We start from the raw sequence: 57,671 nt of genomic DNA, 5'->3' as shown, positions 1-57,671 counted from the left end.
GAAGTTGGCGTTTGTGTTTTCGGGTCAGGGTTCGCAGTGGGCTGGGATGGGTTCTGGGTTGTATGGGGCTTTTCCGGTGTTTGCGGCGGCGTTTGACGAGGTGTGTGCGTTGTTGCCGGATGTGGGGGATGTGTCGCGGACGGAGTGTGCGCAGCCGGCGATTTTTGCTTTTGAGGTGGCGTTGTTTCGGTTGGTGGAGTCGTGGGGTGTGGTGCCGGATGTGGTGGTGGGGCATTCGGTGGGGGAGATTGCGGCTGCGCATGTGGCTGGGGTGTTGTCGTTGGGGGATGCGGCGCGGTTGGTGGTTGCGCGGGGTCGGTTGATGCAGGCGTTGCCGGCTGGTGGGGTGATGGTTGCGGTGCAGGCGTCGGAGGGTGAGGTTGCTGAGTATTTGACGGAGGGGGTGTCGTTGGCGGCGGTGAATGGTCCGTCGTCGGTGGTGTTGTCGGGTGTGGAGGGGCCGACGTGGGGTGTGGTGGAGAGGTTTGCGGGTCGTCGGGTGAAGCGGTTGGAGGTGTCGCATGCGTTTCATTCGGTGTTGATGGAGCCGATGTTGGATGAGTTTCGTGGGGTTGTTCGGGGTTTGTCGTTTGGTGTGCCGCGGATTCCGGTGGAGTCGACGGTGCGTGCGGGTGGGGATTGGTCGGATCCTGAGTATTGGGTTGAGCATGTGCGTGCGACGGTGCGGTTTGCTGATGCGGTGGGTCGTCTTGATGGGGTGACGGCGTGTGTGGAGGTGGGTCCGGATGCGGTGTTGAGTGGGTTGGTGGAGAACGGGATACCCCTTCAGCGACGCGACCACGACGAAGTCACCACGGTGATGCAAGCGTTGGCTGCCCTGTACGTTCAGGGCGTCCGGATCGACTGGTCCGCGGTGCTGCCCGGCGCGCGGGCGGTTCCGCTGCCGACCTATCCCTTCCAGCGCAAGCACTTCTGGCTCGCCCCGGCCGGCGCCGCCGACGTCGGCCAGGCCGGGCTCGAAACGCCCGGTCATCCGCTGCTCGCCGCCGGACTGCAGCTGGCCGAAGGGGACGGCACCGTCCTCACCGGACGCCTCTCGCTCGCCACCCACCCGTGGCTGGCCGGGCACACCGTGCACGACACCGTCCTGCTGCCCGGCGCCGCGCTCGCGGAACTGGCCGTGCGGGCCGGCGACGAAGCCGGCCGGCCGCGGCTGGCCGAGCTGACCCTGCACGGTCCGCTGGTCGTCCCGCGCTCCGGCGCGGTCGAGCTGCAGGTCGCGGTCAGCGCGTCCGCCGCGGTCACGATCCACTCCCGTGTCCCGGGCGAGGCCTGGGAGCTCAACGCATCCGGCGTACTGGCCGAAGCGGCGCCACCCGCGGCCGGGTTCGCCCTGCCGGCCGGCCTCGAGCCGGTGGACCTGGGCACCTTCTACGAGGACCTGGCCGACCGCGGCTTCGCCTACGGCCCGCTGTTCCAGGGACTGCAGGCGGCCTGGCGCGACGGCGACGACCTCTACGCGGAGCTGTCGCTGCCGGAGGAGGCCCACGACGACGCCGCCCGCTTCGGCCTGCACCCGGCGCTGTTCGACGCGGCCCTGCACGGCATGTTCCTCGGCGCCGGCGAGGAAGCCGGGGCCCTGCCGTTCAGCTGGACCGACGTGAGCCTGCACGCCAGGGGCGCCACCGCGGTCCGCGCACGGCTGCGGTTCACCGGCCCCGGCGAGATCGCCCTCGAGGTGACCGACCTCGCCGGCACCCCGGTCCTGAGCGTCGGCTCGCTGGTCGTCCGCGCGGTCACCGGCGACCAGCTGCGTGGTGGCGAAGACCGCTCCCTGTTCCGCGTCGAGCACGTCGCGGTCGACGTTCCCGCCGCGCCCCCGGTGGTGTGGCAGCGCTGGGCGGAGGTCGCCGAACCGGCGCCGCCCGTGGTGGTCCTGCCGCGGCCCGAGGGGGACGTGCACGAGGTCACCCACGCCGTGCTCGACGTGCTGCAGCGGTTCCTGGCCGAAGCCCGGTTCTCCGGCTCCCGCCTGGTCGTGCTGACCGGCGACGGACTCGCCGACGCCGCCGCGGCCGGTCTGGTCCGCTCGGCCCAGGCCGAAAACCCCGGCCGTTTCGTCGTCCTCGACGGCGACGTGTCCGATGTGGACACCGCGCTGGCGTTGAACGAGCCGCGCGTGCGCGTCCGCGCCGGGCGGGCGGAGGTGCCGCGGCTGGTCCGCGCCGAGCCCGGTCGCAAGCCGGACTGGGACCCGGCGGGCACGGTCCTGGTGACCGGCGGCACCGGCGGGGTCGGGGCGCAGCTGGCCGAGCGGCTGATCACCACCCACGGGGTGGAACGGCTCGTGCTCACCGGCCGCCGCGGGCCTGCCGCGCCGGGCGCGGCAGAACTCGCGCAGCGGCTGGGCGAACTGGGCGCCGAGGTACGGATCGAGGCGTGCGATGTCGCCGACCGCGCCGCTGTCGCCGCACTGCTGGCCGGGATTCCCGACCTGAAGGGGATCGTGCACGCGGCGGGCGTTCTGGACGACGGCGTCGTCACGGCACTCACCCCGCAGCGGGTGGACCGGGTCCTCGGCCCCAAGGCCGACGGCGCGCGGCATCTCGACGAGTTGACCCGCGACCGGGAGCTGACCGAGTTCGTGCTCGTCTCGTCGGTCTCCGGCGTGCTCGGCGGACCCGGGCAGGGCAACTACGCCGCCGCCAACGCTTGTCTCGACGCGCTCGCCGAGCAGCGGCATGCGGCAGGCCTGCCCGCGCGGTCACTGGCGTACGGGTTGTGGGCAGCCGACGGTATGGGCGGGGTGCTCGACCCGGCGCTCGTCGACCGGATGCACCGCGACGGATTCGGCGCGCTGACCCCGGAGGAGGGGACGGCGCTGTTCGACCTCGCGGGCGGCCCGGTGGCGGTGCCGGTCAAGCTCGACCTCGCCGGTCTGCGCGAACAAGCGCGGGCCGGCACGCTGCCCGCGCTGCTCACCGGCCTGGTCCGGCTGCCGGTGCGGCGTGCGGCAAGCACCGCGGCCGCGGCCGCGCCGGACCTGGCGTCACTCGCGCCGGCCGCACGGTCCGACGCACTCGCGGATCTGGTCCGCACGCACACCGCGCAGGTACTCGGGTTCGGCTCGGCCGACGAAGTAGCCCCCGAGCACGCGTTCACCGACCTCGGGTTCGACTCGCTCACGTCGGTGGAACTGCGCAACCGGCTCGCGGCGGCGGCCGGGAGGGCATTGGGTGCGACGGTGGTGTTCGATCACCCCACCCCGGCCGCCCTCGCGGCCCACCTGGGGGACCTGCTGTTCCCGGAGGTCCCGCTGCCGGACGAGGGACGTCTCCGCCGTGCGCTGGCGGGTGCCTCGATCGAGCGCTTCCGCGAACTGGGGGTCCTGGAAGCCCTCGTCCGCCTGGCCGAGGAATCCCCCGACGAGGACTCCTCCGCACCCGAGGCGGCGCCGGAGGCGTCGATCGACGAACTGGAGGTCGGCGACCTGATCAGCCGCGCGATGTCCACCGCCCGCGAATAACGCGCCCGCCACCACGGGACACGCCGGACGCCCGGCCGGACTCTCCGGCCGGGCGTCCGGCGTGTCCGATGGGGGACCGGTTACCGCCAGGTGGGGCCGCGATGGTGAAGAGCCCGCCGGGAAGCGGGGCCGCGGCCCCAGGATCGGGACATGCCCGAGCTTCGCCCGTCGAACCCGGTCCGGAGAATCTGATGGCGACACCCGAGGAACTGGTTGCCGCGCTGCGGGAATCGGTAAAGGAGAACAGCAGGCTGACCGCGCGGAACCGGGAACTCGCCGAGGCCGCGCGGGAACCCGTGGCGATCATCGGGATGGGCTGCCGCTACCCCGGTGGCGTGGACTCGCCGGAGGCCCTGTGGGACCTGGTCGCGGCCGGCGAGGACGCGATCTCGGCGTTCCCCGCCGACCGCGGCTGGAACCTCGCCGAGCTGTTCCACCCCGATCCCGACCACCCCGGCACGTCCTACGCGCGTGAAGGCGGCTTCCTGCTCGACGCCGCCGAGTTCGACGCCGAGTTCTTCGGTGTCTCGCCGCGCGAGGCACTGGCGATGGATCCGCAGCAGCGGCTGCTCCTGCAGGTCAGCTGGGAGGCGGTGGAACGCGCCGGGCTCGACGCGGCCGCGCTCAAGGGCAGCCCGACCGGCGTGTTCGCCGGGATCATGTACCACGACTACGCCACCGGCGTCGGCGAGCTGCCCGAAGGGGTCGAAGGCTTCCTCGGCACCGGCACCGCCGGCAGCGTGCTCTCCGGACGCGTCGCCTACAGCTTCGGGTTCGAAGGGCCGGCCGTCTCCGTCGACACGGCGTGCTCGTCGTCGCTGGTGTCCGTTCACCTCGCCGCACAGGCGCTGCGGGCGGGGGAGTGCACGCTCGCACTGGCAGGCGGCGCGACCGTGATGGCCGTCCCGGACACGTTCGTCGAGTTCTCCCGCCAGCGCGGCCTCGCCCCGGACGGGCGTTGCAAGTCGTTCGGCGCGGGTGCCGACGGAACCGGCTGGGCCGAGGGTGCCGGCGTACTGCTGCTGGAGAAGCTGTCCGACGCGGTCCGCAACGGCCATCCCGTGCTCGCCGTCGTCGCGGGGTCCGCGGTCAACTCCGACGGCGCTTCCAACGGCCTCACCGCCCCCAACGGCCCGGCACAGCAACGTGTCATCCGCGCCGCGCTGGCGAACGCCGGACTGTCCACAACGGACGTCGACGTCGTGGAGGCGCACGGCACCGGCACGAAGCTGGGTGACCCGATCGAGGCCGACACGCTGCTGGCCACCTACGGCCAGGGCCGCGAGGTGCCGCTGTACCTCGGGTCGGTCAAGTCGAACCTCGGACACACCCAGGCCGCCGCCGGCGTCGCCGGGATCATCAAAATGGTCGAGGCGCTGCGTCGCGGCGAGCTCCCCCGCACGCTGCACGCCGACGAGCCGTCACCGCACGTGGCCTGGGACTCCGGTGCGGTCGAACTGCTCACCGGGCACCGCGCCTGGCCCTCGGTGGACCGCCCGCGGGCGGCCGCCGTGTCCTCGTTCGGCATCAGCGGCACCAACTCCCACGTCGTCCTGCGGCAAGCCCCCGAGCCGGCGCCCACCGACGGGGAACGCCGCCGGCCCGCCCGTATCCCGTGGATCCTGTCCGCGCGCACCGAGGACGCCTTGCCCCGGCTGGCGGAACGGCTGCGGACCGTCGGCGGCGACCCGCTCGACATCGCGTACTCCCTCGCCACCGGCCGGGCGGGGTTGCCGTTCCGCGCCGCCGTCACCGGTGCCGACGAAGCCGAGCTCCGCGCCGGGCTCGACGCGCTCGCCGAAGGCCGCGGGACCGTCGAACGCGCGGGCAGCGGCAAGCTGGCTCTTCTCTGCACCGGCCAGGGTGCGCAGCGCGTCGGCATGGGTGCCGGGCTGGCCGCGGTGTTCCCCGCGTTCGCCACCGCGTACGAGGAAGTCTGCGCACTGCTGCCCGGGGTCCGTGACATCACCGACGCCGACGTGCTGGCCCGCACGGAGAACGCGCAGCCCGCGCTGTTCGCGTTCGAAGTCGCGATGGCCGCGCTGCTGCGGTCCTGGGGCGTCACGCCCGACTTCCTGCTCGGCCACTCGATCGGCGAGTTCGCCGCCGCATACATCGCGGGTGTGTGGTCGTTGGAGGACGCCGCGAAGCTGGTCACCGCCCGCGGGCGGCTGATGGGTGCGCTGCCCGCGGGTGGCGCGATGGTCGCCTTGCAGGCCACCGAAGACGAACTCGACCTGCCCGACGGGGTCGGTATCGCCGCGGTCAACGGGCCGTCGTCGGTCGTGCTGTCCGGTGAGGAGGCCGCGGTGCTGGCCGTCGCCGCGCGTTTTCCGCAGCGGCGGGCCAAGCGGCTGCCCGTGAGCCACGCCTTCCACTCCGCGCTGATGGACGGCATGCTCGCCGACTTCCGCGCGGCCGCACGGAGCGTCACTTACGCCGAGCCGCGGATCCCCGTGGTCTCCGGCCTCACCGGTGACGTCGCCGACCTCCGGGACCCGGAGTACTGGGTGCGGCAGGTGCGGGAAGCCGTCCGGTTCGCCGACGGCGTCCGCACCCTGCACAGCCGAGGTGTCCGCCGGTTCGTCGAGATCGGGCCGGACGCCTCCCTGACCGCGCTCGCCGCCGACTGCGTGGCCGACGGCGTCTTCGTGCCCATGCAACGCAAGGACTCCGGCGAAGCGGCCGCCGCAGACCTCGGCCGGGCGCGGCTGTTCACCGCGGGCGTGGGCATCGACTGGGCCGGGATCTTCGACGGCACCGGCGCGCGCCGCGTCGAGCTGCCGACCTACCCGTTCCGGCGGGATCGCTTCTGGCTCGCGGCCACCGACCGGAACGCTCCGCCCGCCCGGCGTTACGAAGTCACCTGGCGCCCGATCGAACCGGCACCGGCGGCGGAGGCGCACTGGACCGTGTATGCGCCCGAAGCTCACGCCTGGGCGGAAGCCGCGGCGAAGGCCCTCGGCGCCCTCCACGTCACCGAGCTTCCGCAGGACGGTCCTGTGCTGGCGTTCCCGGACAGTGCTGCCGGGCTCGCGGCGCTCCTGCGCGACACACCGGCGAAGATCTGGTGCGCCACCACCGATCCCGGTGTTTTCGCGGTCGGCCGTGTCGCGGCGATCGAGCAGCCGCGTCGCTGGGGCGGCTGCGTCGAGCTGCCCGGTCAGCCGGACGAGGTCGCCGTCGCGCGCCTGTGTGCCGTCCTCGGCGGCCCGGAAGACGAGGTCGCGATCCGCGAAGACGGCGTGTACGCACGCCGGTTTGTCCCGGCCGCGCCCGCACCGGCGGGGTGGACGACTTCGGGCACCGCACTGGTCACCGGTGGCACGGGCGCGCTCGGCGCGGTCGTGGCCGAACGGCTGGCCAGCGCCGGATCGGAGCACCTGGTGCTGCTGTCGCGCCGTGGCGAGGACGCGCCGGGCGCAGCCGAGCTGCGCGAACGGCTCACCGCGCTCGGGGCCCAGGTCACCATCCACGCCTGCGACGCCGCCGACCACGCCGCACTGTCCACAGTGGTCACGAGCCTGGACGAGCTGCGGGTCGTGGTGCACACCGCGGGCGTCCTCGACGACGCGCTCCTCGACGAGGCCACCCCCGACCGGTTCGAGGCGGTCGCCCGGCCGAAGGTGACCGGCGCCCGCAACCTGCGGGAGCTGACGCACGACCTCGACGCTCTGGTGCTCTTCTCGTCCGTGGCCGGGGTGCTCGGCAACGGCGGCCAGGCCGCCTACGCGGCCGCGAACGCCGAACTCGACGCGCTTGCCCGGCAGTGGCGCGCCGAGGGGGTTCCGGCTGTGTCGATCGCCTGGGGTCCGTGGGCCGAAGGCGGCATGGCCGAAGCCGTCGACGACGACGTGCGGCGCAAGGGCCTGCGTCCGATGCCTCCCGAAGCGGCGGCCGAGGAGTTCGTCCGCGCGATCGTGGCGGGCGAGCCGGAGGTGACCGTCGCCGACTTCGACTGGCCGTCGTTCTTCGAAAGCTTCCGGAACGCCCCGGCGCTGGCCGAGATTCCCCGGCCCGGGGCCGAGGCCGCGGCGGAGTCGTCCACAGTGGACCTGCGGGCGCAGCTGGCCGGGCTGATCGAACCGCAGCAGCGGCGGCTGCTCGTCCAGCTCGTGCGGGACACAGTCGCGCGCGTGCTCGGTCACCCGGACAGCGCGAAGATCGGGCCGGACCGCGCGTTCACCGAACTGGGTTTCGACTCCCTGACCGCGGTCGAGCTGCGTAACCGGCTCGACGCCGCCACCGGGCTGGCCGTACCGGCCACGCTCGTGTTCGACCATCCGACCCCGGCGGCCCTCGCCGGGTACCTCTGGCAGGAACTGGCGGAGACCGGCCCGGCCCCGGCCGACCTCGATGGGCTGCTCGAGCGCCTCGAAGCGGCACTGGACCGGCTCGAACCCGACGGTGCGGAGCACGCCCGCGCGAGCGAACGCCTGCGGGCCCTCGCCGGCAGGCTGAGCGGCCCGGACTTCGTGCCCTCGTCCGACGAGGACCTCTTCGCCTTCATTGACCAGCAACTCGACGCCTGAACGGGGCGCAGCGACCGATGAGTGGGGACACCGTGGGTGAGAACGACAAGCTTCGCGACTACCTGACGCGAGTCACCGGCGAGCTGCAGCGCACGCGCGGCCGGCTCAGCGCCATCGAGGAGCGCGCGGCCGAGCCGATCGCGATCGTCGGGATGGGCTGCCGCTTCCCGGGCGGCGTGCGCTCCCCGGAAGCGTTCTGGGCACTGCTGACCGCCGGGGAGCACGGCATCACCGGGTTCCCCGAAGGCCGCGGCTGGGACGTCGGCGACCTCGTCGATCCCGATCCGGACCACCTCGGCACCAGTTACGTCGACCGCGGTGGTTTCCTCGACGGCGCCGACGAGTTCGACCCGGAGTTCTTCGGTATCTCGCCGCGCGAGGCGGTCTCGATGGACCCGCAGCAGCGCCTGCTGCTGGAGACGACGTGGGAAGCGCTCGAACGCGGCGGCATCGACCCCACCTCGTTGACCGGCCGCCGCGCCGGCGTGTTCGTCGGCACCAACGGCCAGGACTACGGCCGGGACCTGGTCAAGGGCGTCGAAGGCGTCGAGGGCTACCTCGGCACCGGTATCTCCGGCAGCGTCCTGTCCGGCCGGATCTCCTACGTGCTCGGGCTGGAAGGCCCTTCGGTCACGGTCGACACCGCGTGCTCGGCGTCGCTGGTCACCCTGCACCTCGCGGTCCGTGCGCTGCGGGCGGGCGAGTGCGACCTGGCCCTCTCCGGCGGCGCCACCGTGATGGCGAGCCCGGACGCGTTCATCGAGTTCTCCCGCCAGCGGGGCCTCGCCCGCGACGGCCTCGTCAAAGCCTTCGCGGCCGGTGCCGACGGCACGGCCTGGGGCGAGGGCGCGGGCATGATCGTGCTGGAACGGGTGTCCGACGCGCAGCGGAACGGGCACCGCGTGCTCGCCGTCGTCCGCGGCACCGCGGTCAACTCCGACGGCGCGTCCAACGGCCTCACCGCGCCCAACGGTCCGTCCCAGCAGCGGGTCATCCGCCAGGCGCTCGCCGACGCGCGGCTGTCGGCCAAGGACGTCGACGTCGTCGAGGCACACGGCACCGGTACCACGCTCGGCGACCCGATCGAGGTCCAGGCCCTGCAAGCCACCTACGGCCGCGAGCGCGGCGGGCGCGGCCCGTTGCTGCTCGGCTCGGTGAAGTCGAACATCGGGCACACCCAGGCCGCCGCAGGGGTCGCTGGTGTGATCAAGATGGTGCTCGCGCTGCAGCACGGCCACCTGCCGGCGACGCTGCACGTCGACGCCCCCAGCACCCAGGTCGACTGGTCGCCCGGCACCATCGAACTGCTGACGTCGGCGCGCGGCTGGTCGACGGCGGAGACCCGGCGGGCGGGGGTGTCGTCGTTCGGCATCAGCGGCACCAACTCCCACATCCTGCTGGAGCAGGCTCCCGCCGCCGAAGAGTCCACTGTGGACGAGCCGGTCGTGCCGGTCGTGCCATGGGTGCTGTCCGGACGCACTGAAGCCGCACTGCGTGCCCAGGCCCGCGCGCTGCTGGACGTCGACGGCGACCCGGCCGGCATCGGCTGGTCGCTGGACGCCACCCGCGCCACCTTCGAACACCGCGCGGTCGTCACCGGCACCGGTCTCGACGAGTTGCGGGCCGGGTTGTCCGCGGTCGCCGAAGGCGCTCCGGACGCCACGACCGGCGAAGCGACCGGCGGGCAGCTCGCCGTCTCCTTCACCGGGCAGGGCGCGCAGCGGCTCGGCATGGGCCGCGAGCTGTACGCGGCATACCCGGCGTTCGCCGCGGCCTTCGACGAGGTCTGCGCACTGCTGCCGGGCGTGCGCGAGATCGTCTTCGGCGACGACGCGAAAGCCTTGGAGGACACCGGAAATGCGCAGCCCGCGCTGTTCGCGCTCGAGGTCGCGCTCTACCGGCTCGTCGAGTCCTGGGGCGTGGTACCCGAGTTCCTGATCGGCCACTCGATCGGCGAGCTGGCGGCGGCCCACGTCGCCGGCGTCTGGTCCCTCGAGGACGCGGCCGAGCTGGTCGCCGCTCGCGGCCGGCTGATGAGCGCGCTGCCGCGCGGCGGCGCGATGTGCGCGATCGAAGCCGATGAGGACGAGGTCCGCGCCGCGCTGGTCCCGGGAGCCGACGTCGCCGCGATCAACGGCCCGCGGGCCGTCGTCGTGTCGGGTGACGAGGACGCCGTGCGGCAGGTGCAGTCGGTGTTCTCCGGCCGCCGCACCAAACGGCTCGCGGTCTCGCACGCGTTCCACTCCGCGCGGATGGAGGGCATGCTGGCCGAATTCGGCGAGGTCGCCCGCCGTGTCACGTACCGGACACCCGAGATCGCCCTCGTCTCGAACGTGACCGGCCGGATCGCCGCCACCGCCGAGATCACCGACCCGCAGTACTGGGTGCGGCACGTCCGCGAAGCCGTCCGGTTCGCCGACGGCGTCCGCGCGCTGGCCGACGCGGGCGTCACCCGCTTCCTCGAACTCGGCCCCGACGGTGTGCTGTCGGCGGCCGGCCAGGACAGTGTGGACGGGCTGGCCGACGGACTGTTCGTGCCCGCCTTGCGCCGTGACCGCCCCGAGGTCGAGACGCTGATCGCCGCGCTGGCGGCGGTGCACGTCCACGGCGGCACGGTCGGCTGGGCGGCGATGCTCGCCGGTGCGCGGCCGGTGGACCTGCCCACCTACCCGTTCCAGCGCGAAAGCTACTGGCTGCCGGCGAGCACGGCCACCGGGGACGCCGCCGGGCTCGGCCTCGGCTCGATCGAGCATCCGCTGCTCGGCGCGGCTGTGTCCGTCGCCGATGCCGACGGGTTCCTGTTCACCGGCAGCCTGTCGCTGCGCACGCACCCGTGGCTGGCCGGGCACACCGTGCACGGCCAGGTCGTCGTGCCCGGAACCGCGCTGGTCGAGCTGGCCGTGCGGGCCGCGGACGAGACGGGTCTGAGCGCGCTCGAAGAACTCACCCTGCAGACGCCACTGGTGCTCCCGGAGACCGGCGCCGTGCAGGTGCAGCTGTGGGCCGGTGCGCCGGAAGAGTCCGGCCGCCGCCCGCTGACCGTCCACTCGCGCCCGCACGGTGCGGGTGACTGGACCCTGCACGCCACCGGTTCGCTGTCCGCGGCCGCAGCCACCCCGGACTGGGACCTGGCCGAGTGGCCGCCGCCGGGGGCGGAGGCCGTATCACTGGACGGCCGCTACGACGAGCTGGCGGCGGCGGGCCTCGGGTACGGCGAGACGTTCCGGGGCCTGCGCGCGGTGTGGCAGGACGGCGACGCCACCTACGCCGAGGTGGCGCTGCCGGAAAGCGCCCGCGACCAGGCGGGCCGGTTCGGGCTGCACCCGGCCCTGCTCGACGCGGCCCTGCACGCCCTCGCGTCCGGGACCGGTCCGGCGCGGCTGCCGTTCGCGTGGAGTGACGTCGTCCTGCACGCCTCCGGCGCCGCCGAGCTTCGCGTCGAGCTGACCGCGTCGGGCACCGACGCCGTGGCGTTGCGGGTCGCCGACGGCACCGGTGCGCCGGTCGCCACGGTCGGATCCCTGGTCGTACGCCCGGTCTCGGCCGCCCAGCTGCGCCCCTCGGCCGGCCGCGACGGGCTGTACGAGGTGGCTTGGCAGCCGGTCACGGTGACCGGGGACGCCCCGCGTTGGGCGCACTGGCCCGACGTCGCCGAGGTCGTCGTCCACCGGGCCACCGGCGACGACGTGCACGCCCTCACCGGCGAGGTCCTCGACGTGCTCAAGACGTTCCTGGCCGAGGAACGCTATGCGGACGCGAAACTGCTCGTGTGGACCGGACCGTCCGATGTGGACCCGGTCGCCGCCGCGGTGTGGGGCCTGGTGCGCAGTGCGCAGTCCGAGCACCCCGGCCGGTTCCTGCTGGCCGGCACCGATGAGCTGACCGGCGAGCCCGCCGGCGAGCTCGTCGGCAGGGTGCTGGCCGCGGGCGAACCGCAGATCGCCGTCCGCGACGGGGAACTGCGCGTCCCGCGGCTGGTCACCCCCGAATCGGCCGGCCGGCTGCTGCCGCCCAGCGGGAACTGGCGCCTCGGCCTCGCGGGCAAGGGCACCTTCGACCAGCTGACCCTGGAACCGGTGTCGGAGGAGCCGCTCGGTCCGCTCGGGGTGCGGGTCGCCGTGCGCGCGGCCGGGCTGAACTTCCGGGACGTGCTCAACGCACTCGGCATGTACCCGGGCGAGGCGGGCCTGCTCGGCAGCGAGTTCGCCGGCACCGTGCTCGAGGTGGGCGCGGACGTCGGCGACCTGCGGCCGGGGGACGAGGTGATGGGCCTGGTCTCCGGGGGCGCCGGTCCGGTCGCGGTGGCCGAGCGGCCGATGATCACCCGCAAACCCGCGGCCTGGACCCACGAGCAGGCGGCCAGCACGCCGCTGGTCTTCCTCACCGCGTACTACGCGCTCGTCGACCTCGCCGGCCTGCGGGCCGGGGAGTCCATCCTGATCCACGCCGCCGCCGGCGGCGTCGGCATGGCGGCGACCCAGCTCGCCCGGCACCTCGGCGCCGAGGTCTACGGCACGGCCAGCGAAGGCAAGCAGCACGTCCTTCGCGCGGCCGGTCTCGACGACACCCACATCGCCTCCAGCCGCACCCTCGAGTTCGCGGAGCGGTTCAGCGGCATCGACGTCGTCCTCAACGCGCTGGCCGGGGACTTCGTCGACGCGTCGTTGCGCACGATGGCGCCGGGTGGCCGGTTCCTGGAGATGGGCAAGACCGACATCCGGGAGGGCGAGGGTTATCAGGCGTTCGATCTGATCGACGCCGGTCCCGAGCGCACCGCGCAGATGTGGGACGCCCTGATCGAGTTGTTCGAGTCCGGGGCGCTGACGCCGCTGCCCGTGCGCTCGTGGGACGTGCGCGAAGCGCGGGAAGCCTTCCGGTTCCTCAGCCAGGCACGGCACATCGGCAAGATCGCCCTCACCGTCCCGCGTTCGCTCGACCCCGCGCGGACGGTCCTGGTCACCGGCGGCACCGGGGGACTGGGCGCGCTGGTGGCCCGGCACCTGGTGCGCGACCACGGCGTCCGGAAGCTCCTGCTGACCAGCCGTCGCGGCCCGGACGCCCCCGGCGCCGCGGAACTGCGCGCCGAACTCACCGGGCTCGGCGCCCACGTCGACGTCGCCGCCTGCGACGTGGCCGACCGCGGCGCCGTGGCCGCCCTCCTCGACGACGTCGAGCTGACCGGCGTCGTCCACGCCGCCGGTGTCCTCGACGACGGCACTGTCGACGCGCTCACCCAGGAACGCCTCGACCACGTCCTCGGGCCGAAGGCCGACGCGGCGCGCCACCTCCACGAGCTGGCCGGTGACGTCGACCTGTTCGTCACGTTCTCCTCTGCCGCCGGCGTCCTCGGCGCGCCAGGGCAGGGAAACTACGCCGCTGCCAACGCCTACCTCGACGCTCTCGCGGCGCAGCGCCGCGCACAGGGGCTCGCGGGGCAGTCGCTGGCCTGGGGCCCGTGGGCCGCGGGCATGGGCGAGGCGATGGGGGAGGCGCATCTGGCGCGCCTGCGCTCCGGCGGCACGCCCGCGCTCCCGGTCGACGAAGGGCTCGCGTTGTTCGACGCGGCACTGGCCGCGGGTTCGCCGCTGGCCGTGCCGGTGAAGCTGGACTTGCCGGTGCTGGCCGCGGCGGCCGTGTCCGAGCCGCTGCCGCCGTTGCTGGGCGCACTGGTGAAGCCGGGCCGCCGGGCCGCGAAGTCCGGTGGCGGCCAGGACTCGTCGCTGGCGCGGCGGCTGGCCGGGCGCACCGAGGCCGAGCAGGACCGCGAACTGCTCGACCTGGTGCGTACGCAGATCGCGCTGGTGCTCGGCCACGTCACCGCCGCCACCGTCGAACCCGGCCGCGGTTTCCTGGACCTCGGCTTCGACTCGCTCACCGCTGTCGAGCTGCGCAACCGCCTCGGAGCCGTGACCGGCCTGCGGCTGCCCGCGACGGTGATCTTCGACCATCCGACGCCGGTTGCCCTTGCCGGATACGTCCGCGCGGAACTGCTCGGCGACCTCGCCGCCGGATCCCGTGTCCGCGCCCGCGTCGTCGACGGCGACGAGCCGATCGCCATCGTCGCGACCAGCTGCCGCTTCCCCGGCGCGAGCACGCCGGAGGAGCTCTGGCGGCTGGTCGCCGAGGGACGCGAGGGACTCAGCCCGTTCCCCACCGACCGCGGCTGGGATCTGGCCGCACTGTTCGACCCGACTCCGGGCAAACAAGGCGTCTCCCACACGCGCACCGGCGGTTTCCTGCCCGCCGCGGGCGAATTCGACCCGGAGTTCTTCGGGATCGCCCCGCGCGAGGCGCTGGCCATGGATCCGCAGCAGCGACTGCTGCTGGAGATCGCGTGGGAGGCGTTCGAGCGGGCCGGCATCCCGCCGGGCACCCTGCGCGGCAGCGACACCGGTGTGTTCACCGGCGCCATCTACCACGAATACGCCTCCCGGCTGACGAAGATTCCCGAAGAGGTCGAAGGGTTCCTCGGCACCGGCACGTCCGGTGCGATGATGTCCGGCCGCGTCTCCTACACCTTCGGGTTCGAGGGCCCGGCCGTCTCGGTCGACACCGCGTGCTCCTCGTCGCTGGTCGCGATGCACCTGGCGAGCCAGGCCCTGCGCTCCGGCGAGTGCTCGCTGGCGCTGGCCGGCGGCGTCACGATCATGGCCAACCCGGATCCGTTCGTCGACTTCAGCAAGCAGAGCGCGATGGCGCTCGACGGCCGCTGCAAGGCGTTCGCCGACGGCGCTGACGGCGTCAGCTGGGGCGAGGGCGCCGGCTTCGTGCTGCTGGAGAAGCTGTCCGACGCCCGCCGCAACGGCCACCCGGTCCTCGCGCTGCTCAAGGGCTCCGCGGTCAACCAGGACGGCGCCTCGAGCGGGCTCACCGCGCCCAACGGGCCCGCGCAGCAACGCGTGATCCGCCAGGCGCTGGCCAACGCCGGACTGTCCACAGCGGACGTCGACGCCGTCGAGGCACACGGCACCGGTACCCGCCTCGGCGACCCCATCGAGGCACAGGCCCTGCTGGCCACCTATGGCCAGGACCGCACCGAGCCGCTGCTGCTCGGCTCGGTGAAGTCCAACTTCGGACACACCCAGGCCGCGGCCGGTGTCGCCGGAGTGATCAAGATGGTCGAGGCGATGCACCACGGCGTCGTCCCGGCGACACTGCACGTCGACGAGCCCTCGGCCCAGGTCGACTGGGAGACCGGCGCGATCCGCGTGGCCACCGGTGCCCAGCCGTGGCCGGAGACCGGACGACCGCGCCGGGCCGGTGTCTCGTCGTTCGGCTTCAGCGGCACCAACGCCCACGTCGTGCTCGAACACGTGCCCGCCGAAGAGTCCGCGAGCGAACCCGCGCCGCCCGCGGTACTGCCCTGGGTGTTGTCGGGCCGCTCCGAGGAGGCACTGCGGGCGCAGGCCGCGCGGCTGGCGGAGGTCACCGCCGAACCACTCGACGTCGCCTGGTCGCTGGCCACCGCCCGCACCGCGCACGAGCGGCGCGCGGTCGTGGTCGGCACCGACCCCGCGGTGCTGCGGGCCGGGCTCGCCGCGTTCGCCGACACCGGCCGGGCGGCCAATGTCGTGAGCGGACGCGCGGTCACCGGCCGCCTCGCCGCACTGTTCACCGGGCAGGGCTCGCAGCGGCTCGGCATGGGCCGCGGCCTCGCCGGGGCCTTCCCGGCCTTCGCGGCCGCCCACGACGAAATCCGAGCCCTGCTGCCGGGGATCGCCGACGTCACCGACGCCGACGTCCTCAACCGCACCGGTACCGCCCAGCCCGCGATCTTCGCCCTGGAAGTGGCGTTGTACCGGCTGTACGAATCCTGGGGCGTCACCCCGGACTTCCTCGCCGGGCACTCCGTGGGCGAGATCGCGGCCGCGCACGTCGCCGGAGTGTTCTCCCTCGAGGACGCGGCGAAGCTCGTCGAGGCCCGCGGGCGCCTGATGGAGGCGTTGCCCGGGGGCGGCGCGATGGTCGCGGTCCAGGCGACCGAGTCCGAGGTGGCCGGGTACCTGTCCGACGAGGTTTCGCTCGCCGCGGTCAACGGGCCGTCCGCCGTCGTGCTGTCCGGTGTGGACAGTGCGGTGCGGGCGGTCGCGGCGCGGTTTGCCCGGGACGGCCGCCGCACCAAGCACCTCGTGGTCTCGCACGCGTTCCACTCGGCACTGATGGAGCCGATGCTGGCGGAGTTCGAGACGGTCGCCCGCTCGCTGTCCTACGCCGAGCCGCGCATCCCGATCGCCTCGACGGTCACCGCCGGTGCGGATTTCACCGACCCGGCCTACTGGGTGACCCACGTCCGCGAGCCCGTGCGGTTCGCCGACGCGGTGGCGCACCTGGCTGCCGACGGCGTCACGACGTTCCTCGAACTGGGCCCGGACGCCGTCCTCGCCGCGATGGGCCCAGATGCGGTGGGTACAGCTGCGGTGGGCCCGGAGGCGGTGTTCGTCCCGGCGCTGCGGAAGGACCAGGACGAAGCCCGCGCAGCCGTGTCGGCGCTGGGTGCGATCCATGCCGCCGGTGCACCGGTCGACTGGACCCGCTTCTTCGACGGCACCGGCGCACGCCCGGCGGCACTCCCGACCTATCCCTTCCAGCGCCGCCGGTTCTGGCTGCTGCCCACCCCGGGCGGCGGGGACGCCACCGCGCTCGGCCTCGGCGCCCTCGACCACCCGCTGCTCGGCGCGGCCGTCGCGCTGCCCGAGCGCGGCGGACTGGTGCTCACCGGGCGGCTGTCGCTCGACGAGCAGCCGTGGCTGGCCGGGCACCGGGTGCGCGGCGCGGTTCTGCTGCCGGGGACGGCGTTCGCCGAGCTGGCCGTGCGGGCCGGCGACGAAGCCGGGTGCGGGGAAGTCGAGGAGCTCACCCTGCAGTCCCCGCTGGTCCTGACCACGACGCCGGTGCAGCTGCGGGTGTCCCTTTCCGACGCGGATCCCCGCGGCCGCCGCACTCTCGCCGTGCATTCCCGTCCCCAGGACGCGGATGCCGGCTGGGACCTGCATGCGACCGGTTCGCTCATCCCGGCCGGCGGCGAGCCCGCGGCCGAGACCGAGTGGCCGCCCGCCGGGGCCGAAGCCGCCGACCTGGACGGCTTCTACGCCACGCTCGCCGACGCCGGACTCGGTTACGGCGAGCCGTTCCGCGGTCTGCGAGCCGCCTGGCGGCGCGGTGAAGACGTCTTCGCCGAGGTCGCGTTGCCCGAAGGCACCGACGTCACCGGCTTCGGCCTGCATCCGGCGCTGCTGGACGCGGTCCTGCACGCGGTCGGTCTGACCGGTGGCCCCGCTCGGCTGCCGTTCTCGTGGACCGGCCTGCGCCTGCACGCCACCGGCGCGAGCACGCTGCGGGCCAAGCTCACCCCCGCCGGCCAGGACGCCGTCGCGCTGACCGTCACCGACGGCACCGGTGCACCGGTGCTGACCGCGGCCTCGCTGAGCCTGCGCCCGGTCGGCGACGCCCCGCTGCCCAGCGCGGCCGGGGACGGGGTGTTCACTGTGGACTGGATCCCGGTCGCGTTGCCCGCGGAGGCCCCGGAGATCGACGTCTGGCGGGCCACGTCGGCCGAGGCCACGCTCGCCGAACTGCAGGACCGGCTCGCCGGGGACGGCCGGGTCGTCGTGCACGTGCCCGGCGGCACTGCGGAGCACGCCGCCGTCGCGGGCCTGGTTCGCAGCGTGCAGGCCGAGTACCCGGACCGCGTGATCCTCGTGCACGGCACCGGCGACCCCGGCGACCCCGGCGATATTGCCGCCGCGGCCGCGACCGGCGAGCCCGAGATCGCGTTCACCGGTGACGGCCCGCGCGTCCCGCGGCTGGCCCGCGCCCGCGCCACCGCCGACCCGGACTGGACGCTCGACGGCACCGTCCTGGTCACCGGCGGAACCGGCGGGCTCGGTGCCCAGGTCGCCGGGCGGCTGGCCGAGCGCCACGGTGTCCGGCACCTGCTGCTCGTGGGCCGGCGCGGCGCGGACGCCCCCGGCGCGGAGGAGCTGCGCCGCGAGCTGACCGGGCTGGGCGCCGAGGTGACGTTCGCCGCCTGCGACGTCGCCGACCGCGCGCAGCTGGAGTCGGTGCTCGCGCTCGTCCCGGCCGAGCAGCCGCTGACCGGTGTAGTGCACGCGGCCGGTCTGCTCGACGACGGCGTCTTCGCCGCGATGACCCCCGAGCGGCTTGCCGCGGTCGCGGCCCCCAAGGCGGTCGCGGCGCAGCACCTGCACGAGCTGACCGGCGACCTGAAGCTGTTCGTCACGTTCTCCTCGATCGCCGGTGCGCTCGGCGCCCCCGGGCAGGCCAACTACGCCGCCGCCAACGGGTTCCTCGACGGCCTGGCCGTGCAGCGCCGCGCCGAGGGGCGTCCGGGCACGTCGATCGCCTACGGCCTCTGGGAAACCGGCATGGGCGACGGCCGGGCGGGCGCGGCAGGCTTCACGCCGCTGACCGTCGAGGCCGGGCTCGAGCTGTTCGACCTCCTCGCGCTCGGCGACGACCCGTGCCCGGTCGCGACCCGGCTGGACCTGCCGGCGCTGCGGGCCGCGGGCGAGGTCCCGCACGTCCTGCGCGGGCTGGTCCGCGTACCGCGCCGCCGCACCGCGGGTGACGCCGAAGCAGCCGGTCTGCGCCGGCGCCTGACCGGACTGCCCGCGGCCGAGCAGGCGCGGCTGGTGACCGAACTGGTCCGCACCGAGGCCTCGATGGTGCTCAGTCACACCAGCCCGGACGCCGTCGAGGCCGACCGCGCGTTCGGCGATCTCGGGTTCGACTCGCTGACCGCCGTCGAGTTCCGCAACCGCCTCGGCGCGGCCACCGGACTGCGGCTGCCCGCGACGCTGACCTTCGACCACCCGAACCCGCGGTCGCTCGCCGCGTTCCTGCTCGCCGAGCTGCTCGGCACGGACGAAGAGCCGGCCACGCCGGTGAACGCCCCGGCGCACTCGGGCGAGGACCCGATCGTCATCGTCGGCATGGCCTGCCGCTACCCGGGCGGGGTGACCACGCCCGAGCAGCTGTGGGACCTGGTTTCCGGTGGCCGCGACGGCGTCACCCGGTTCCCCACCGACCGCGGCTGGGACGTCGAGGGAATCTACGACCCCGATCCCGACCAGCCCGGCAAGACCTACACGCGGGAAGGCGGTTTCCTGCACGACGCCGGGGACTTCGACCCGGAGTTCTTCGGCATCTCGCCGCGCGAGGCACTGGCGATGGACCCGCAGCAGCGCCTGCTGCTGGAAGTGTGCTGGGAGGCGATCGAGCGGTCCGGCACCGACCCCGCCACGCTCAAGGGCAGCCCCACGGGCGTGTTCGCCGGCGTGATGTACCACGACTACGGCACCCGGCTCGGCGACGTGCCCGATGACGTCGAAGGCTTCCTCGGCACGGGGACCTCCGGCAGCGTCCTGTCCGGCCGAGTCGCCTACACCCTGGGTCTGGAAGGGCCTGCGGTGTCGGTGGACACGGCGTGCTCGTCCTCGCTGGTCGCCCTGCACTGGGCCATGCAGGCCCTGCGCTCGGGGGAGTGCTCGCTGGCATTGGCCGGCGGAGTCACCGTGATGGCCACGCCGGAGACGTTCATCGGGTTCTCGCGTCAGCGCGGTCTGGCCACCGACGGTCGCTGCAAGTCGTTCTCCGCCGACGCCGACGGCACCGGCTGGGCCGAAGGCGCCGGGATGCTCGTGCTGGAGCGGCTGTCGGACGCCCGCCGCCACGGGCACCGCGTGCTGGCCATGGTCAACGGCACCGCGGTCAACTCCGACGGCGCGTCCAACGGCCTCACCGCGCCCAACGGCCCGTCGCAGCAACGGGTGATCCGGCAGGCACTGGCGGCCGCGGGCGTCGAATCGTCCACTGTGGACGCTGTCGAGGCGCACGGCACCGGCACGACCCTCGGCGACCCGATCGAGGCGCAGGCGCTGCTGGCCACCTACGGCCGCGAGCGTGACGCCGAGCCGCTGTACCTCGGCTCGGTGAAGTCGAACTTCGGGCACACCCAGGCCGCCGCGGGGGTGGCCGGCATCATCAAGATGGTCCAGGCCATGCACCACGGCGTGCTCCCGCCGACGCTGCACGTGGGCACGCCGAGCCCGCACGTCGACTGGGAAACCGGCGACGTCGAGCTCCTCACCGAGGGTCGCCCCTGGCCGGAGACCGGGCGGTCGCGCCGCTCCGCGGTGTCCTCGTTCGGGATCAGCGGCACCAACGCGCACGTCATCCTCGAACAGGCCCCGGCGGAGGCCGCGGCGCCGCGCGAGGTGACCGCGCCCGCGCTCGTTCCGTGGGCGCTGTCGGGTCGCAGCGACGAATCCCTGCGTGAGCAGGCCGTGCGCCTGCTGTCCGTGGACGGCGAGCCGGTCGACGTCGGCCTGTCGCTCGCCACGGCCCGCACCGCGCACGAACGCCGGGCCGTGGTGCTCGGCGCGTCGGAGGCGCAGCTGCGCGCCGGGCTGGATGCGGTGGCGTCCGGAGTGGACAGTGACTCGGTCGTCACCGGGCGCGTGCTGCCCGGCCGCACCGCGATGCTGTTCACCGGGCAGGGCTCGCAGCGCGACGACATGGGATCGGGTCTCTACGCGGCCTTCCCGGCTTTCGCCGCCGCCTACGACGAAGTGTGCGCGCACCTGCCCGGGATCGGCGACGGCGCGGACCTCACCCGGACCGGCCACGCGCAGCCGGCCCTCTTCGCGCTCGAAGTCGCGTTGTACCGGCTCGCCGAGTCGTGGGGTGTCGTGCCCGACTTCGTCGCCGGGCACTCCATCGGCGAGATCGCCGCGGCACACGTCGCCGGCGTGCTTTCGCTGGCCGACGCGGCCCGGCTCGTCGAGGCACGGGGACGCCTGATGGAGGCGCTGCCCGAGGGTGGCGCGATGGTGGCCGTGCAGGCTTCGGAGGACGAGGTCCGGGAGCACCTGACCCCGAAGGTGTCGCTGGCCGCGGTCAACGGGCCTGGTTCGGTCGTGCTGTCCGGGGCAGCCTCGCCGACGCTCAAGCTGGCCAAGAAGTTCGAGAAGCTGGGCCGGCGCACCAAGCGTCTCGAGGTTTCGCACGCGTTCCACTCGGCACTGATGGAGCCGATGCTGGCGGAGTTCGCCGACGTCGTGCGCGAACTGGCGTTCGACGCGCCGCGGATCCCCTTCGTGTCCACTGTGGACGGCGAACGCACCGATCGGGTCGCGGACCCGGAGTACTGGATCGAGCACGTGCGGGCGACCGTGCGGTTCACCGACGGGCTGTCCTGGCTGCGTGAAGCCGGGGTCTCGAAGTTCCTGGAGGTCGGACCGTCCGCGGTGCTGACCGCGCTCGCTGCCGACGACGCGTTCGCGGTGCCGTTCCTTCGCGCCGACCGCGACGAGGTCACCACCGCGCTCACCGCGCTGGCCGCTGCGCACACCCGCGGCGTTCCGGTCGACTGGGCGGCGTTCTTCGGCCCCACCGGCGCTCGGGTGGTCGGCCTGCCGACCTCGGTGTTCGAGCGCCGCCACTTCTGGCTGGCCGCCGGCACCGGTGCGGGCGACGTCCGCGCCGCCGGGCTGCGGACGGCCGGGCACCCACTACTCGGCGCCGCGGTCCCGTTCGCCGACGGTGACGGATTCCTGTTCACCGGCCGGCTTTCGGTGGCCACGCACCCGTGGCTGGCCGGGCACTCGGCGTTCGGCGAGGTCCTCGTGCCGGGCACCGGCCTGCTGGAGCTGGCGATCCGCGCCGCCGACGAGGCGGGGTGCGCGGGCATCGAGGAGCTGACCCTGGCGGCACCGCTGGTACTGCAGGGGCCGGTGGACGTCCAGGTGCTCGTCGGTGCGGCCGACGCGGCGGGACGGCGTCCGGTCTCGATCCACTCGCGCGCCGCGGAGGGAGAGTGGACCGAGCACGCGACCGGCACGCTCACGCCGGAAGCGGACACAGCGCCGGCCGGGCTCGCCGAGTGGCCACCGGCCGCCGAGCCGGTGGCCTTGGACGGGTTCTACTCCGACCTGGCCACGGCCGGCCTCGACTACGGCCCGCCGTTCCGCGGCCTCACCACCGCGTGGCGGACCGGCGACACGGTGTTCGCCGAGGTGGCACTGCCGGAGGACACCGACGTCGCCGGGTTCGGCCTGCACCCGGCTCTGCTCGACGCGGCCCTGCACACGCTCGGCCTGCTGCCGGGCGAGGGCACGCGGTTGCCGTTCCTGTTCGGCGCGGTGACCCTGCACGCCACCGGCGCGACGGCACTGCGGGTGCGGGTGACCGCGTCCGGCCCGGACACGGTCTCGGTGCTGGCGACGGACGCGACCGGTGCGCCGGTCGCCACGCTGGGCACGGTGACGGTCCGCGCGGCCGAGGCACCGCGGACCCGGCCGACCGATTCGCTGTACCAACTGACGTGGGCCGAGGTCCCGGCCCACCAGGACGTGGTGGCGTTCGCCCCGCTCGCGTCGCCGGGCGAGGAGATCCCGCCGGCCCTGGTGTTCACCGCCCCGGACGGTTCCCCGCACGACGCGCTGGCGGCGAGCCTGCGGGCGGTCCGGGCATTCCTGGCCGACGACCGGTTCGCCGGCGCGCGGCTGGTGATCCGCACCGACGCCACCCCGGCCGGCGCGGCGGTCCGCGGACTGGCTCGGAGCGCGGCTTCCGAGCACCCGGACCGATTCCTGGTCCTGGAAGGCGAAACCGCGAGCACCGGCGAGGCTGATGTCCGGGAAGCCGGGGTCCGCGAAGAAAGGGTCCGCGAGGAGCCCGCCGCCGGTGGCGAACTGCCTGCGCGCATCCGCGAGGAGGTCGCACTCGCCCTGGCCACCGGGGAGCCGGAAGTCCGCGTCCGCGGCCACGTCACCGAAGCGCCCCGGCTCGCCAGGGCGACCGCCGGCGACCCCGTCACCTGGGGTGCGGGCACCGTCCTCATCACCGGTGGCACGGGCGGCATCGGCGCCGCCGTCGCGCGGCACCTCGCCGCTTCACAGGGCGTCAACCTGGTCCTCACCAGCCGCCGGGGCCTCGACGCGCCGGGCGCCGCGGGTCTGGCCGAAGAACTCGGCGCGGAGGTCGTCGCCTGTGACGTCACCGACCGGGCCGAGCTGGAAGCCCTCGTCGGCCGCATCGGCGATCTCACCGGTGTCGTGCACGCCGCCGGCGTGCTCGACGACGGCGTCCTCACCGAGCTGACCCCGGAACGCTTCGGGACGGTCCTGCGGCCCAAGGCCGGCGCCGCCGAAGTCCTCCACGAACTGACCCGGGACCGGCCGCTGACCCGGTTCGTCCTGCTGTCCTCGGTCTCCGGCATCCTCGGCGGCCCCGGCCAGGCCAACTACGCGGCGGCCAACGCACTGCTCGACGACCTCGCCCGCCGCCGGCACGCCGAGGGCCTGCCCGCGACCTCGCTCGCCTACGGCCTGTGGGCCGGCGGGATGGGTGGTCGGTCCGATGTGGACCGTCTCGCCCGTGCCGGGTTCGGCGCGTTCACCGACGCCGAGGGCCTGGCCCTCTTCGACGCCGCGCTGGCGGCCGGGACCCCGGTCCCGGTGCCGGTCAAGCTCGACCTGCCCACGCTGCGCACTCTGGCCCGGACCACCGAGCCACCGCCGGTGCTGCGCGGGCTCGTCCGCGTGCCGAAACGCCGGGGCGCCGCCAACGCCGCGGCCGCCGCCGGCCTGGCCGCCACCCTCGCGGGGCTGTCCCCGGCCGACCGGGAGACCCATCTGCTCGACCTGGTCCGCAGGCACGTCGCCGGCGTCCTGGGCCACGGCGCCGCCTCGATCGAGTCCGGGCGTGCCTTCACCGAACTGGGCTTCGACTCGCTCACCGCCGTCGAACTGCGCAACCGCCTCGGCGAGGCGACCGGGCTCCGGCTGCCGGCCACCCTGGTCTTCGACCATCCGACGCCGGCCGCGCTGGCCGCCTTCATCGGGACGGAACTGGGCGGGGAAGCAGCCACTGCGGACGAAACGCCGGTCGTCGCGGCCCAGCCGGACGAGCCGATCGCGATCGTCGCGATGAGCTGCCGGTTCCCCGGTGGCGTCAGCTCGCCCGAGGACCTGTGGCAGCTGGTCGCCGACGGCACCGACGCGATCACGCCGCTGCCCGCCGACCGCGGCTGGGACCTCGACCGGCTCTACGATCCCGATCCGGACCACCCGGGCACGTCGTACGCCCGCGAAGGCGGCTTCCTGCACGACGCCGCCGAGTTCGACGCGGAGTTCTTCGGCATCTCACCGCGCGAAGCGCTCACCGTCGACCCGCAGCAGCGGCTGTTGCTGGAGACCGCGCACGAGGCGTTCGAGCGCGCCGGCATCGATCCGGTCACGCTCAAGGGCAGCGCCACCGGTGTGTTCGCCGGCGTGATGTACGACGATTACGCCTCGCGGCTGGCCGCCACCCCGGACGGGATGGAAGGCCTGCTCGGCACCGGCAGCGCGAGCAGTGTGCTGTCCGGCCGCGTCGCCTACACCTTCGGGCTGGAAGGCCCGGCGGTGTCGGTGGACACGGCGTGCTCCTCGTCGCTGGTCGCACTGCACTGGGCCGCTCAGGCCCTGCGGTCGGGGGAATGCTCGCTCGCGCTCGTCGGCGGCGCGACCGTGATGTCCAGCCCGAATCCGTTCATCGAGTTCTCCCGCCAGCGCGGTCTGGCCGCCGACGGCCGCTGCAAGCCCTTCGCGGCCGCCGCCGACGGCACCGCCTGGGCCGAAGGTGCCGGGTTCCTGTTGCTCGAACGGCTTTCGGAGGCGCGCCGCCACGGCCGCCGGATCCTCGCCGTCGTCAAGGGTTCCGCGGTGAACTCCGACGGCGCGTCCAACGGTCTCACCGCCCCGAACGGCCCCTCGCAGCAGCGGGTCATCCGCCGGGCGCTGGCCGCCGCGGGCGTCGAACCGTCCGGAGTGGACGTCGTGGAAGCGCACGGCACCGGTACCGCGCTCGGCGACCCGATCGAGGCACAGGCGGTGCTGGCCACCTACGGCCAGGACCGCGACGAGCCGCTGTGGCTCGGCTCGGTCAAGTCCAACATCGGCCATACCCAGGCCGCCGCCGGGCTCGCCGGGATCATCAAGGTGGTCGAGGCCATGCACCACGGTGTGCTGCCGAAGACCCTGCACGTCGACGAGCCGTCGCCGCACGTCGACTGGAGCGAAGGCGCGGTCCGGCTGCTCACCGAGGCCCGGCCGTGGCCGTCGGCCGGGCGCCCGCGCCGCGCGGCGGTGTCGTCGTTCGGCATCAGCGGCACCAACGCCCACGTCGTCCTCGAACAGGCCCCGGACCAGCCGGCGCCCGCGCGGACCCCGGTGCGGCCCGCGCTGATGCCGTGGGTGCTGACCGCCCGCACCGACGAAGCGCTGCGCGCCCAGGCCGGACGGTTGCTCGGCACCGTGGGCTTCGCCGACCCCGTGGACATCGCCTACTCACTGGCCACCACGCGCACGGCGTTCGAGCGTCGGGCCGTGCTCACCGGCAACGTCCGGGCCGGGCTGGCCGCGCTGGCCGGGGGCCGCACCGAGCCCGGCGTCGTCACCGGGCGCGCGTCCGGCGGGAAGCTCGCCTTCCTCTTCACCGGGCAGGGTGCCCAGCGCCTCGGCATGGGATCCGGTCTGTACCAGGCGTTCCCGGCGTTCGCGGCCGCTTACGACGAGGTGTGCGCCCTGCTTCCGAGCGTGCGTGAGGTCACCGACGCCGACGTGCTCAACCGCACCGGCACCGCCCAGCCCGCCCTCTTCGCGCTGGAAGTCGCGCTGTTCCGGTTGCTGGAGTCGTGGGGCATCCGCCCGGACCTCCTGGCCGGGCACTCCGTCGGCGAGCTCGCCGCGGCCCACGTGTCCGGGGTGCTGTCGCTGGCGGACGCGGCGAAACTCGTCGAAGCACGCGGCCGTCTCATGCAGGCGCTGCCCGAGGGCGGCGCGATGGTCGCGGTCGCCGCGAGCGAGACCGAGGTCGCCGAGTTCCTGTCCGGCGAGGTGGGCCTGGCCGCTGTCAACGGGCCGGAGGCCGTCGTGCTGTCCGGGGTGGCCGGTCCGGTGCACGCGGCCGCCGCGGCGCTCGCCGAACGCGGCCGCCGCACCAAGCCCCTGGTCGTCTCGCACGCGTTCCACTCGGTCCTGATGGAGCCGATGCTGGCCGACTTCGAGGCGGTCGCCCGGTCGCTGGACTATGCCGAGCCACGGATCCCGATCATCTCCACGGTCACCGGTCAGCCCGCCGGCGAGCTGACCGATCCCGCCTACTGGGTGCGGCACGTGCGGGAGCCGGTGCGGTTCGCCGACGGCGTCCGCGCACTCACCGAGGCCGGGGCGACCCGGTTCGCCGAGCTGGGACCGGACGGCGTGTTGTCCGCGATGGGGCTCGACAGCGCCCCGGACGCGGCGTTCGTCCCGGTGCTGCGCAAGGACCGCGACGAGCGGGCCACGGCCGAGACCGCCTTTGCGCGGCTCGTCAGCTCGGGGGTGGCCGTCGACTGGACGGCGTTCTTCGCGGGCACCGACGCCCACGCGGTCCCGCTGCCCACCTATGCCTTCCAACGCGAACGCTTCTGGCTCGACGCGCCGACGCCGGCCGGTGACGCGGCCGGGCTCGGCCTGGCCGCGGCGGAGCACCCGCTGCTCGGCGCCACCGTGGCGACCGCGGGCGAGGACGGCCTGGTCGCCTACGGCAGGCTGTCCCGCGCGGCCCAGCCGTGGCTGGCCGACCACGCGGTGCTCGGCACCGTGCTGGTCCCGGGCGCGGCACTGGTCGAGCTGGCCGTGCGGGCCGGGGCCGAACTGGGCTGTGGCCGGCTGGCCGAGCTGACCCTCGCCACTCCCGTGGTGCTTCCCGGCACCGGTGGGCTGGCCGTGCAGGTCGTGCTGGGCGCCCCGGACGGCGACGGCCGCCGCCCGGTGTCGATCCACAGCCGCCGCCCGGACGCGCCGGCCGGTGAGCCGTGGACCGCGCACGCGACCGGGGTGCTCGCCACCGGCGAAGGCCACCCGGCCGCCGACCCCGCGCCGTGGCCTCCCGCCGGGGCGGAAGCCCTCGACGTCACCGAGCTGTACCCGGGCCTCGCCGAAGCCGGATTGCAGTACGGGCCGGTGTTCCGGGGCCTGACCGCCGCGTGGCGGGTGGGCGGGGACGTCTGCGCCGAGCTGGAACTGCCCGAGGTCGCGCACGGCGACGCCGCCGCGTTCGGCCTGCACCCGGCGCTGCTCGACGCCGCCCTGCACGCGATCGGCCTGCTGCCCACCGGGGACGCCCCGGCCACGCGGCTGCCCTTCCTCTGGCGGGACGTCGTCCTGCACGCGGCCGGGGCCACCGCGGCCCGCGTCCGGGTCGCCAGGGCCGGCGACGACGCCGTCCGCCTGGAGCTGACCGACGGCGCCGGTGCTCCGGTGCTCACCGTCGGCGCGCTGCTGCTGCGGGAGGTCACCGAACTCGGCCCGGCGAAGTCCGACGCGCTGTTCCGGCTCGGGTGGACTCGCGTCGCCGCCGAGTCCGGACCGGCGCCGGCGACCGAGGTGCTGCCCGCGGTGCCGCCGGCCCCCGGCACTCCGGCCGCCGACACCCCGGTGGCCACGCACGCTGTGCTGACGAAGACGCTGGCGAAGCTGCAGGAGTGGCTGGCCGGCGACGAAGACGCGATTCTGGTGGTGCGCACCGAGAACGCGGTGGCAGTGTCCACTTCGGACACCGTCGACCCGGCCGCCGCGGCGGTCTGGGGCCTGGTCCGCAGTGCCCAGTCGGAACACCCCGGCCGCCTCGTGCTGCTCGACGCCGCCGAGCCCGACGTCGAGACCGCGCTCGCGGTACTGGGCGACGAGACGCAGCTCGCGGTGCGCGACGGGGTCGTGCACGCGGCCCGGCTGCTCACCGCGGCGTCCTCGACGGACCTCGTGCCGCCGTGGCACGAGCCGGCCTGGCGGCTGGACAGTGTCGAGCGGGGCACCCTGGACCGGTTCTCGTTCGAGCCCTACCCGGAGGCGGTCGCCGAGCTGCAGCCGCGCGAGGTCCGGATCGCCACCCGCGCGGCCGGCACCAACTTCCGCGACGTGCTCAACGTGCTCGGCATGTACCCCGGTGACGCCGGGCGGATCGGGTACGAGGCCTCGGGCGTGGTCGTCGAGGTCGGCTCCGAGGTGACCGACCTGGAGCCGGGCGACCGCGTGATGGGGCTGGTGCAGGGCGCGTTCGGCCCGCTCACCTTCACCGACCGCGACCTGCTCGCGCGGGTGCCGCAGGGATGGACGCACGAGCAGGCCGCGTCGGTGCCGCTGGTGTTCCTCACCGCCTACTACGCGCTGACCGACCTCGCCGCGCTGCGGGCCGGGGAGTCGGTGCTGATCCACGCCGCCGCGGGCGGGGTGGGAATGGCCGCCACCCAGCTGGCGAAGCATCTCGGCGCCGAGGTGTTCGGCACGGCGAGCGAGGGCAAGTGGGACGTCCTGCGGGCGGCCGGCATCGACGACGCACGCCTCGCGTCGTCGCGGACCCTGGACTTCGAGGAGAAGTTCCTGGCCGCCACCGGGGGCCGCGGCGTCGACGTCGTGCTCAACGCGCTCACGGGCGAGTTCATCGACGCCTCGATGCGCCTGTTACCGCGCGGTGGGCGGTTCGTGGAAATGGGGAAGACCGACGTCCGTCCGGACGGGGGTGCCGGCGGGCACCATCCCGATGTGACCTACCGGGCCTTCGACGTGATCGACGCGGGTCACCGCCGGATCGCGCAGATGTGGGAGGAGCTGATCGCCTTGTTCGACGCCGGCGCCCTCACCCCGCTGCCGGTCCGTGCCTGGGACCTGCGCCGTGGCCCGGAGGCCCTGCGCTACCTCAGCCAGGCCAGGCACGTCGGCAAGGTCGTCCTGACCATCCCGCGCCGTCCCGAAGGCACCGTGCTGGTCACCGGCGGCACCGGCGGGCTGGGCGCGGTACTGGCCCGGCATCTGGTCACCCGCCACGGGGTCACCGACCTGGTGCTGACCAGCCGCCGCGGGCCGGACGCCCCGGGGGCGGCCGAGCTGACGGCGGACCTCACCGGACTCGGCGCCACGGTGCGGATCGAAGCCTGCGACGCCGCCGACCGCGACGCGCTGGCCGCCGTGCTGGAGCGGACGCCGGACCTGACCGGCGTGGTCCACGCGGCGGGCGTGCTCGACGACGGCCTGCTCACCGCTCTCACCCCCGAGCGTCTCGAGAAGGTGCTGCGGCCCAAGGTGAACGCGGCCTGGCACCTGCACGAGCTCACCCGTGACCGCGACCTGGCGATGTTCGTGCTGTTCTCCTCGGCCGCCGGGGTCCTCGGTGCGCCGGGGCAGGCGAACTACGCCGCGGCCAACACATTCCTCGACGGGCTGGCCCAGCACCGCCGGTCGCTCGGCCTGCCGGCCACGTCACTCGCCTTCGGCCTCTGGGCCGACGGCATGGGCGACACCGCCGACGCCGACCGGATGGGGCGCGACGGGATCGGCAGTTTCGCCCCCGCCGAGGGCCTGGAGCTGTTCGACCAGGCCACCGGCCTGGCCGAACCGGTGTCCGTGCCGGTGAAGCTGGACCTGGCCGGTCTGCGGGCCGAGCCGGGACCGGTGCCCCCGCTGCTGCGCGGGCTGGTGCGCGGCTCCGTCCGCCGCGCCACCCCGGTGGCCTCGGCCGCCGAGGCCGACGGGCTCAAACAGCGGCTGGCCGGGCTGTCCCAGCCGGACGCCGAACAGGTGCTGCTCGGCGTGGTCCGCGGCCGCGCCGCCGCCGCACTCGGGCACGCCGGCTCGGAGGCGATCGAACCGGGCAGGGCCTTCACCGAACTCGGCTTCGACTCGCTGACCGCGGTCGAGCTGCGCAACGGGCTCGACGCGGTGACCGGACTGCGGCTGCCCGCGACGCTGATCTTCGACTACCCGACCCCGGACGCACTGGCCAAGTTCCTGCAGTCCGAGGTGGTTCCCGCGACGTCCGTGCCGGACTCCGCCCTCGCCGAGGGCATCGACCGGCTGGCCGCCGAGCTGTCCGCAGCGGACGTCTCGACGGCGGACGGTGCCGCGGTCGAGACGAAGCTGCGGCAGCTGGTCGCGCTCTGGCAGAAGCGGACCAAGCCCGGCGACGACGCCGACACCGACCTCGACGTGGAGACCATCGACGACATGTTCGCCCTGCTGGACAACGAACTGTGACCCGGCCCCGGCGCCACGACCTTCGCCGCCGCTAGGAGGACCACCGGCATGACCACCGACGACCGGACACTCGAGTACTTCAAGCGGCTGACCGCCGAACTGCGCGAGACGCGACGCCGTCTGCAGGAAGCCGAGGAGAGCGGCTCCGAACCGCTGGCCGTGATCGGCATGGCGTGCCGGTACCCGGGCGGGATCGCGTCCCCGGAGCAGCTGTGGGACCTGGTGGCCGAGGGCGGTGACGGTATTTCGGGCTTCCCGGCCGACCGCGGCTGGGACGCCGCGGCGCTGTACCACCCGGACCCGGAGCACCGCGGTACCACCTACTGCGACCAGGGCGGTTTCCTGCACGACGCCGGCGACTTCGACGCGGGCTTCTTCGGCATCTCGCCGCGGGAGGCCCTGGCGATGGACCCGCAGCAGCGGCTGCTGCTGGAGGTCACGTGGGAGACGCTGGAGCGGGCGGGCCTCGACGTCACGTCGCTGAAAGGCAGCAGCACCGGCGTGTTCGCCGGCGCCATGCGGACCGAGTACGTGTCCGGGTTCGACGGGGTGGCCGAGGAGATCGAGGGTTTCCTCGGCACCGGCAGCGCGAGCAGCGTGCTGTCCGGGCGGCTCTCCTACACCCTCGGGCTGGAAGGCCCGGCCGTCACGATCGACACGGCGTGCTCGTCGTCGCTGGTCGCGGTGCACCTGGCCGCGCACGCGCTGCGGTCGGGGGAGTGCTCGCTGGCACTGGCCGGCGGGGTCACCGTGATGGCCACGCCGGAGACGTTCGTGGAGTTCTCCCGCCAGCGCGGAATGGCCCCGGACGGCCGGTGCAAGGCGTTCGCCCAGGCCGCGGACGGCACCGGCTGGTCCGAGGGCGCGGGCATGCTGCTGCTGGAACGGCTGTCCGACGCCCAGCGCAACGGGCACCGGGTGCTCGCGGTGATCCGCGGGTCGGCGGTGAACCAAGACGGCGCTTCCAACGGCCTCACCGCTCCGAACGGTCCGGCGCAGCAGCGGGTCATCCGCGCCGCGCTGGCCAACGCGAAGCTGAGCGGCACCGACGTCGACGCGGTCGAGGCGCATGGCACCGGGACCACGCTCGGTGACCCGATCGAAGCGCAGGCGCTGCTGGCCACCTACGGCCAGGACCGTACGGAACCGCTGTGGCTGGGCTCGATCAAGTCGAACATCGGGCACAGCCAGGCCGCGGCCGGTGCGGCCGGGCTCATCAAGATGATCGAGGCGCTTCGCCACGGCGTACTGCCGCGGACACTGCACGTCGACGAACCGTCGTCGCATGTGGACTGGTCGGCCGGTGCGGTGCGGGTGCTCACCGAAAGCCGGGAGTGGCCGTCGGTGGACCGGCCGCGCCGGGCCGGCGTGTCGTCCTTCGGCATGAGCGGCACCAACGCGCACGTCGTGCTGGAGCAGGCCCCCGAAGCGGTGGAGTCCGGAGTCGTGGAGCCCGGGCCCGCGCGCATCCCGCCCGCTGTCCAGCCGTGGCTCGTCTCGGCTCGCGGCCCGGAGGCGCTGCGGGCGGCGGCCCGCTCGTTGCTGTCCACTGTGGACGAGGTGGACCCACTCGACCTCGGCTGGTCGCTGGCCACCACCCGCACCGCGCTGGAGTCGCGGGCCGCGGTCGTCGGCCGCACCCGCGAAGACCTCGTCGCCGGGCTGAGCGCGCTGGCCGGCGGCGAGCCCGCCCCCGGGGTCGTCACCGGTGAACCGCTGCACGGCCGTACCGCGTTCTTGTTCTCCGGCATGGGTTCCCAACGTTGTGGCATGGGCCGCGAGCTCTACGACGCCTTTCCCGCGTACCGCACCGCGTTCGACGAGGCCTGTGCCGCTCTCGACGGCCACCTCGACCGTCCGCTCGCGGGCATCGTCTTCGGCGAGGACCAGGCTCTGCTCGATCGGATGACCTACACCCAGCCCGCGATGTTCGCGGTGCAGGTCGCGCTGTTCCGGCTGCTGGAGTCCTGGGGCGCCCGCCCCGACTACGTCGCCGGTCACTCGGCGGGCGAGCTGGCCGCCGCCTACGTCGCCGGTGTCTGGGACCTCGCCGACGCCGCCCGGATGGTCGCCGCCCGCGGCCGCCTGATGGAGGCGCAGCCAGCGGGTGGAGCGATGATCGGCATCCAGGCCACCGAGGAGGAGGTCGCCGCCGAGCTGACCGACGGCTTGTCGATCGGCGCGCTGAACGCACCCGACTCGGTCGTGGTCTCCGGTGCGGAGGCCGCCGCCGAGGCGCTCGCCGCGAAGTTCGCCGCGCGCGGCCGCAAGACCAAGCGGCTCAACATCTCCCGTGCGTCGCACTCGGAGCGGATGGACGGCATGCTCGCCGAGTTCGGGGCGATCGCCGGGGAGATGACCTACCACGAGCCGTCGATCCCGGTGGTGTCCAACGTGACCGGACGGCTCGCCGGGCCGGACGAGGTCACCGTTGCCGGGTACTGGCCGCGGCACGTGCGGCAGCCGGTCCGGTTCGCCGACGGCGTCCTATTCCTGCACGGCGAAGGTGTTTCCCGGTTCGTCGAGATCGGCCCGGACTCCGTGCTGGCCGGGATGGCCGCGCGGACGCTGCCGCCGGAGGGCGTGCTGGTCGCCCCCGCGCTGCGCCGCGACCGCGACGAGGCCACGACGGCCCTGACCGTGCTCGCCGAGCTGCACGTCCGCGGCGCCCGCGTCGACTGGCCGGCGTTCTACGCCGGTACCGGTGCGCGCACTGCCGACCTGCCCACCTACCCCTTCCAGCGGGAAACCTACTGGCTGCGTGGCGGCCGGGGAGCCGGTGACCCGGGCGGGCTCGGCCTCGCCGACGCCGCCCATCCGCTACTCGGCGCGTCGATGACCCTGGCCGACGGTGCCGGGGTGGTGCTCACCGGCCGGATCTCGCCGGCCACCCACCCGTGGTTGCAGGACCACGCCGTCGGGGGCACCGTCGTCGTGCCCGGTACCGCACTGGTCGAGCTGGCGCTGCGCGCGGGCGACGAAGCCGGCTGCGCTCACCTGGAAGAGCTGACCCTGCGTGAGCCGATGGTCCTCGCCGGGGCTCTGGACGTCCAGGTCACGGCGGCCGGGCCGGACGAGGGCGGCCGCCGCGCGGTCGCGGTGTACTCCCGCACCGGCGAAGGATCCTGGACCCTGCACGGCACCGGCATCGTGGCCCCGCTGGCCCCGGCCGCCGGGTTCGAGCTGGCCGAGTGGCCGCCGCGCGACGCGACGCCGATCGATCTCGCGGGCGTCTACCCGGCCTTCGCGGCCGCGGGCCTGGAGTACGGGCCGACGTTCCGGGGCCTGACCCACGCCTGGCGCCTCGGTGACGAGGTGTTCGCCGAGGCCGTGCTGCCGGAGGACGCGGGCACGGCCGACGTCGAACGGTTCGGCCTGCATCCCGCGCTGCTCGACGCGGGCCTGCACGCGATCGGCCTGCTCACCGGCGAAGGCGGCGGTGCCCAGCTGCCGTTCCTGTGGCAGGACGTTGCCCTGCACGCGACCGGCGCGGCCCGGTTGCGGCTGCGGCTCACCCGTGACGCGTCGGGCGCGGTCACCTTGCGCGCGGCCGACGGTACCGGTGCGCCGGTCGCCACTGTGGGTTCGCTGACCCTGCGTGAACTGACCGACGGCCCGCTCACCACCCCCGTCGATCCGGGCCTTGACGCGTTGTTCCGGCTCGACTGGATTCCGGTCTCCCCGCCGGCCGATCCGGAAGTGGTCGGCTGGACCTTCTACGGCCGCCTCGGCGGCGGCGAGGTCCCGCCGGTCGTCGTCTTTCCGGTGCCGACCGATCCGGCCGACGCCGCCGAGAGCGCTCGCCTCGCCACCCGCGAGGTCCTCGCCGTCCTGCAGCGGTGGTCGGCCGAAGAGCGGTTCGCCGACGCGAAGCTCGTCCTCCTCACCTCCGGCGCCACCAGTGGTCACGCCGACCCCGCGGCCGCCGCGGTCTGGGGCCTCGGCCGCTCGGCACAGAGCGAGCTACCCGGGCGGATTGTCCTGGTCGACAGCGACACCGGGGACGTCTCCGACAGCGAGTTGGCAGCGGCACTGGCCATCGGTGAACCGCAGCTGGCCTTGCGCGACGGTGCCTTTTCGGCGCTGCGCCTGGGACCGGTGCCCGGATCCGACGAGCTGGCCCCGCCGGCCGCGCCGGCCTGGCGACTGGGCATGGCCGGCCGCGGCACCCTGGAGGAGCTGCGCCTTCAACCGTGCCCGCAGGTGCTGGAACCCCTGGAGCCGACGCACCTCCGGATCGCCGTCGGTGCCGCGGGCCTGAACTTCCGCGACGCGCTCAACGTGCTCGGCATGTTCGACGGCGAGCCCGGCCCGCTCGGCAACGAGGTGGCCGGGGTGGTCCTCGAGGCCGGGTCCGCAGTGGACGACCTCGTCCCCGGTGACCGGGTCATGGGGGTCGCGATCGGCGGCATCGGCACCGTCACCACCGCGCAGCGCTCGATGTGCGCGAAGATCCCGGACGGCTGGACGGACGAGGAAGCGGCGTCCGTGCCCCTGGTCTTCCTGACCGCCTACTTCGGACTGAAGGAGCTGGCCGGGCTGCGGGCCGGGGAGTCGGTGCTCGTCCACGCCGGTGCCGGTGGCGTCGGCATGGCCGCCATCCAGGTCGCGCGCCACCTCGGCGCGGAGGTCTACAGCACCGCGAGCCCGGCCAAGCAGCACTGGCTGCGGGAAGCCGGGCTCGACGAGGCCCACATCGCCAGTTCCCGCACCCTCGACTTCGAGCAGCAGTTCCTGGCCACCAGCGGAGGCCGCGGCGTCGACGTCGTCCTCGACGCGCTCACCGGCGACTTCGTGGACGCGTCGCTGCGGCTGCTGCCGCGCGGCGGCCGGTTCCTCGAAATGGGCAAGGCGGGCCTGCGCGACTCCGAAGAGGTCGCCACGCAGCACCCCGGCGTGCACTACCGGCCCTTCGATCTGATCGAAGCCGGGCCGGAGCAGTTCACCCGCATGTGGGCCGAGGTCCTCGCGTTGTTCGCGGACGGCACGTTCCGGCCGCTGCCGCACCGTGCCTGGGACGTGCGCCGCGCCCCCGAAGCGTTCCGCCTGCTCAGCCAGGCCAAGCACGTGGGCAAGCTGGTGCTCACCGTCCCGCGCGGCCCGGAGCCGGAGGGCACCGTCCTGATCACCGGCGGCACCGGCGGCCTCGGTGCGATGCTGGCCCGCCACCTGATCACCGAGCACCGCATCGGGTCCCTCGTGCTCATCAGCCGCCGCGGTCCGGACGCTCCGGGCGCGGCCGAGCTGAAGCGGGAGCTGACCGCGCTCGGTGCATCGGTGACGGTCGCCGCGTGCGACAGCTCCGACCGGGACGCGCTCGCGACGCTGCTCGAAGGAATCCCGCGGCTGACCGGGATCGTGCACGCGGCGGGCGTACTCGACGACGGCGCGATCGACGCGCTCACCCCCGAACGACTCGACCGGGTCCTGCTCCCGAAGGCGGTCGCCGCCTGGCACCTGCACGAACTGACCGTCGACCGCCCGCTGCGCTGGTTCGTGAACTTCTCCTCGGCCGCCGGCGTCCTCGGCAACCCCGGACAGGGCAACTACGCCGCGGCCAACGCCTTCCTCGACGGGCTCGCCACCCGCCGCCGGGCCGAGGGCCTGGCCGCGCAGTCGGTCGCCTGGAGCCTGTGGTCTGCAGGGATGCGCGGCGAGCTGGGCGACGAGGGCGCAGAACGGATGCGCCGCAGCGGATTCCCGCCGATCGCCCCAGCCGACGGCCTGGCCATGTTCGACCGCGCGGTCGGTCTCGACCACGCGGTGCTGCTCGGTCTCCCGCTCGACCGCGCCACCGTCCGCGCCACCGCCGCCCCGATCTCGCCGCTCGTCCGCACCCTGGTCGGCGGCTCGGCCCGTGGCAAAGCCAAGGCCGCCACCGCCGAACAGGCAGGCGAACTGCGCCGCGAGCTGACCGGCCTTCCCGCCACCGAGCAGGACGAGCGGCTGCTGGAGCTGGTCCGCCGCGACGTCGCGCTCGTGCTCGGCCACGCCGACGCGGCCGGGATCGCCGCCTCCCGTGCGTTCAGCGAAATCGGGTTCGACTCGCTCACCGCGGTCGAACTGCGCAACCGCCTCGGCGCCGCGACCGGCCTCCGGCTGCCGGCGACGCTCGTCTTCGACCACCCGACGCCCGTAGCGCTGGCCACGTTCCTGCGCGCCGAGCTCGTCGGGACCGAGGTGCCGGTCCCGGCCGTGACCTCCCCCAGCACGGCCGGGACCGGCGACCCCATCGTGATCGTCGGCATGGGCTGCCGGTACCCGGGCGGGGTCACCTCACCCGCCGGGCTGTGGCAGCTGGTGGCGGAGGGCCGCGACGGGGTCGGGGACTTCCCGGTCGACCGCGACTGGCCCCTGGACTCGCTGTTCCACCCGGACCCCGACCACCGCGGCACCACCTACGCGTCCGAAGGTGCGTTCCTCCACGACGCCGGCGACTTCGACCCGGAGTTCTTCGGCATCTCCCCGCGTGAGGCACTGGCGATGGACCCGCAGCAGCGCCAGGTGCTCGAAACGGCGTGGGAAGCGCTGGAGCGGGCGGGCATCGACCCGGCCTCGCTGCGCGGCACCAGCACCGGGGTTTTCGCCGGCGCACTGTCCAACGACTACGTCTCCCGGCTGAGCGCGGTTCCCACGCAGGTCGAGGGGTTCCTCGGCACGGCCTCGTTCAGCAGCGTCATCTCCGGCCGCGTCGCCTACGCACTCGGGCTGGAGGGCCCGGCGGTTTCGGTGGACACGGCGTGTTCGTCGTCGCTGGTCGCCCTGCACCTGGCCGCCCAGTCGCTGCGATCGGGGGAGTGCTCCCTGGCGCTGGCCGGCGGGGTCAACGTGATGGCCTCCCCGGACATGTTCGTCGAGTTCTCGCGGCAGCGCGGGCTGGCGCCGGACGGGCGGTGCAAGCCGTTCGCGGCCGCCGCCGACGGCACCAACTGGGCCGAAGGCGTCGGCATGCTGGTCCTGGAACGGCTTTCCGACGCCGAGCGTCACGGCCACCGCGTGCTGGCGGTCGTCGCCGGTTCCGCGGTCAACCAGGACGGCGCCTCCAACGGCCTGACTGCCCCGAACGGTCCGTCGCAGCAGCGGGTGATCCGTGCGGCGCTGGCGAACGCGGGGTTCGAAGCGTCCACTGTGGACCTGGTCGAGGCGCACGGGACCGGGACGCCGCTGGGTGACCCGATCGAGGCGCAGGCCCTGCTCGCCACCTACGGCCAGGACCGCGAGCGGCCGCTGCTGCTGGGCTCGGTGAAGTCCAACATCGGCCACACCCAGGCCGCGGCGGGCGTGGCCGGGATCATCAAGGTGGTCGAGGCGATGCGCCGTGGTCTCGTCCCGGCCAGCCTGCACCTCGACGAGCCGACTCCGCACGTGGACTGGGAAACCGGCGACATCACGCTGCTCGCGGCGCAGGAGCCGTGGCCGGAGACCGGCCGCCCGCGCCGCGCCGGCGTCTCGTCGTTCGGCATCAGCGGCACCAACGCCCACGTCCTGCTCGAACAGGCCCCGGCCGCGCCGGAGCCGGAGCCGGAGCCCACGCAGCCGCTGCCGGTGCCCGCCTGGCCGGTCTCCGGCCGCACGCCGGCCGCGCTGGCCGCGCAAGCAGGCCGCCTCGTGTCCACTGTGGCCGACCCGGCCGACGTCGGCTTCTCGCTGGCCACCACCCGAACCCACCACGCGCACCGCGCGGTCGTCGTCGGGGATCCGGCCGCGGGGCTGCGTGCCCTGGCCGAGGGCGGGACTTCGGCACACCTGGTGACCGGCGAGGTCACTACCGGCCGCCTGGCCTTCCTGTTCACCGGTCAGGGTGCGCAGCGGGCCGGGATGGGCCGCGGACTGTACGCCGCCTTCCCGGCGTACGCGGCGGCGTTCGACGAGATCGCCGAACTGCTCCCGGCCGTGCGCGACGTCGACGACGCCGTGGCGCTTGCCCGGACCGGCGCCGCCCAGCCCGCGATCTTCGCTCTCGAAGTGGCGCTCTACCGGCTCTACGAATCCTGGGGCGTGCGTCCAGCATTCGTTGCCGGGCACTCGATCGGCGAGATCGCGGCGGCCCACGTCACCGGTGTGCTGTCCCTGCCCGACGCCGTGCGGCTGATCGAAGCGCGCGGCCGGCTGATGGAGGCGCTGCCCGAAGGCGGCGCGATGGTCGCGGTCCAGGCGTCGGAGAAAGAGGTCGCCGAGTTCCGCGAGGCCGGTGTCGCGGCCGTCAACGGCCCGCAGGCCGTGGTGCTTTCCGGTGCCGAGGAACCGGTGCTGGCGGCCGCGGCCGCCTGGGAAGCCCGCGGACGCAAGGTCAAACGCCTCGACGTCTCCCACGCGTTCCACTCCGCGCTGATGGACCCGATGCTCGACGACTTCGCCGCTGTGGCACGGGAACTGACCTACGCCGAGCCGTCCATCCCGGTCGTCTCGACGCGCACCGGCCGTCTCGCGGCGGACCTGACGGACCCGGATTACTGGGTGCGCCACGTCCGCGAGCCGGTCCGGTTCGCCGACGCCGTCGAAACCCTGACGGCCGAAGGCGTGATGACGTTCCTGGAGATCGGCCCGGACGCGGTCCTCGCCGCGATGGCGGCCGACGCGGGCACCGCGATCCCGGCCCTGCGCGCGGACCACGACGAAGCCACCACGGCGGTCACCGCGCTGGCTCGCCTGCACGTCCTCGGCATCGATGTCGACTGGACCGCGTTCTTCGCCCCGGCCCGTCCGAAGATCGTCGACCTGCCCACGTACGCCTTCCAGCACGAGCGGTTCTGGCTGCGCGAACCCGCACTGGCCCGGGTCACCGGCGGCCTGGCGCACCCGGTGCTCGCCACGGCGGTCACCTCGGCCGGCGACGGTTCGGTGCTGTGCACCGGAGTCCTGCCCGCCGAGCCGTCGGACACGCTGCTGGTCGAGCTGGCCATCCGCGCCGGCGACGAGGTGGGCGCGGGCACCGTGGCCGAGCTGGCCGTCGAGGCCCCGCTCACCGGCGAGCGCGAAATCCAGGTCGCCGTGGGGGCCGAGGCGGACGGCCGCCGCCCGGTGTCGATCCACACCCGCACCGGGCAGGGCTGGCAGCGGCATGCCGCCGGCTTCCTGGTGACCACGGCCGCTCCGGCCCCGGTGGCCGAGGGACCGCTCACCGAGCTGGCTGTGCCGGGCGCCGCGGATGACACCGCCCAGCTCTACGGCCTGCACCCGGAGCTGGTGGACCCCTTGCTCGCCGAGCACGGCTGGCCGGTCGCCTGGCGCCAGGTCACCCTGTACGCGAGCGGTGCCACCAGTGTGCGGGCGAGCCTGGCCGACGGCGTGCTGGCCGCGTTCGACCTCTCCGGTGAGCCGGTTCTGTCCGCCGAGGTCACCTTCGGCGAGCGCCCGGCCGCCGCCGGGGACCGGCCCGCGCATCTGCACCGGCTCTCCTGGTCGCCGATCGCGCTCGGGGACGCCGAGACGCCGTGGGCACGCCGCGAAGACCTCGGCGAGGAGATCCCGGCCGCGGTCGTGCTCGAACTGTCCGAATCGGACGGTGACGTCGCGGAGGCGGCCCGTGCCGCGACCACGGCCGTGCTCGCGTCCGTCCAGGAGTGGCTCGCCGAACCGAAGTACGCCGGGAGCCGCCTGGTCGTGCTGACCACCGGCGCGATCGCCCTGTCCGAACAGGACGGTGCCGATCCGGCCGCGGCCGCGGTGTGGGGTCTGGTGCGCTCGGCGCAGTCGGAGCACCCGGACCGGTTCGTGCTGGTCGACGGCGACGGTGACACCACCGCGCTGGGCAAGGCACTGGCCACCGGTGAAGGGCAGCTGCTGCTGCGCGGTGGCCGGGCGTACGTGCCGAAGCTGGCCACCGTCACCGACCCGGTCACCGAAGCCCCGGCCCTGCGCGGCGGCACCGTGCTGATCACCGGCGGCACCGGTGGCCTTGGCGCCCTCGTGGCCCGGCACCTGGTGCGCACTCACGGGGTCACCGATCTGGTGCTGACCAGCCGTCGCGGGCTCGACGCGCCCGGCGCTGCCGAGCTGGCCGACGAACTGGGAGCCCGGGTCGTGGCCTGCGACGTCGCCGACCGCGGCGCCCTCGAAGCGCTGCTGGCCGGGATTCCGCGGCTGACCGGCGTCGTACACGCCGCCGGTGTCCTCGACGACGGGCTCGTCGAGAGCCAGACCCCGGAACGCCTCGAAGGCGTGTTCGGCCCGAAGGCAACCGCGGCCTGGCACCTGCACGAGCTGACCAAGGGACACGAACTGGCCGCGTTCGTCCTGTTCTCCTCGGCCGCCGGTGTCCTCGGCAACGCCGGCCAGTCCACCTACGCCGCGGCCAACGCGTTCCTCGACGGACTGGCCACGCACCGGCGTGCGCTGGGCCTGCCCGCACATTCGGCGGCATGGGGCCGCTGGGCCGAGGGCATGGGCGGCGCACTCGACGGCCCGGCCGCGCAGCGGCTGAGCCGCACCGGCTTCCCGGCGCTGTCCGAGGCGGAAGGGCTCGCCCTGGTCGACCGGGTGCTGAGCACCGGCGTCGCCGCGGTCGTGCCCGTGAAGCTCGACCGGACCGCGCTGGCCACGGCCGCCGCGGCGGGACTGCTGCCGCCTCTGCTGCGGGACCTCGTGCCCACGGTGCGGCGCCGGGCCGCGGCCGCCGACGCGGGTGAACTGCGCCGGAAGCTGGCCGGGCAGGCCGGGCCGGAGCAGGAGCGCACGCTGCTCGATCTCGTCCGCGGGCAGGCCGCCACCGTGCTCGGGCATCCGGGCCCCGCCGCGATCGCCCCGGCCCGCGGATTCCTCGACCTGGGCTTCGACTCGCTGACCGCGGTCGAGTTCCGGACGGCGCTGGCCGCCGCGACCGGGCTCAGCCTGCCGGCGACGGTGGTCTTCGACTACCCGGCGCCGGACGCGCTGGCCAAGTACCTGCAGGCCGAACTCGCCCCCGAGAGCGGCCCGGCCGCCGCGGTGACCGGCCAGATCGCCCGGCTCGAAGCCCTTTTGGACGGCGCCGACCCCGCCGACGCGGAGATCGACGCCCGCCTCAAGCGGCTGGTGTCGGTGTGGGCGGCGAAGAAGCCCGCACTCGCCACGGCCGACCTCGAAACCGCGTCCCCGGACGACCTCCTCGCGCTGATCGACGACGAGTTCGGTCCGCGCTGACCGCCCTCCAGCACTCGGGAGCCTGACCCATGCCTTCGGAAGAGCAGTACGTCGACTACCTCAAGCGGATGGCGGCCGACCTGCGCGAAACCCGCCGCGAGCTGGCGGACGCGCGGGAGAAGGACAGCGAGCCGATCGCGATCGTCGCGATGAGCGTCCGGTTCCCCGGCGGGGTCCGCACCCCCGGCCAGCTGTGGGACGTGGTCGCGGGCGGGGTCGACACGATCTCGCCGTGGCCCGCCGACCGCGGCTGGGACACCGACGCCATCCACGATTCCGACCCGTCGAAGCCGGGCACCAGCTACGTCCGCGAAGGCGGCTTCCTGCACGACGCGGCCGAGTTCGACAACGAGCTGTTCGGCATCTCGCCGCGCGAGGCCGAGGCGACCGACCCCCAGCAGCGGCTGCTGCTGGAGACGGCGTGGGAAGCGGTCGAGCGCGCCGGCATCGACCCGGTGTCGCTCAAGGGCAGCGCGACCGGCGTGTTCGCCGGGGTCGGCTTCACCGACTACGCCTCGCGGCTGACCGCCCTGCCCGAGGAGCACGAAGGCTATCTCGGCATCGGCACGTCCGGTTCGGTCGTGTCCGGCCGGGTGTCCTACGCGCTCGGCCTGGAGGGGCCGTCGGTGTCGATCGACACCGCGTGCTCGTCGTCGCTGGTCGCCCTGCACCTGGCCGCCCGCGCGCTGCGGTCGGGGGAGTGCACGCTGGCGCTGGCCGGCGGGGTCACGGTGATGGCGACGCCGGGCGCGTTCGTCGAGTTCTCGCGGCAGCGCGGGCTGGCGCCGGACGGCCGGTGCAAACCGTTCGCGGCCGCGGCCGACGGCACCAACTGGGCCGAAGGTGCCGGGGTACTCGTCCTCGAAAAGCTGTCCGACGCGCGGCGCCACGGGCACCCGGTACTGGCGGTGGTCCGCGGCAGCGCGGTCAACTCCGATGGCGCGTCGAGCGGCCTGACCGCCCCGAACGGTCCGTCGCAGCAGCGGGTGATCCGTGCGGCGCTGGCGAATGCCGGCGTGGACGCGTCCACTGTGGACCTGGTCGAGGCACACGGGACCGGCACGCCGCTGGGTGACCCGATCGAGGCGCAGGCCCTGCTGGCGACCTACGGCCGTGACCGCGAGACGCCGCTGTGGCTCGGCTCGGTGAAGTCCAACCTCGGGCACACCCAGGCCGCGGCCGGCATCGCCGGGATCGTCAAGGTGGTCGAGGCGATGCGCCACGGCGTGCTGCCCGCCACCCTGCACGTGGACCGGCCGTCGCCGCACGTCGACTGGACGAGCGGGACGATCGAGGTCCTGGCCGAGCAGCGGCCGTGGCCGGACGCCGGCCACCCGCGCCGGGCGGGCGTGTCGTCCTTCGGGATCAGCGGCACCAACGCCCACGTCATCCTGGAGCAGCCGGCCGGGGAACCCGAGCCCGAGCGCGAGGTCGTCGCGCCACCGGTCCTGCCCTACGTGCTCTCCGGTGCCTCGCCCGCCGCGGTCAAGGCGCAGGCCGCGGCCCTCTTGTCCACTGTAGACGAGTCCGGTGCCGAACCGGTCGACGTCGCGCTCTCGCTCGTCAGTACCCGGGCCACCCTTGACCACCGCGGGGTCGTCACCGGCGCGAACCGTGCCGAGCTGGCAGCGGGCCTGCGGGCCCTCGCGGCCGGCGACGCGGGCGCGGTCACCGGCACCGACACGGGTGGCAGGCTGGCCGTGCTCTTCACCGGCCAGGGCGCGCAGCGGCTCGGCATGGGCCGCCGCCTCCACGAGTGCTTCCCGGTGTTCGCCGAGGCCTTCGACGAGGTCTGCGAGCACCTGCCCGGCGTCCGCGACGTCGTGTTCGGCACCGACCCGGCCCGGCTGGACCGCACAGAGTTCGCGCAGCCCGCGTTGTTCGCCTTCGAGGTCGCGCTGCACCGCCTGGTCACGTCGTGGGGCGTGACACCGGACTTCGTCGCCGGACACTCGATCGGCGAGCTGGCCGCCGTCCACGTCGCCGGGGTGCTGTCCCTGGCCGACGCGGCGAAGCTCGTGCTGGCGCGCGGACGGCTCATGCAGGCGCTGCCCGAGGGCGGCGCGATGATCGCACTGGAGGCGACCGAAGACGAGGTCCGTCCGCACTTGCCGGACGAGGTCGCGCTGGCCGCGGTCAACGGACCGCGCGCGGTCGTGCTGTCCGGGGCCGAGGCCGCGACCCTCGCCGTGGCCGGGCGGTTTCCCGGCCGCCGCTCGACGCGGCTCCCGGTGTCGCACGCGTTCCACTCGCCACTCATGGAGCCGATGCTCGCCGAGTTCACCGCGGTGGCGCGGACTCTCACCTTCCACGAGCCCGCGATCCCGGTCGTCTCGACGCTGACCGGGCAGCTCGCCGACCGGCTCACCGACCCGGTCTACTGGGCCGAGCACATCCGTGGCACCGTCCGGTTCGCCGACGCGGTGGACACCCTGCACGCCCAGGGCACGACAGTGTTCCTCGAAGTGGGCCCGGACGCGGCCCTCACCCCGATGGGCCGCTCGGCCCGCCCCGACGACGCCGTTTTCGCCGCCGCCCAGCGCAAGGACCGCGACCAGGCCCGGACCCTCGTCGACGCACTCGGCTCGCTGCACGCCCACGGCGCCCGCGTCGACTGGGCGGCCTACCTCGACGGCAGCGGTGCCCGCCGCGTCGACCTGCCGACGTATCCGTTCCAGCGCAAGCGTTTCTGGCTCGAGGACCCCGCACCGGTCCCGGTCGCCGGAACCGAGGACAGCCGATTCTGGTCGGTCGTCGAGGCCGGCGACGCCGGCGAGTTCGCCGCCGAGCTGAAGCTGTCCGATGTGGACGCCCCGCTGGGCACCGTGCTGCCCGCGCTGACCCGTTATCGGCGCGCGCGTTCGCTGTCCGCCGAGGCCGACGCCCTGGCTTACCACGTTCGCTGGCAGCCCATCACTCCCGCGGCCACCGTGGCCACCGGTCGCTGGCTGCTCGTCACGCCCGCCGTCGAACACCCGTGGATCGAGGCGACCGCCGAGGCGCTGGCCGGCGCCGACGTGCGCAGGCTCGTGCTCGACCGCGCCGACCGGGTCGACCTGCCCGAGGGGGAGCCCTTCGACGGCATCGTGTCCCTGTTGGCCCTGGACGAAACCGAGCACGACGGGCTCTCGTTCGGCGCCGAGGCGACGATGACGTTGCTCCGGACGCTCGCCGCCCGCGACCCGCAGGGGCCGTTGTGGACGCTCACCCGCGGCGCGGTCTCGACCGGCCCGCAGGATCCGCCGGACGCACCGGCCCAGGCCCAGCTGTGGGGCTTCGGCCGCGCCGCCGCCCTGGAGAACCCGCAGGGCTGGGGCGGGCTCGTCGACGTCCCGGCCGAGCCGGGACAGCAGTCGGTCGCCCTCCTGCGCGGGGTGCTCACCGGTCCGCGGGGCGAGGACCAGGTGGCGGTCCGCGCGACCGGCGCGTTCGGCCGCCGTCTCGCGCACGCCGAACCCGCCGAGTACACGCGCTCCTGGCAGCCGCGCGGCACCGTCCTCGTCACCGGGGGAACCGGCGGCCTGGGCGGTGTCGTGACCCGCTGGCTGCTCGACCACGGCGCCGAGCACGTCGTCCTGGTGTCGCGCCGGGGCGAAGCCGCGCCCGGTGCCGCCGAACTGGCCGGGGACCGCGTGACGATCGCCGCGTGCGACGTCGCCGACCGCGACGCCCTCGCCGCCGTGGTCGAGCCGATCCGCGGCGACCTGCGCGCGGTGTTCCACCTCGCCGGCGTCCTCGAACTCGGCCTCGTCGAGTCGATGGACCGCACCCGCTACGCGAACGTCCTGCGCCCCAAGGTCGCCGGCACCCGCCACCTCGAAGAGCTGACCGAAGGCATCGACCTCGACGCGTTCGTGCTGTTCTCTTCGATCGCCGCGTCCATCGGCAACGCGGTGCAAAGCGCGTACGGCGCCGCGAACGCGCACCTGGAAGCCGTCGCCCAGCGGCGGCGGGCCCGCGGCCTGCCCGCGACCTCGGTCGCCTGGGGCCGCTGGGGCCGCGTCGGCATGGGCGTCGGCACCGACCTCGACGAGCTGCTCAGCGGACTCGGCGTCCCGGCCATGGCGCCCGAAACCGGCCTGGTCGCGCTCGGCCACGCGCTGGACCGCGACGAGACCGCACTGACCGTCGCCGAGCTGACGTGGGAGAAGTTCGCGCCGCCGTTCGCCGCGCTGCGGCCCAGCCCGCTGCTGGCCGACCTGCCCGAGGTCGTCGCCATCGCCGAGGCCGAGGCCGCCCGCGCCGAGGAAGGCGCCGAAACCGCACAGGAGTGGCGGACCCGGCTCGCCGGGCTCCCGGAGGCCGAACGCGAACGCGTCCTCACCGATCTCGTGCTGGGGCACACCGCGGCCGTGCTCGGGCACACCGGCGGCGTCCCGTCCGGACAGCAGTTCACCAAGCTGGGCATCGACTCCCTGACCGCGATCGAGCTGCGCGGACGGATCAACACCGAGACCGGCCTGGCCCTGCCGCCGACCATGGTGTTCGACCACGCCACCCCGGCCGCGCTCGCCGCGCACCTGCTGACCTCCCTGGCACCGGCCGCGGCCGACGACCGCCCGGTGGTGACCGGGGCGCCGGCCGCCGCCGGACAGGAGGTCGCCGTCGTCGGCCTGTCCTGCCGGTTCGCCGGCGGCAGCGACACCCCCGAGCAGTTCTGGGCCGGCCTCGTCGAGGGCCGGGACCTCGTCCGCGAGGTGCCGCCGGACCGCTGGACCGCCGCGGACTACTACGACCCCGACCGCACCGCGCCGGGCAAGGCCTACACCCAGCAGGGCGCGTTCGTCACCGACCTCGCCGGGTGGGACGCCGGGTTCTTCGGCCTCTCACCTCAGGAGGCGCGCCGGCTCGACCCGTCCTTCCGGCTGCTCATGGAACTGGTCTGGGAGGGCCTCGAGGACGCCGGGCTGACCGCCGAGGAGCTGCGCGGCAGCCGCACCGGTGTGTTCGCCGGGCTGATCGACACCATGCAGTACAGCATGCGTCAGCTGGAGGCCGACGGCATCGAGGCGGCCGATGACCCGTACTTCGGCCTCGGCAGCTCCCTGTCGGCGGCCGCGGGCCGGATCGCGCATCTGCTCGACCTGCGCGGGCCGTGTCTGACCGTCGACACGGCCTGCTCGTCGGCCCTGAGCGCGGCGCACCTGGCCGTGCAGAGCCTGCGCCGCGGCGAATGCGACATCGCGATCGTCGGCGCGACCTCGGCGATGATCAACCCCGACGTGTTCATCCAGTCCTGCAAGATGAGCATGCTCGCCGCGGACGGGCGCACGAAGACGTTCGACGAGTCCGCCGACGGCTACGTGATCGGCGAAGGCGGCGGGGTCGTCGTGCTGCGCCGGGCGGCCGAGGTCGGCCCGGCGGGCCGGGCACGGGCGATCATCCGCGGTTCGGCGACCAACCAGGACGGGCGCAGCAACGGCCTCACCGCGCCCAACCGCGCGGCCCAGAACGCGGTCATCCGCGCCGCGCTGGCCGACGCCGGCGTCACCCCCGACGAGATCGGCTTCGTCGAGGCCCACGGCTCCGGCACGCAGCTGGGTGACGCGATCGAGTTCACCGCGCTCAAGGAGGTCTTCGGCGACCGCGGCGCACCCGAACCGCTGTACGTCGGTGCGGTCAAGTCCAACGTCGGGCACACGCTCGCCGCGGCGGGCATGGCCGGACTGATCAAGACGGTGCTGTCGCTGGAGCACGCGACCCTGCCGGGCAACCTGCACCTGACGACGCCGAACTCGGTGGTCACCCTGGACGGCCCGGTGCGGCCGGTGCCGGGCGCCCGGCCCTTTCCGCCCACCGCGGACGGCGTGCTGCGGGCGGGCGTCAGCTCGTTCGGCTGGTCCGGGTCGAACGTCCACTTCGTCCTCGACGCGGCCGCGCCCGTTCCGGCGCCGGTGCCCGGGCACGAGTGGCAGCTGCTCACGGTGTCGGGCCAGGGCGAAGCCGGGCTGCGCGCCAACGCCGAGGCGCTGGCCGAGCACCTCTGCGCGCACCCCGACGCCGAACTCGCCGACGTCGCCTTCACGACACAGGCCGGGCGCGACGCCCTGCCGCTGCGGAAGGCGGTGCTGGTCCGCGACCACGCCGACGCGATCGGCTCGCTGCGCGAAGTGACCGGTGGTGCGGTCGTGACCGACCGGCGGCGCTTCGGTCTGCTGCTGCCCGGCACGTGCGGCGGATGGGCGGGCTCGGCGGACGAGCTGTATCGGACGGAACCGGCGTTCCGTGCCGGGATCGACGAGTGCGCGGCACTGCTGGCGGACCGGGCCGACCTGCTCGGCAACCCCGCCGAAGCCGACGAGCGGGCCGTCGGATTCGCCGTCGAATACGCCTTCACCCGGCTGGTCGCCGCGTGGGGCCTGGAGCCCGCGGTCATCCTCGGACGCGGGACCGGCGAGTACGCCGCGGCGGTCGCGGGCGGGCTCTTCGGGCTCGCCGATGGTCTCGAACTGGCACTGGGCGGCCCGGTGCCCGCCGCCCAGGCCCCGGTGATCCCGGTGCTGTCCCCACGCACCGGTGAGCTGCTCACCGCGGCCGAAGCCGCCGACCCGGCCCACTGGCGCATCTCGGACGACCGCTTCGAGGACGGCCTGCTGGCCCTCGCGCGCTACGCCGAGGTCCTCGTCGAAGCCGGGCTCGGTGACGCCGGTGCCGAGGCCGCCGGCCGCTACCTCCCGCAGACGCCGGTCGTCTCCCTGCAGCCGGTGGCCGGCGCCGGACGCCGCGCCTGGCTGGCCGCCCTCGGCGCACTGTGGGAGCAGGGAGTCCCGATCACCTGGGTCGGCGAGGATCGGAAGTTCGTCCGCCTGCCGGCCTACCGGTTCCAGCGCACCCGCTACTGGCCCGAGGTCGCCTCGCGCGGCAGCGGCTGGTCCATGAGCCAGATGAACGCGGGCACCGCCGCCTCTGAGGTCTCGGAAACCCCAGTGCGTGCCGGGCTGGTCGCGCACACACCGACGTGGCGACGAGACACCGCCCGGCGCGTCCCGGCCGCACCGGGTGAGCTGGTCCTGTTCGCCGCCCCGGGCGCGTTCGCCGACGCCTTCACGGCGGCGGCAGAGGCCGCCGGGCACTCCGTGACCGCCGCCGCGATCGAACCGTCCGATGTGGACGGCTACCGCCGGGTGCTCGCCGCGGCCGGCGGCGCCGGGCCGCTGCGGATCGTGCACGCCCACGGTCTGGCCGGCAGCGACCGCGAATCCGGCTTCTACAGCCTGATGTGGCTGGGCCAGGCGATCGGCGCCGAGGCGGCCGGCCGGCGGATCGAGCTGCTCACCCTCGGCCGAGGCGGGTTCGACGTCCTCGGCGGCGACGCCACCGACCCGCTGGCCCCGACCCTCGCCGCGGCCACCGACGCGATCGCCGCCGAGTACCCCCTGGTCCGCGCCCGGTACGCGGACTTCGCCGAGAACGGCGACCTCGCCGCGCAGGCGCTGCACGAGACCGACCTGCTGGCGGCGTCCACAGTGGACACAGCGGACGTTGCGGACGCCGGGAACACTGTCGACGGTGTCGAGGTCGCCGCCTGGCGCCGGGGCCGTCGCTGGCTGCGGGGGTTCGACGTCGTCGAGCTGCCCGAGGCTGACGACGCGCAGGCCTGGAAGCCCGGCGGCACCTACCTGATCACCGGTGGCCTCGGCGTGCTCGGTCTCGCGCTGGCCCGGCGGCTCGCCCCGCTCGGGGTCAACCTCGCCCTCGCCGGCCGCTCCGCGCTGCCGCCCGAGGACACCTGGGACGACTGGATCCGCGGGCACGGCGTCGACGACCGCACCAGTTCGATCCTGCTGGCCGTGCGCGACCTGCGGGCTCTCGGCGCCGACGTGCTGACGCTGCGGGCCGACGTCAGTGTCCCCGGCGAGGCCGCCGCGCTGCTGGCCGAGGTGCGCGGCTACTTCGGCGGCCTGGACGGTGTCGTGCACGCCGCCGGGATCGCCGGGGGAGGGTTGCTGCAGAACAAGACCCGCGAACAGGCGGCGGCGGTGCTCGCCCCGAAGATCGACGGGACCGTCGCGCTGGCCGAGGCACTGCGCGTCGACCCGGTCGAGCTGCTGGTGCTGTACTCCTCGACGGTCACCCTGACCGTCGGCGTCGGCGAGGTCGACTACTCCGCGGCCAACGCCTTCCTCGACGGCTTCGCGGCCGTCGAAGCCGCCGCGGGCAAGGCCGCCGAGCGGGTCGTGTCGGTGGCGTGGGGCCCGTGGCAGCTGGACGCGTGGACGTCGTCCGGGCTGTCCGGCTCGGCCGAGCTGCAGGAGGGTTCCCGCACGTTCCGCGACGAGTTCGGCATCGGCGCCGAAGAAGGCACCGAACTGCTCTCGCGGATCGTCGCCTCGGCCGAGCCGCAGGTGACGGTACTGCCGCTGCCGCTGACCGACGTACTCGCCGCGCTGGCCCGGATGGGCTCGGTCGACGCCCTCGTCGGCGGTGCCGACGCCGCTGTCCCGAGCGGCGAGCGCTATCCGCGGCCCGACCTGCGCACCGCCTTCGTCGCCCCGCGCACTCCGGCCGAGGAGCGCGTCGCCGCCGTCTGGTGCGACTGCCTCGGCCTGGAGGAGGTCGGTGTGCACGACCCGTTCTTCGACCTCGGTGGCACGTCGCTGATCGGTCTGGTGCTGATCGGCCGGGTGGCCAAGGAGTTCGGCGTCGAGCTCGCGCCGGCCAGCCTGTTCGAGAAGCCGACCATCGCCGGGCTCGTCACGCTGCTCGGCGAACCGGACGCTCCCGCCGAGCCCGCGGAGCCCGCCGGGGTCGCCGAAGACGTCGCCGGACGCGGCGAGCGCCGCCGTGCGCGCGCCGCGAACCTCCGCAAACGCCCGAGCCGGACCGGAAGGTGAACCACCCCATGACCACGCAACCCCGGGACACCGGCAACGACATCGCGATCGTCGGCATGGCCGGGAACTTCCCCGGCGCGCCCGACCTCGGCACGTTCTGGGCCGATCTGTGCGCCGGACGCGACGGCATCACCCGGATGACCCGCGACGAACTGCTCGCGGCCGGCGTGCCGGCCGAAACCGCCGACGATCCGGCCTTCGTCGCCGCGGCCGGAATGCTGCCGGACGTCGACCGCTTCGACGCCGACTTCTTCGGCTATTCCCGTGCCGACGCCGAACTGCTCGACCCGCAGCACCGGCTGTTCCTCGAGTGCGCCTGGCACGCGCTGGAGGACGCCGGGACCGATCCGGACGCCCTCGAGGGGCTGGCCGGAGTGTTCGCCGGCGGCGCACCCAGCACGTACCTGATGTCCAATCTGCTGCAGAACGACGTGACCGCGCTGACGGTCGGCCCGGACCAGCTGATCCTGCAGAACGAGAAGGACCTGCTGGCCTCCCGGCTGTCGTTCGCCCTCGACCTGACCGGGCCCTCGGTGAGCGTGCAGAGCTGCAGCTCCACCGGTCTGTCCGTGGTCGCCCAGGGCTGTTCCAGCCTGCTCACCGGCGAATCCGACCTGGTCGTGGCGGGCGCGGTGTCCGTCGTGGTGCCGCAGGAACCCGGCTACCTCTACCGCGAGGGCAGCCGGTTCGCCCCGGACGGCGTCAACCGCATCCTCGACGCCGAAGCCGACGGCAAGGTCCCCGGCAACGGGCTCGGCGTCGTCGTCCTGCGGCGGCTGGAGGACGCGCAGGCCGACGGCGACCGGGTCTACGCGGTGATCCGCGGCTGGGCCATCCACCACGAGGGCAATCGTGCGCGCCAGGGATTCAACCTGCCCGGCGTACCCGGCCAGGCGGCGGTCGTCGCCGAGGCGATGGCCGCCGCCGACGTCGAACCCGCCGAGATCGACCACGTCGAGGTGTCCACTTTGGGCACTCCATTCGGTGACGTCGCGGAGATCTGCGCGCTGCAGAAGATCTTCGACGTCGACGAGGTCGAGCGCGTCACGCTCGGGTCGATCGACGCGAACCTCGGGCACATCAACCAGGCCGGCGGGATCGCCCGGTTCATCAAGGCCGCCCTCGCGCTGCACCACGAGAAGCTGCCGCCCGCGGTGAACTTCTCCACGCCCAACCCGCAGTTCGCCCAGAGCGGCGACAAGCTGGTCGTGCAGCGGGATCTGGCGGACTGGCCACGCGGTGACCGGCCGCGCCTTGCCGGGGTCAGCGCGAACGGCTTCGGCGGCACCGACGCCCACGTCGTCCTCGAAGAGGCCCCCGAAGACGCCCCGGCGCGCCCGGCCGCCCGGCCGCACCATGTGCTGATCTGGTCCGCGCGCACGGCCGAGGCGGCCGACGCCGCCACCGGACGCCTCGCCGCCGCATGTCCGGAGTGGACCGACCTCGCGGATGTCTCCTACACGCTGCAGGCCGGGCGGAAGGCGTTCGAACACCGGCGGATGACCGTGGTGTCGTCACCGGAGGACGCGGCCGAGGCGTTCGCCTCCGACACGCGGATCCTCGCCGAGGCCGACTCCTGCCCGCGGCAGGTGGGTTTCCTGCTCGCCGGCGTGGGGGAGCAGTACCGCGGCATGGCCGGCGGCCTCTACGACAGTGAGCCGGAGTTCAAGGCCGCCGTCGACGAGTGCGCCGCGCTGTTCCGGGAGCACCTCGGCACCGATCCCACGGAAAGCCTGCGCGGCGCCCGCGGTGACGACGGAGGTGATCTGGCCCGGCTGCTCGGCCGCGCCACCGACACCGAAGAGGCGGGGCCCACCGCCACCCAGCCCGCGGTGTTCACCCTCGGCTACGCCCTGGGCCGTCTGCTGCGTGCCTGGGGCGTCGAGCCGGCCGTCCTCGCCGGCTACAGCGTCGGCGAGTTCGCCGCGGCGACGCTCGCGGGCGCACTGACGCTCGAAGAGGCGACCGCGCTGGTCGCGTTCCGCGCCAAGCTCATCGAACAGCTGCCGCCCGGCGCGATGTGCGCGGTCCCGCTCGGCCCCGGCGAACTGGCGAAGCTGGTCGGCGACGTGACGGCGTACGGCGTCGACGTCGCCGCAGTCAACGGTCCGCGGATGATCGTGGTCTCCGGCCCCACCGACGGCGTCGAGAAGCTCACCGCGGCGCTCGCCGAACACGGGGTTCCCGCCCGGCTGCTGCGGACCACGCACGCGTTCCATTCGCGCGCCCTGCGGCCCGCGGCCGCCGAGCTGACCGCCTGGGTCCGCGAACACGTCACTCCGCGGGAGCCCGAAGTCCCGTACCTCTCCAACGTCACCGGAGCACCGATCACCGCGAAGCAGCTCAAGGACCCGGGGTACTGGGCCGAGCACATGTGCCGCCCGGTCCGGTTCGCCGCCATGATCGAGCATCTGGCCAGTGCCGCACCTGGAAACGTATGGCTGGAGCTGGGTGCCGGGCAGTCGCTCGGTGCCATGTTCCGCGGTCACCCGGACTTCCCGCAGACGTCCTGGCCGCTGCTGGTGCCGACGATGCCGGGCGAGGCCGACCCCCGCCCGGACACCGCGGTGCTGGCGGAGGCACTCGGGCGGGCGTGGCTGTCCGGGGTGGACATCGGCTGGCGCGGCTACCACGCCGGCCGGGACCCGCGAAAGACCACGCTGCCCGGCTACGCGTTCCAGCGCGAGCGGTACTGGATCGAGCCGACCACCACCCGGTCGGCGGCCGAGGTCGCCCTCGGTGCCCGGGCCGCGGACGCGGTGTCCGCGCGGCCGGTCCACCTGGTCGAAGGCGAGCTGGACCGCACCGCCCGCGACCTGGCGACCCGGCTCGGCGCCGAACTGGGCGTGACCGTCGTGTTCGCCGACGAGCACGCCGGCGGGGCCGAGGCGGTGCGGGCCGCGTACGGACGGCTCGACGGAGTGCTGGACCTGACCACGAGCAACGCAGTGAAGGAGCAACGATGAGCCTCGTCGGAGTCGTCGGCGCCGGTGTGATGGGCACCGGGGTCGCGCAGAACCTCGCCACCAGCGGGCACGACGTCGTGCTCGTGGACGTCGACCCGGGCACGCTGGCCGACGCCAGGGACCGGATCGAGCTCGAGTGCCGGATGAGCCGGATGCTCGGCGGCCCGGACCTCGACGCGGAGGCCGTGCTCGCCCGGATCACCACCGGCACCGAGCTGGAGCTGCTCGCCGAAGCCGGGGTCGTGATCGAGAACATCACCGAGAGCTGGGACCTCAAGGCGCGGCTTTACCCGAAGCTCGACGAGGCCTGCAAGGAAGGCACCGTGTTCGTGGCCAACACCTCGGCCATCCCGATCACCAGGCTCGCCGGCCTGACCGCGCGGCCGGACAAGGTGATGGGCGTGCACTTCATGAACCCGGTGCCGATGAAGCCGGCCTGCGAGTTCATCCCCGGCTACCACACCAGCGAGTCCACCAAGGACCTCGTGCGGGAGCTGCTGGTGTCGATGGGCAAGAAGCCGATCCCGGTCAACGACGCCTCCGGGTTCGTCTCCAACCGCGTGCTGATGCTCACCGTCAACGAGGCGGCTTTCCTGGTGCACGAAGGAGTCGCCGACGCCGCCACCGTCGACGAGGTGTTCCGCAGCTGCTTCGGGCACCCGATGGGCCCGCTGGAGACCGCGGACCTCATCGGCGTCGACACGATCCTCTACAGCGTCGAGGTGCTCCACGACGAGTTCAACGACAGCAAGTACCGCCCCTGCCCGCTGCTCAAGCAGATGACCGCGGCCGGGCTGCACGGCCGCAAGAGCGGCCGGGGCTTCTACAGCTACAGCGCGGCGGGCGCGGGCTGAGACCGCACCGCCCGTCCCTTCCGCAACCGAGAGAGGTTTATCCCATGTCGCAGGACATCCGCGGCGAGATCCGCACCTTCATCGGGGCGAAGTTCCCCGGCCTGTCGTTCACCGACGAGCAGGACATCTTCGCACTGGGCTTCGTCAACTCGCTGTTCGCGATGGAGCTGGTCATGTTCATCGAGAAGGCGTTCGGCACGCGGATCCCCAACGAGGAGCTGAAGCTGGACAACTTCCGCACCGTCGAGCGGATGGCCGACCTGGTGCAGCGGCGGGTCGCCGCCGCCGCGCACTGAACCGGGGAGGACAGGTGACGGTGAGGACACGACCGGAAGCCCCCGAACTCGTGGTGCTGGGGCGCTTCGTCGACGGAGAGGTCGCGCCGCACGCGAACGCGTGGGAGCGGGCCGAAGAAATCCCCGGCGACGTCCGGGCGCGGGTCGGCGAACTCGGGCTGTGGGCGCCGTTCCTGCCGGTCGAGTCCGGCGGCGCGGGGATGGACATGGTCACCCTCGGCCGGGTGCACGAGGAGGTCGGCCGCGGCTGTTCGTCACTGCGCAGCCTGCTGACCGTGCACACCATGGTCACCGCCACCGTGCACCGCTGGGGCGACGACGAGCAGCGCGAGCGGTGGCTGCCGGCCCTGGCGACCGGGGAGACCCTCGGCGCTTTCTGCCTGACAGATCCCGACTTCAGCGGCAGCGACGCCACCGCGGCCGGTACCGTCGCGGTCGCCGACCACGGCAGCTGGACGCTCACCGGCCGCAAGAAGTGGATCACCGGCGGGCAGCGGGCCGGGCTGCTGCTGGTGTTCGCCGACACGGCCACCGGGATGAGCGCGTTCCTGGTGCCCGCCGATCACCCCGGCGTCCGCGTCACGCCGGTGCGGCACATGCTGGGCACGACGGCCAGCATGCTGGCCACCATCGAGTTCGACGACGTCCGGCTCGGCCCGGGCGCGCTGGTCGGCCCGCCGGGCTGGGCGGCGGGCACGGTGATGACCGGCGCGCTCGACCTCGGCCGCTACAGCGTGGCCTGCGGTTCGGTCGGGATCGTCCGCGCCGCGCTCGCGGCGTCGGCGGCCTACACCTCGCAGCGGTCGGCCGGTGGCGGGCTGCTGCGTGACCTGCCGCAGATCCGGGCGAAGATCAGCGACATGGTGACCGCGCGCGACGCCGGGCGGCTGCTGTGCGAGAAGGCCGGGCGGCTCAAGGACGCCGGCGACCCGGCGACGATCATGGCCACCTGGGTGGCCAAGTACTTCGCGTCCACCGCGGCCGCGAGAACGGCGTCGGACGCGGTGCAGATCCACGGCGCCAACGGCTGCGGCCCGGACTACCCGGTCGCGCGGCTGTACCGCGACGCGAAGGTCATGGAAATCATCGAGGGCAGCACCCAGATCCAGGAGCTGACCATCGCAGACGATGCCTACCGGGAGGTGGCGGGATGACGAGCGCGAACTCCGCGGTCGCCACGGCGGACAAGCCCAAGCGCGGCCGGATCAAGTGCGTGGTCTGGGACCTGGACAACACGGTGTGGGACGGAACCCTGCTCGAGGACGGCACGGTCACTGTCCGGCCGGAGGTCGTCGCCGAGATCAAGCGGCTCGACGAGCTGGGCGTCCTGCACTCGGTGGCCAGCCGCAACGACCACGACGCGGCGATGGCCCAGCTGAAGGCCGCCGGACTGGACGAGTACTTCCTGTACCCGCAGATCACCTGGAACCCCAAGTCCGGGTCGGTCGAGCGGATCGCGCAGGCGCTCAACATCGGCCTGGACGCGATCGCGTTCGTCGACGACCAGCCCTTCGAACTGGACGAGGTGGCGCACGCGCTGCCCGCGGTCAAGACCGTCGACGTCGCGCGGCTGGCCGAGGTGCTGGCGTCGGAGGAGTTCCGGCCCAGGTTCGTCACCGACGAGTCCCGCATCCGCCGCCAGCTGTACCGGGCCGCCGCCGAGCGCGACCGGGTGGCCGAGGACCACCAGGGCACCGACGAGGAGTTTCTGTCCACTTTGGACATGAAGTTCACGATCGCCCGTGCCCAGCGCGAGGACCTGCAGCGGGCGGAGGAACTGACCGTCCGCACCAACCAGCTGAACTCGACCGGGCGGACCTACTCCTACGACGAGCTCGACGAGCTGCGCACCTCGCCTGAGCACGTGCTGCTGGTCGCGTCGCTGTCGGACAAGTACGGCGGCTACGGCAAGATCGGCCTGGCGCTGGCCGAGCGCGGCACCGACGCCTGGCACCTGCGGATGATGCTGATGTCGTGTCGCGTGATGTCGCGCGGGGTCGGCACCGTGCTGCTCAACCACATCATGGGCCTGGCCAAGGCCGAGGGTGCCACGCTGCGCGCGGACTTCGTCGAGACCGGCCGCAACCGGGTCATGTACGTGACCTACGCGTTCGCCGGCTTCCGCGAGGTCTCCCGTGCCGGCAGCAGCCTCGTGCTGGAGTCGGACCTCGAGCGGATCCAGCCGCCGCCGCCCTACCTGACGGTGGAGGTGAAATGACCACGGCGACCGTGCGGCCCTGGCTGCCCGGCGGGCTGCCAGCGGGTGGCGCCACGAAGCTGTTCTGCTTCCCGCACGCGGGGGCGAGCGCGGCGGTCTATCGGGACTGGGCCGCCGCCGCGGGCGAGGTGGCCGTGGTCCCCGTCCAGCCGCCGGGCCGGGCCGAGCGGGGCCGCGAACGGCCGCACGAGGACGTCGAGGCCATGGTCGACGACGCCCTCGAAGGCCTCGCCGACGCGTTCACCGGCGACTACGCGTTCTTCGGGCACAGCCTCGGCGCGCTGGTGGCCTATTTGCTCACGCGGCGGCTCGTCGAACGCGGCGCGACCCCGCCCCGGCACTTGTTCGTCTCCGGCCGGGCCGCGCCGCAGCTGCCGGACACCCGCCCGCCACTGCGGGCCCTGCCCGACGACCGGCTCGCCGCGGAGCTGCACGCCCTCGGCGGGCTGCCGGACGTCCTGCGGCGGGAGCCCGAGCTGCTGGCGATGTTCCTCCCGCTGATGCGCGCCGACCTCACGGTGAACGAGACCTATCGCCACGTGCCGGGGGACCGGCTGCCGGTGCCGCTGACGGTGTTCGGCGGCGACCGCGACCCGCGCGCCGACCGGAGCGAACTGGAGGCGTGGCTGGAGTTGTCCTCGGACGCCGCGTTGTTCACCTACGCCGGCGGGCACTTCTACCTCGAGGACCGGGTGCCGGAGCTGCTCGCGGTCGTGCGCCGGAGGCTGCAGCGATGACGATGTGGTCACCGGCGTGGCGACAGCCCTCGGGTGCGCTGGGGGAACGACTGGAACCGGGGCGGGACGTGCACGTGTGGCGGATCGCCCTCGCCCGCGTCCTGGCCCCTGGCGACGCGTACGGCCTGCTCGGCGGGCTTTCCGAGGACGAACTGCGTCGTGCGGCGCAGTTCGTCGTCGAGGAGGAACGCATCCGGTTCCTGGCCTCGCACGTCGCCCTGCGGCAGGTGCTGGCCTGCTACACCGGCGCCGGGCCCCGCGCGGTGGGCCTGACCTACGACGGCGGCCGCCCGGTGCTGGCCGGGCGCACCGGGCTCGAGTTCAGCCTGTCCCGCTCGGGCGGGCTGGCGCTGGTCGCGGTGGCTTCCGGCGTCCGGGTCGGCGTCGACGTCGAGGAGGTCCGGCCGGTGGACCACACCGGACTCGCCGAGCGGACCCTGACCGTGGGGGAGGCAGCGGGCGTCGCCGGGCCGGAGACGTTCTTCCGGTACTGGGCCTGTAAGGAAGCCGCGCTGAAGGCCGACGGCACCGGTCTCGCCGGTCTGCCCGG

General features: G+C 74.1%; 12 protein-coding genes (2 of these 12 only partly in view). All 12 read left to right on the top strand.

Annotation, left to right across the window (positions count from 1 at the left end; translation table 11 throughout):
• Positions 1-3,487, top strand: the final stretch of a protein-coding gene (locus BJY18_RS06355) for an SDR family NAD(P)-dependent oxidoreductase (protein WP_184778519.1). Its footprint begins 6,479 nt before the window's first position; 3,487 of the gene's 9,966 nt are visible here — the last part of the coding sequence; its start codon lies off the left edge, out of view; its stop codon occupies positions 3,485-3,487.
• 188 nt (positions 3,488-3,675) lie between these two features.
• Complete coding sequence (locus tag BJY18_RS06350) at positions 3,676-8,019, top strand: type I polyketide synthase (RefSeq protein ID WP_446680359.1); 4,344 nt, start codon at positions 3,676-3,678, stop codon at positions 8,017-8,019.
• 17 nt (positions 8,020-8,036) lie between these two features.
• The gene (locus tag BJY18_RS06345) at positions 8,037-30,095 is read left to right on the top strand and encodes a type I polyketide synthase (RefSeq protein WP_221457592.1); all 22,059 of its coding nucleotides are present in this window, start codon (positions 8,037-8,039) and stop codon (positions 30,093-30,095) included.
• Positions 30,096-30,143: 48 nt separating this feature from the next.
• Positions 30,144-41,216, top strand: coding sequence for a type I polyketide synthase (locus BJY18_RS06340; RefSeq protein WP_184778515.1), 11,073 nt, complete (start codon positions 30,144-30,146; stop codon positions 41,214-41,216).
• Positions 41,217-41,245: 29 nt separating this feature from the next.
• Complete coding sequence (locus BJY18_RS06335; protein WP_184778513.1) at positions 41,246-50,050, top strand: type I polyketide synthase; 8,805 nt, start codon at positions 41,246-41,248, stop codon at positions 50,048-50,050.
• An 8-nt stretch (positions 50,051-50,058) separates the two neighbouring features.
• Complete coding sequence (locus BJY18_RS06330; protein ID WP_184778511.1) at positions 50,059-53,016, top strand: type I polyketide synthase; 2,958 nt, start codon at positions 50,059-50,061, stop codon at positions 53,014-53,016.
• Positions 53,013-53,870: a 3-hydroxyacyl-CoA dehydrogenase family protein gene (locus tag BJY18_RS06325; RefSeq protein WP_184778509.1), complete on the top strand. Its 858-nt coding sequence runs from the start codon at positions 53,013-53,015 to the stop codon at positions 53,868-53,870. Before BJY18_RS06330 ends, BJY18_RS06325 begins: the two co-directional genes overlap by 4 nt.
• Before the next feature lie 44 nt (positions 53,871-53,914).
• The gene (locus tag BJY18_RS06320) at positions 53,915-54,166 is read left to right on the top strand and encodes an acyl carrier protein (protein ID WP_184778507.1); all 252 of its coding nucleotides are present in this window, start codon (positions 53,915-53,917) and stop codon (positions 54,164-54,166) included.
• A 14-nt stretch (positions 54,167-54,180) separates the two neighbouring features.
• Positions 54,181-55,320 (top strand): acyl-CoA dehydrogenase family protein, encoded by a 1,140-nt coding sequence (locus BJY18_RS06315; protein WP_184778505.1) that lies wholly within the window; start codon positions 54,181-54,183, stop codon positions 55,318-55,320.
• The gene (locus BJY18_RS06310; RefSeq protein ID WP_184778503.1) at positions 55,317-56,384 is read left to right on the top strand and encodes an HAD-IIIC family phosphatase; all 1,068 of its coding nucleotides are present in this window, start codon (positions 55,317-55,319) and stop codon (positions 56,382-56,384) included. The genes BJY18_RS06315 and BJY18_RS06310 overlap by 4 nt, the downstream gene beginning before the upstream one ends.
• Positions 56,381-57,121 (top strand): thioesterase II family protein, encoded by a 741-nt coding sequence (locus tag BJY18_RS06305; RefSeq protein WP_184778501.1) that lies wholly within the window; start codon positions 56,381-56,383, stop codon positions 57,119-57,121. The genes BJY18_RS06310 and BJY18_RS06305 overlap by 4 nt, the downstream gene beginning before the upstream one ends.
• Positions 57,118-57,671 carry the 5' portion of a 4'-phosphopantetheinyl transferase family protein gene (locus BJY18_RS06300; protein WP_184778499.1) on the top strand. Its footprint extends 187 nt past the window's final position, so 554 of the gene's 741 nt are visible here — the first part of the coding sequence; it begins with the start codon at positions 57,118-57,120; the stop codon falls past the right edge of the window. Before BJY18_RS06305 ends, BJY18_RS06300 begins: the two co-directional genes overlap by 4 nt.

Origin of the sequence: Amycolatopsis jiangsuensis (assembly GCF_014204865.1) — a bacterium.
Taxonomy (GTDB): domain Bacteria; phylum Actinomycetota; class Actinomycetes; order Mycobacteriales; family Pseudonocardiaceae; genus Amycolatopsis; species Amycolatopsis jiangsuensis.
Note: the sequence above shows the minus strand (reverse complement) of the source record. Positions and strands in the feature narration are given on the sequence as shown.

What these genes read in the sequence shown, in the direction of transcription:
- BJY18_RS06325 (WP_184778509.1), top strand. Translation starts at nt 53,013, where the DNA reads ATGAGCCTCGTCGGAGTCGTCGGCGCCGGTGTGATGGGCACCGGGGTC.
- BJY18_RS06335 (WP_184778513.1), top strand. Translation starts at nt 41,246, where the DNA reads ATGCCTTCGGAAGAGCAGTACGTCGACTACCTCAAGCGGATGGCGGCC.
- BJY18_RS06340 (WP_184778515.1), top strand. Translation starts at nt 30,144, where the DNA reads ATGACCACCGACGACCGGACACTCGAGTACTTCAAGCGGCTGACCGCC.
- BJY18_RS06320 (WP_184778507.1), top strand. Translation starts at nt 53,915, where the DNA reads ATGTCGCAGGACATCCGCGGCGAGATCCGCACCTTCATCGGGGCGAAG.
- BJY18_RS06330 (WP_184778511.1), top strand. Translation starts at nt 50,059, where the DNA reads ATGACCACGCAACCCCGGGACACCGGCAACGACATCGCGATCGTCGGC.
- BJY18_RS06305 (WP_184778501.1), top strand. Translation starts at nt 56,381, where the DNA reads ATGACCACGGCGACCGTGCGGCCCTGGCTGCCCGGCGGGCTGCCAGCG.
- BJY18_RS06345 (WP_221457592.1), top strand. Translation starts at nt 8,037, where the DNA reads ATGAGTGGGGACACCGTGGGTGAGAACGACAAGCTTCGCGACTACCTG.
- BJY18_RS06310 (WP_184778503.1), top strand. Translation starts at nt 55,317, where the DNA reads ATGACGAGCGCGAACTCCGCGGTCGCCACGGCGGACAAGCCCAAGCGC.